This is a genomic window from Nonomuraea cavernae, assembly GCF_014646355.1.
Taxonomy (GTDB): Bacteria; Actinomycetota; Actinomycetes; order Streptosporangiales; family Streptosporangiaceae; genus Nonomuraea; species Nonomuraea cavernae.
In genome coordinates this window covers 1-55,520 of sequence record NZ_BMNH01000028.1, presented here as the reverse complement: position 1 = coordinate 55,520, position 55,520 = coordinate 1, and the positions used below count along the sequence as shown (strand labels likewise).

The 55,520-nt window shown below is 69.2% G+C and carries 61 protein-coding genes (1 of these 61 running past the window's edge); 36 read left to right on the top strand and 25 right to left on the bottom strand.

Translation table 11 applies throughout. The annotated features are described in order from the left end of the window. Positions 1-910 carry the 3' portion of a glycosyltransferase family protein gene (locus tag IEY82_RS31485; protein WP_189127906.1) on the top strand. The gene continues 1,127 nt to the left of window position 1, outside the view, so the window shows 910 of its 2,037 coding nt (coding positions 1,128-2,037); its start codon lies beyond the left edge, outside the window; its stop codon occupies positions 908-910. A 59-nt stretch (positions 911-969) separates the two neighbouring features. On the opposite strand, the gene IEY82_RS31480 is transcribed toward IEY82_RS31485, so the two are convergent. Beyond that, positions 970-1,641 carry a hypothetical protein gene (locus IEY82_RS31480; protein ID WP_189127905.1) on the bottom strand — a complete coding sequence of 224 codons (672 nt, stop codon included), beginning with the start codon at positions 1,639-1,641 and terminating at the stop codon, positions 970-972. Positions 1,642-2,044: 403 nt separating this feature from the next. Between IEY82_RS31480 and IEY82_RS31475 the strand changes: the two genes are divergently transcribed. Next, on the top strand, positions 2,045-3,847 hold the full coding sequence (locus IEY82_RS31475) for an FAD-dependent oxidoreductase (RefSeq protein ID WP_225262870.1): 1,803 nt from the start codon (positions 2,045-2,047) through the stop codon (positions 3,845-3,847). A 38-nt stretch (positions 3,848-3,885) separates the two neighbouring features. Here IEY82_RS31475 and IEY82_RS31470 read toward each other — a convergent pair whose 3' ends face one another. Continuing rightward, positions 3,886-4,668 (bottom strand): SDR family NAD(P)-dependent oxidoreductase, encoded by a 783-nt coding sequence (locus IEY82_RS31470; RefSeq protein ID WP_189127904.1) that lies wholly within the window; start codon positions 4,666-4,668, stop codon positions 3,886-3,888. Positions 4,669-4,779: 111 nt separating this feature from the next. Here IEY82_RS31470 and IEY82_RS31465 point away from each other — a divergent pair, with 111 nt between their 5' ends. From IEY82_RS31465 to IEY82_RS31450, 4 genes are read left to right on the top strand one after another with little or no spacing between them, the layout of a single operon-like run. Continuing rightward, positions 4,780-6,942, top strand: a complete 2,163-nt coding sequence (locus IEY82_RS31465; RefSeq protein WP_189127903.1) for a sensor histidine kinase — start codon at positions 4,780-4,782, stop codon at positions 6,940-6,942. Continuing rightward, entirely contained in the window at positions 6,939-7,346 is a 408-nt protein-coding gene (locus IEY82_RS31460; RefSeq protein WP_189127902.1) for a roadblock/LC7 domain-containing protein, read from the top strand. Before IEY82_RS31465 ends, IEY82_RS31460 begins: the two co-directional genes overlap by 4 nt. Then, on the top strand, positions 7,343-7,705 hold the full coding sequence (locus IEY82_RS31455; RefSeq protein WP_189127901.1) for a DUF742 domain-containing protein: 363 nt from the start codon (positions 7,343-7,345) through the stop codon (positions 7,703-7,705). Before IEY82_RS31460 ends, IEY82_RS31455 begins: the two co-directional genes overlap by 4 nt. Next, positions 7,686-8,258, top strand: a complete 573-nt coding sequence (locus tag IEY82_RS31450; protein WP_189127900.1) for a GTP-binding protein — start codon at positions 7,686-7,688, stop codon at positions 8,256-8,258. The genes IEY82_RS31455 and IEY82_RS31450 overlap by 20 nt, the downstream gene beginning before the upstream one ends. On the opposite strand, the gene IEY82_RS31445 is transcribed toward IEY82_RS31450, so the two are convergent. From IEY82_RS31445 to IEY82_RS31420, 6 genes are all read right to left on the bottom strand, one after another. Then, entirely contained in the window at positions 8,255-8,632 is a 378-nt protein-coding gene (locus IEY82_RS31445; RefSeq protein WP_189127899.1) for a DUF742 domain-containing protein, read from the bottom strand. The genes IEY82_RS31450 and IEY82_RS31445 overlap by 4 nt on opposite strands. Then, entirely contained in the window at positions 8,629-10,962 is a 2,334-nt protein-coding gene (locus tag IEY82_RS31440; RefSeq protein WP_189127898.1) for a sensor histidine kinase, read from the bottom strand. The genes IEY82_RS31445 and IEY82_RS31440 overlap by 4 nt, the downstream gene beginning before the upstream one ends. 56 nt (positions 10,963-11,018) lie before the next feature. Beyond that, positions 11,019-11,693: a DUF998 domain-containing protein gene (locus IEY82_RS31435; RefSeq protein WP_189127897.1), complete on the bottom strand. Its 675-nt coding sequence runs from the start codon at positions 11,691-11,693 to the stop codon at positions 11,019-11,021. A gap of 167 nt (positions 11,694-11,860) precedes the next feature. Beyond that, positions 11,861-13,279, bottom strand: coding sequence for a xylulokinase (locus IEY82_RS31430; RefSeq protein ID WP_189127942.1), 1,419 nt, complete (start codon positions 13,277-13,279; stop codon positions 11,861-11,863). Between the two features lie 76 nt (positions 13,280-13,355). Further along, entirely contained in the window at positions 13,356-13,544 is a 189-nt protein-coding gene (locus tag IEY82_RS31425; protein ID WP_189127896.1) for a hypothetical protein, read from the bottom strand. Between the two features lie 208 nt (positions 13,545-13,752). After that, entirely contained in the window at positions 13,753-14,202 is a 450-nt protein-coding gene (locus IEY82_RS31420; protein ID WP_189127895.1) for a MarR family winged helix-turn-helix transcriptional regulator, read from the bottom strand. A gap of 60 nt (positions 14,203-14,262) precedes the next feature. On the opposite strand from IEY82_RS31420, the gene IEY82_RS31415 reads away from it, so the two are divergent. Beyond that, entirely contained in the window at positions 14,263-14,772 is a 510-nt protein-coding gene (locus tag IEY82_RS31415; RefSeq protein WP_189127894.1) for a VOC family protein, read from the top strand. A gap of 78 nt (positions 14,773-14,850) precedes the next feature. After that, positions 14,851-15,087 (top strand): hypothetical protein, encoded by a 237-nt coding sequence (locus tag IEY82_RS31410; protein WP_189127893.1) that lies wholly within the window; start codon positions 14,851-14,853, stop codon positions 15,085-15,087. Here IEY82_RS31410 and IEY82_RS31405 read toward each other — a convergent pair whose 3' ends face one another. The 4 genes from IEY82_RS31405 to IEY82_RS31390 form a co-directional block, all read right to left on the bottom strand. Next, a complete protein-coding gene (locus IEY82_RS31405) occupies positions 15,088-16,479 on the bottom strand; it encodes an FAD-dependent oxidoreductase (protein WP_189127892.1) in 1,392 nt (463 codons plus the stop codon). Continuing rightward, entirely contained in the window at positions 16,472-17,038 is a 567-nt protein-coding gene (locus IEY82_RS31400; protein ID WP_189127891.1) for a PadR family transcriptional regulator, read from the bottom strand. The genes IEY82_RS31405 and IEY82_RS31400 overlap by 8 nt, the downstream gene beginning before the upstream one ends. 52 nt (positions 17,039-17,090) lie before the next feature. Then, positions 17,091-18,203: a hypothetical protein gene (locus IEY82_RS31395; protein WP_189127890.1), complete on the bottom strand. Its 1,113-nt coding sequence runs from the start codon at positions 18,201-18,203 to the stop codon at positions 17,091-17,093. A 91-nt stretch (positions 18,204-18,294) separates the two neighbouring features. Beyond that, entirely contained in the window at positions 18,295-19,686 is a 1,392-nt protein-coding gene (locus IEY82_RS31390; protein WP_189127889.1) for an amino acid permease, read from the bottom strand. A 227-nt stretch (positions 19,687-19,913) separates the two neighbouring features. On the opposite strand from IEY82_RS31390, the gene IEY82_RS31385 reads away from it, so the two are divergent. The 4 genes from IEY82_RS31385 to IEY82_RS31370 all read left to right on the top strand — a co-directional run bounded on the left by IEY82_RS31385 (position 19,914) and on the right by IEY82_RS31370 (position 24,236). Next, the gene (locus IEY82_RS31385; protein WP_189127888.1) at positions 19,914-20,903 is read left to right on the top strand and encodes an LLM class flavin-dependent oxidoreductase; all 990 of its coding nucleotides are present in this window, start codon (positions 19,914-19,916) and stop codon (positions 20,901-20,903) included. 158 nt (positions 20,904-21,061) lie between these two features. Beyond that, positions 21,062-22,561 (top strand): MFS transporter, encoded by a 1,500-nt coding sequence (locus IEY82_RS31380; RefSeq protein ID WP_189127887.1) that lies wholly within the window; start codon positions 21,062-21,064, stop codon positions 22,559-22,561. 115 nt (positions 22,562-22,676) lie between these two features. Then, complete coding sequence (locus IEY82_RS31375; protein ID WP_189127886.1) at positions 22,677-23,555, top strand: alpha/beta hydrolase; 879 nt, start codon at positions 22,677-22,679, stop codon at positions 23,553-23,555. Between the two features lie 228 nt (positions 23,556-23,783). Then, on the top strand, positions 23,784-24,236 hold the full coding sequence (locus tag IEY82_RS31370; protein WP_225262875.1) for a hypothetical protein: 453 nt from the start codon (positions 23,784-23,786) through the stop codon (positions 24,234-24,236). A gap of 49 nt (positions 24,237-24,285) precedes the next feature. Here IEY82_RS31370 and IEY82_RS31365 read toward each other — a convergent pair whose 3' ends face one another. Next, positions 24,286-24,927 carry a TetR/AcrR family transcriptional regulator gene (locus IEY82_RS31365; protein WP_225262877.1) on the bottom strand — a complete coding sequence of 214 codons (642 nt, stop codon included), beginning with the start codon at positions 24,925-24,927 and terminating at the stop codon, positions 24,286-24,288. A gap of 58 nt (positions 24,928-24,985) precedes the next feature. On the opposite strand from IEY82_RS31365, the gene IEY82_RS31360 reads away from it, so the two are divergent. Together IEY82_RS31360 and IEY82_RS31355 are read left to right on the top strand one after the other, a co-directional pair. After that, positions 24,986-25,279, top strand: a complete 294-nt coding sequence (locus IEY82_RS31360; RefSeq protein ID WP_189127884.1) for a hypothetical protein — start codon at positions 24,986-24,988, stop codon at positions 25,277-25,279. Next, positions 25,279-26,226 carry a class I SAM-dependent methyltransferase gene (locus IEY82_RS31355; RefSeq protein ID WP_189127883.1) on the top strand — a complete coding sequence of 316 codons (948 nt, stop codon included), beginning with the start codon at positions 25,279-25,281 and terminating at the stop codon, positions 26,224-26,226. The genes IEY82_RS31360 and IEY82_RS31355 overlap by 1 nt, the downstream gene beginning before the upstream one ends. A gap of 27 nt (positions 26,227-26,253) precedes the next feature. Here IEY82_RS31355 and IEY82_RS31350 read toward each other — a convergent pair whose 3' ends face one another. Both IEY82_RS31350 and IEY82_RS31345 read right to left on the bottom strand, forming a co-directional pair. Further along, positions 26,254-26,796, bottom strand: a complete 543-nt coding sequence (locus IEY82_RS31350; RefSeq protein ID WP_189127882.1) for a hypothetical protein — start codon at positions 26,794-26,796, stop codon at positions 26,254-26,256. A 99-nt stretch (positions 26,797-26,895) separates the two neighbouring features. Further along, positions 26,896-27,342 carry a hypothetical protein gene (locus tag IEY82_RS31345; protein WP_189127881.1) on the bottom strand — a complete coding sequence of 149 codons (447 nt, stop codon included), beginning with the start codon at positions 27,340-27,342 and terminating at the stop codon, positions 26,896-26,898. Positions 27,343-27,540: 198 nt separating this feature from the next. Here IEY82_RS31345 and IEY82_RS31340 point away from each other — a divergent pair, with 198 nt between their 5' ends. From IEY82_RS31340 to IEY82_RS31300, 9 genes are all read left to right on the top strand, one after another. Next, a complete protein-coding gene (locus IEY82_RS31340) occupies positions 27,541-28,734 on the top strand; it encodes an ROK family transcriptional regulator (RefSeq protein ID WP_225262879.1) in 1,194 nt (397 codons plus the stop codon). A 372-nt stretch (positions 28,735-29,106) separates the two neighbouring features. Continuing rightward, positions 29,107-29,760 (top strand): hypothetical protein, encoded by a 654-nt coding sequence (locus tag IEY82_RS31335; protein ID WP_189127880.1) that lies wholly within the window; start codon positions 29,107-29,109, stop codon positions 29,758-29,760. Further along, positions 29,761-30,270 carry a hypothetical protein gene (locus IEY82_RS31330; protein WP_189127879.1) on the top strand — a complete coding sequence of 170 codons (510 nt, stop codon included), beginning with the start codon at positions 29,761-29,763 and terminating at the stop codon, positions 30,268-30,270. Positions 30,271-30,272: 2 nt separating this feature from the next. Continuing rightward, on the top strand, positions 30,273-30,788 hold the full coding sequence (locus IEY82_RS31325; protein ID WP_189127878.1) for a hypothetical protein: 516 nt from the start codon (positions 30,273-30,275) through the stop codon (positions 30,786-30,788). Beyond that, entirely contained in the window at positions 30,789-30,959 is a 171-nt protein-coding gene (locus tag IEY82_RS31320; RefSeq protein ID WP_189127877.1) for a hypothetical protein, read from the top strand. An 87-nt stretch (positions 30,960-31,046) separates the two neighbouring features. Next, positions 31,047-31,520 (top strand): hypothetical protein, encoded by a 474-nt coding sequence (locus IEY82_RS31315; protein ID WP_189127876.1) that lies wholly within the window; start codon positions 31,047-31,049, stop codon positions 31,518-31,520. Beyond that, positions 31,517-31,894 (top strand): MauE/DoxX family redox-associated membrane protein, encoded by a 378-nt coding sequence (locus IEY82_RS31310; RefSeq protein ID WP_189127875.1) that lies wholly within the window; start codon positions 31,517-31,519, stop codon positions 31,892-31,894. The genes IEY82_RS31315 and IEY82_RS31310 overlap by 4 nt, the downstream gene beginning before the upstream one ends. 136 nt (positions 31,895-32,030) lie before the next feature. Next, positions 32,031-32,534 (top strand): SigE family RNA polymerase sigma factor, encoded by a 504-nt coding sequence (locus IEY82_RS31305; RefSeq protein ID WP_225262881.1) that lies wholly within the window; start codon positions 32,031-32,033, stop codon positions 32,532-32,534. Beyond that, positions 32,531-33,604, top strand: a complete 1,074-nt coding sequence (locus IEY82_RS31300; RefSeq protein WP_189127873.1) for a TolB-like translocation protein — start codon at positions 32,531-32,533, stop codon at positions 33,602-33,604. Before IEY82_RS31305 ends, IEY82_RS31300 begins: the two co-directional genes overlap by 4 nt. Positions 33,605-33,616: 12 nt before the next feature. Here IEY82_RS31300 and IEY82_RS31295 read toward each other — a convergent pair whose 3' ends face one another. From IEY82_RS31295 to IEY82_RS31275, 5 genes are all read right to left on the bottom strand, one after another. Then, positions 33,617-33,916: a hypothetical protein gene (locus tag IEY82_RS31295; protein ID WP_189127872.1), complete on the bottom strand. Its 300-nt coding sequence runs from the start codon at positions 33,914-33,916 to the stop codon at positions 33,617-33,619. Between the two features lie 307 nt (positions 33,917-34,223). Beyond that, positions 34,224-34,421 carry a hypothetical protein gene (locus IEY82_RS31290; RefSeq protein ID WP_189127871.1) on the bottom strand — a complete coding sequence of 66 codons (198 nt, stop codon included), beginning with the start codon at positions 34,419-34,421 and terminating at the stop codon, positions 34,224-34,226. A 172-nt stretch (positions 34,422-34,593) separates the two neighbouring features. Then, positions 34,594-35,367 (bottom strand): lasso peptide biosynthesis B2 protein, encoded by a 774-nt coding sequence (locus tag IEY82_RS31285; RefSeq protein ID WP_229697741.1) that lies wholly within the window; start codon positions 35,365-35,367, stop codon positions 34,594-34,596. Positions 35,368-35,423: 56 nt separating this feature from the next. Further along, positions 35,424-37,304, bottom strand: coding sequence for an albusnodin/ikarugamycin family macrolactam cyclase (locus IEY82_RS31280; RefSeq protein WP_189127869.1), 1,881 nt, complete (start codon positions 37,302-37,304; stop codon positions 35,424-35,426). 239 nt (positions 37,305-37,543) lie between these two features. After that, positions 37,544-38,533, bottom strand: coding sequence for an ROK family protein (locus tag IEY82_RS31275; RefSeq protein WP_225262900.1), 990 nt, complete (start codon positions 38,531-38,533; stop codon positions 37,544-37,546). 191 nt (positions 38,534-38,724) lie between these two features. Between IEY82_RS31275 and IEY82_RS31270 the strand changes: the two genes are divergently transcribed. Continuing rightward, the gene (locus IEY82_RS31270) at positions 38,725-39,228 is read left to right on the top strand and encodes a hypothetical protein (protein WP_189127867.1); all 504 of its coding nucleotides are present in this window, start codon (positions 38,725-38,727) and stop codon (positions 39,226-39,228) included. Then, positions 39,225-39,695, top strand: coding sequence for an acyl-CoA thioesterase (locus IEY82_RS31265; protein WP_189127866.1), 471 nt, complete (start codon positions 39,225-39,227; stop codon positions 39,693-39,695). The genes IEY82_RS31270 and IEY82_RS31265 overlap by 4 nt, the downstream gene beginning before the upstream one ends. Here IEY82_RS31265 and IEY82_RS31260 read toward each other — a convergent pair. Beyond that, a complete protein-coding gene (locus IEY82_RS31260; RefSeq protein WP_225262883.1) occupies positions 39,677-39,871 on the bottom strand; it encodes a dihydrofolate reductase family protein in 195 nt (64 codons plus the stop codon). The two genes, IEY82_RS31265 and IEY82_RS31260, sit on opposite strands and share 19 nt — an antisense overlap. 334 nt (positions 39,872-40,205) lie before the next feature. On the opposite strand from IEY82_RS31260, the gene IEY82_RS31255 reads away from it, so the two are divergent. Next, a complete protein-coding gene (locus tag IEY82_RS31255; RefSeq protein WP_189127865.1) occupies positions 40,206-41,717 on the top strand; it encodes a S1 family peptidase in 1,512 nt (503 codons plus the stop codon). Positions 41,718-41,872: 155 nt separating this feature from the next. Continuing rightward, entirely contained in the window at positions 41,873-42,787 is a 915-nt protein-coding gene (locus tag IEY82_RS31250; RefSeq protein WP_189127864.1) for a hypothetical protein, read from the top strand. Between the two features lie 321 nt (positions 42,788-43,108). Here IEY82_RS31250 and IEY82_RS31245 read toward each other — a convergent pair whose 3' ends face one another. The 3 genes from IEY82_RS31245 to IEY82_RS31235 form a co-directional block, all read right to left on the bottom strand. Continuing rightward, complete coding sequence (locus IEY82_RS31245; RefSeq protein ID WP_189127863.1) at positions 43,109-43,498, bottom strand: hypothetical protein; 390 nt, start codon at positions 43,496-43,498, stop codon at positions 43,109-43,111. Between the two features lie 535 nt (positions 43,499-44,033). Next, positions 44,034-44,246, bottom strand: a complete 213-nt coding sequence (locus tag IEY82_RS31240; RefSeq protein WP_189127862.1) for a hypothetical protein — start codon at positions 44,244-44,246, stop codon at positions 44,034-44,036. A 126-nt stretch (positions 44,247-44,372) separates the two neighbouring features. Further along, positions 44,373-45,278: an AraC family transcriptional regulator gene (locus IEY82_RS31235; RefSeq protein ID WP_189127861.1), complete on the bottom strand. Its 906-nt coding sequence runs from the start codon at positions 45,276-45,278 to the stop codon at positions 44,373-44,375. A 143-nt stretch (positions 45,279-45,421) separates the two neighbouring features. On the opposite strand from IEY82_RS31235, the gene IEY82_RS31230 reads away from it, so the two are divergent. Together IEY82_RS31230 and IEY82_RS31225 are read left to right on the top strand one after the other, a co-directional pair. Then, complete coding sequence (locus IEY82_RS31230) at positions 45,422-45,739, top strand: putative quinol monooxygenase (RefSeq protein ID WP_189127860.1); 318 nt, start codon at positions 45,422-45,424, stop codon at positions 45,737-45,739. 83 nt (positions 45,740-45,822) lie between these two features. Continuing rightward, on the top strand, positions 45,823-46,782 hold the full coding sequence (locus IEY82_RS31225; RefSeq protein ID WP_189127859.1) for an alpha/beta hydrolase: 960 nt from the start codon (positions 45,823-45,825) through the stop codon (positions 46,780-46,782). A gap of 387 nt (positions 46,783-47,169) precedes the next feature. Here IEY82_RS31225 and IEY82_RS31220 read toward each other — a convergent pair whose 3' ends face one another. Beyond that, complete coding sequence (locus IEY82_RS31220) at positions 47,170-48,105, bottom strand: YxiH-YxzG fusion protein (protein ID WP_189127858.1); 936 nt, start codon at positions 48,103-48,105, stop codon at positions 47,170-47,172. Positions 48,106-48,557: 452 nt separating this feature from the next. On the opposite strand from IEY82_RS31220, the gene IEY82_RS31215 reads away from it, so the two are divergent. From IEY82_RS31215 to kilB, 7 genes are all read left to right on the top strand, one after another. Beyond that, positions 48,558-49,016: a hypothetical protein gene (locus tag IEY82_RS31215; protein ID WP_189127857.1), complete on the top strand. Its 459-nt coding sequence runs from the start codon at positions 48,558-48,560 to the stop codon at positions 49,014-49,016. A 203-nt stretch (positions 49,017-49,219) separates the two neighbouring features. After that, entirely contained in the window at positions 49,220-49,822 is a 603-nt protein-coding gene (locus IEY82_RS31210) for a hypothetical protein (RefSeq protein WP_189127856.1), read from the top strand. A 61-nt stretch (positions 49,823-49,883) separates the two neighbouring features. Then, on the top strand, positions 49,884-50,189 hold the full coding sequence (locus tag IEY82_RS39560; RefSeq protein WP_225262885.1) for a tyrosine-type recombinase/integrase: 306 nt from the start codon (positions 49,884-49,886) through the stop codon (positions 50,187-50,189). 1,136 nt (positions 50,190-51,325) lie between these two features. Next, complete coding sequence (locus IEY82_RS31200; protein ID WP_189127855.1) at positions 51,326-52,048, top strand: hypothetical protein; 723 nt, start codon at positions 51,326-51,328, stop codon at positions 52,046-52,048. A 520-nt stretch (positions 52,049-52,568) separates the two neighbouring features. Then, on the top strand, positions 52,569-53,090 hold the full coding sequence (locus tag IEY82_RS31195) for a hypothetical protein (RefSeq protein ID WP_189127854.1): 522 nt from the start codon (positions 52,569-52,571) through the stop codon (positions 53,088-53,090). A 405-nt stretch (positions 53,091-53,495) separates the two neighbouring features. After that, positions 53,496-54,137 (top strand): hypothetical protein, encoded by a 642-nt coding sequence (locus IEY82_RS31190; RefSeq protein ID WP_189127853.1) that lies wholly within the window; start codon positions 53,496-53,498, stop codon positions 54,135-54,137. Between the two features lie 460 nt (positions 54,138-54,597). Then, the gene (gene kilB, locus IEY82_RS31185) at positions 54,598-55,080 is read left to right on the top strand and encodes a plasmid transfer protein KilB (RefSeq protein WP_189127852.1); all 483 of its coding nucleotides are present in this window, start codon (positions 54,598-54,600) and stop codon (positions 55,078-55,080) included. Positions 55,081-55,520 lie beyond the last annotated feature (440 nt).

The following is a 55,520-nucleotide window of genomic DNA, read 5'->3' as shown; positions in this document are numbered from 1 at the left end:
GGGCTGGTCGCGGGCGATCGAGGAGACGTTCGGCGACCTGGTGCCCATCGCCCGGGAGCCGGTCGAGTCGTACAACCAGGTGCTGCACCTGATCAACAGCCCCGAACTGCGGGCCCGGATGGGCCACCTGGCCATGCGGGAGGTGTTCGACAAGCACCTGTTCTCGCACCGGGTGGACCAGATCCTCCAGCTGCTCGGCCGGCCGGCGCCGGCACGGTCGCGGTCGATCTCGGTGGTGCTGCCGACCAACCGCGCCTCCCACATCGAGCACGCGATCTCCTCGGTGGCCAAGCAGATCCACCGGCCGCTGCAACTCGTCATGGTGCTGCACGGGCTCGACATCGACCCCGTCGTGGTGGCCGACAAGGCCCGCATGGCGGGCATCTCCGACGTCGTGGTGCTGCCCGCCGCCGCCGAGCTGTCGCTGGGCGCCTGCATGAACCTCGGCATCGCCGCCGCCGAGGGCGAGCTGATCGCCAAGATGGACGACGACAACCTGTACGGCGAGCACTACCTGTCGGACCTGGCCCGGGCCTTCGACTACACGGACGCGGAGCTGGTCGGCAAGGGCGCGCACTACGCCTACTTCGAGGGCCGCAACACCACGATGCTCCGCCTGCCCGGGCTGGAGCACCGCTACTCCTTCCTCGTCCAGGGCGGCACGTTCCTCGGCAAGGCCGAGATGTTCCGGTCCTACGGCTTCCCCGACCTCACCCGGGGCGAGGACACCCATCTCGTGCGCAGGCTGAAGGAGGACAGCGTCAAGATCTACTCGGCCGACCGCTTCAACTTCGTCTACTGGCGCGGCGCCGACGCGAGCATGCACACCTGGCAGGCCGACCACATCAAGCTGACCAGGAACGCGCAGTTCTCCTTCGTCGGCCGGCCCGACGACCACGTGCTGATCTGACGGCCACCTGCCGACCTCAGGCCGCCGGCCGTCCTGACGGCCTCGGCCTGGCCCGCCGGCTATCGGCTGATCTTGGCGAGCTGACGGTCGGCCACCTGGGCGAGCTGGAACAGGCCCCCGGACTTCACCTTCCGGCCCACGACGAGCAGGCTCAGGATCACGTTGCCCCGCCTGATCACCACTGACCCGACCTGGGCGTTCTGGCCGCCGCCCACGGCCGTGGTGAGGTAGGCGCGCGACTCGTCGCCCTGCCTGGGCATGGTCAGCTGCCGCGTGCCGTAGGTCACCCGGGTGCCCTCCACGTCGGCGGTGTAGTCGGCGCACTGCGCGGGCAGTGGCGGCGGGAAGACCGGCGAGGGCATCGCGACCAGCGCCTGGGTGATCGATCCCCGGTCGGAGGCGTAGGCGACGACGGCGGCCGGGGCGTTGGCGAGGGCCGGCTCGCCGGCGTCGAGCTGAGCGGCACCAGCGCACTCGGGCCGGGCCAGGCTGACCTGGCGCGCGGCCGCCAGCCCCTTCTTCGTCGACTCAAGCGACCCGAACGCCCCCGTCTCGGGTCCGTGGACGACGCGCATGCCCTGGGGCGCCGGCAGCAGCGCCAGGCGGAGCCGGCCCGCGTCGACGGGAGGCGCCGAGGAAGCAACCGAGGTGGCGGGCGTCGTGGGCGCTGAGGGCGTGGCGTCGGCGACGGGCTCGGCCGCCCTCCCCGCCGAGCAGCCCGCGATCACCACGGCGCCCAGACATATGCCGGAAAGAGCCTTGAAAATGAATTTCGGATTTCGCGCTATCAGCATATGGATAAACGCTAGAGGAGCCGCGCGGCGGGCATCCGACTAACGTCGCTATTCGCGGGATTCAGCGGTTCTACGGAGGCTCTCGGCTTCTGCCCCATTCGACGGCACGCTGTTCGCGAGAGCCATGACGCCACCCCTGACTGGGATCATGACCTCACTGACCAGGCCAAAGCTGATCTTGCCGGTGACACGGCCCTGCTCGCCGACCACTCGGACTCCCCCGCCGCGATGTTCCGAACGTTCCTCCAAACGGGCAAAGGCCGTAATAGGTCACGTAAAAAGTTCTCGAAAGGGTGCGCGGCGTAGTGCCGCATTTGCTCCCAGTCGCGAAGCTCGTGGTATGAGCGACATCAACCCGCGTGAGGCGCGCGATCTCGGGATGAGCCGGACGATTTCGCGCCGCGACTTCTTCGACGGCGTCGCCATGACCGTCGGGGTCGCCACGCTGGGCTCGCTCACCGGCTGCTCCGGCGACGGACCGCCGGGCGGCGCCGGGGCCGTCCAGCCGGGGGTGCGGGGCGACACCGCCGCCGCGCTGAGCGTGCCGCACGCGCTCCGCGACGACCGCTTCTGGCAGCACGCGGGCGCCCCCGAGCCCACCGGCGAGACCTATGACCTGGTGGTGGTCGGCGGCGGCGTGAGCGGGGTGAGCGCGGCCCACGAGTGGCTGCGCCGCGACCCGGCCGCCCGCGTCCTCATCCTGGACAACCACGACGAACTCAGCGAGGAGCCGCAGCTCGGCTCGGTCTCGGTGTGGACCCCCGAGGGCAGGGAGTTGCTGGACCGGCTGGACATCGCGGTGCGGGAGCCGGACGGCCGGCACTACCCCGCCCTCGGCATGTACGACAGCGTGCTGTGCGACCGGGAGACCTACCCGGTGGAGCGGCTGGTCTGTTTCACCCCGGAGATCGAGGCCGAGCAGTGGGTGGGCCGGCTGCCGATCGCCGACCGGGCCAGGAGGGACCTGCTCGCGCTCTACCGTGACCCGGTCGACTGGTTCCCCGGGCTGTCGCGGGAGCGGAAGCAGGAACGGCTGGCCGGCCTCACCTACTCCGCCTTCCTGCTCGACGTCTGCGGGACGCACCCCGACGTCGAGCGGTTCTGCCGGACCATGCCGAACGCCGACTGGGCCTACGACGCGCGGGCGTTCGGCGCGATCGACGCCTGGGGCCGCGCGGACGGCTGGGAGTTCCCCGGGTTCCGGGGCCTGCACCTGGACCGTGACAAGCCGTCCAGGTTCAACTCCCCCACGGTGCAGAAGGAGTGGGGCGAACCGCGCGTCCACTGCCTCCCGCAACGCGGCCGGACGCTGGTGCGGACGATGCTGGCCCGGATGATCCCCGGCTTCACCGGCTCCCGCGATCACGAACCGGCCGACCGGCGGCTGCTGGACCTGCCCGCCAACCCGGTCCGGTTCCGGCTGTCGAGCCCGGTCGTCTCGGTGCGTCACGACGGCCCGCCGGACACCGCGTCGTCGGTCACCGTCGGCTACTTCGACGGTCACGCGGTCAGGACCGTCGGCGCGGGCTCGGTGATCATGGCCTGCTGGCACACGGTCATCCCCCACCTGGTCCCGGAGCTGCCGGACGACCAGAGGCGGGCGCTGCGCGAGGCGGTCAAGCAGCCGCTGCTCCAGGCGACCGTACGGCTCCGCGACGGGGAGGCGTGGCGGCGCGTCGGCGTCCACCGCACCCGCTGGACGGGCGCCTACTGGTGCCTGTCGGAGCTCGACGGGAGGGCCGACCCCGCCGGCCCGGTCACCGCGCGCCTCGTCGCGACGCCGTGCCGGTCGGAGCTCGGCCCCGCCGAGGGCGCCGTCGCGGGACGGCACGCGCTGCTCAGAACGCCGTACGACCACCTGGAATACACCGTCAGGGACCAGCTCACCCGGCTGCTCGGGCCCGGCGGCTTCGACCCGGCCACCGACATCGAGGCCATCACGATCGACCGGTGGGGCCACGCTCAGGCGCCTGAGTACTGCCGGCCGTGGCACGCCTTCTATCCCGACGGCCCGTTCCCGGCGGACCTCGCCCGCCGGCCGTTCGGCAGGATCGCCATCGCGGGCTCCGACGCGATCCCGGCGGCGAGCGCCGACGCGGCCATCACCGCCGCCTGCCGCGCCGTCACGGAGCTGTCGACGTGAGCGCCCCCAGGCCGTGGCGGTGCGCGGCGGCGCGGCGGTCAGCCGGCCAGCGCGGCCAGGCTGGTCTGCCAGAGCCGCTCTGCCAGCTCCGGATCCGACATCGAGGGCACCCGTTCGAATCTCCCGCCGGAGTAGTAGCCGCCCGCGCGCTCGACGCCGTCGGGGTGGGTGGCCAGGTGCACCAGCGGGCGCGCCCCGTGCTCGGGCGGCTTGGCGAAGCCCGGCAGCGCCAGGGCCAACCGCATGAGCCGCGCGTCGCCGGCGAACCCGGTGCGGATCACGCCCGGGTGGAAGCAGGTCGCGGCCACCCCGCGGGCGGCCAGTGCGACGGTGAACAGGGCGTTGGCCTGCTTGGTGTCGCCGTACTGCAGCCAGCCGTTCCACCGGCGGTGTTCGCGCGACAGGTCATCGGGATCGATCCGGCCGCTCTGCCCGGCTCGCGAGGAGGTGGTGACCACCCGGTCCACCCGATCAGCCAGGGTAGAGGTCAGCAGAAGCGGCGCGAGATGGTTGACCTGAACCATCAGTTCGTGCCCGTCCTGAGTCATCCGCCGGTCCGGGCTCATCACTCCCGCGTTGTTGGCGAGCACGCCGATGCGCTCGTACCGCTCGCGCAGCAGGGCGGCCAGCCGGCGCACGTCGTCCAGCGAGCTGAAGTCGCAGGTCACCACGTCGCCCTCAGGTCCGGTGAGCGTGTCCGCCACGGCGTTCAGCCGGCTCTGGTCGCGCCCGACGAGGACCACCCGGTGTCCACGCCGCGAAAGCTCCTCCGCCGCGGCCGCACCGATGCCAGCACTTGCCCCAGTTATCACGCTAATCATCGTGTTCCTCCCACTGCGCCGGAACCCTATTCGGTGCTAGTCTCCTGTGCGATCTTCCGGAGGCGTATTTACACGAAACGTGGAAATATCCCTCGACTCCGAGGTTGGGACATGGGCTCGCAAAACCGGTCAATTCGGTTCAAGATCTTCTTATTACTCCTGTTACCCCTCCTGTCTCTGAGCGCGCTCTGGGGATTCGTGCTCAACCTCACCGTGGGCGACGGGCTGAGCCTGCTCCGGTCCAACACCGTCTACCAGACGGTCGGCGTCACCTCCACCGAGCTGGGACTTCAGCTCCAGGCCGAGCGGGCCCGGTCCGTCGTGGCCGTCACCACCCGTGATCTCACGGAAGATCTCGGCGAGCAGCGCACGCGGACCGACACGTCCGTCACCGGCTTCCGGCGGGCCGCCGCCGAAGCCGGCGACGCGATCGACGACGAGCTGCGCGGCCGGCTCGGCACCCTCGACCGCGAGCTCGACCGCCTCACCGCCATCCGGGCCGACATCGACACCGGCCTCAGCTCCCGGCTGACCGCGCTGAACGCGTACAACCGCGTGCTCGACGCCCTCTTCCGCCTCTACGACCACCTGGCCCCCGTGCCCGACCTGGCGCTCTTCCAACAGGCCTCGTCGCTGCAGACCATGGGCAACGCCCGGGAGGTCATCGCCAGGGAGCAGGCGCTCATCGGCGGCGCGCTCATCGACGGGCGGCTCACCCCGGACGAGGCCACCGCGTTCACCGAGTACGCCGCCACCCGCGGGTTCATGCACGCGCGCGGCCAGGCGGCACTCGACGTGGAGCTCCGCCGGCCGTACGAGCAGGTGTTCGCCGGCCCGGCCTTCCGGGACTTCACCCTGATGGAGGCGCGGATCGTCACCACCGGGGCGCCGCCGCCCGACGCCACCGCCTGGAACGCGACCGTCAGCCAGGTCATGGCCCAGCTCGACCGGGTCGGCGCCTCCTCCTCCCAGGTGGTCGCCGCCCGCGCCGCCGAGGCCGCCACCGCGACCCTCGTCCGGATCGGCGTCGCCGGCTGCCTCGGGCTCGCCGCCGTGCTCGCCTCGATCGTCATCTCGGTACGCTTCGGCCGCCGCCTGTCCGCCGAGCTGGCCGAGCTGCGCTCGTCCGCGCTGGAGCTGTCCGAGAAGCGGCTCCCCGGCATCGTCGAACGGCTGCGCCGGGGCGAGGACGTCGACGTCGAGAAGGAGGCCAAGCCGCTCAAGGTCAGCGGGTCGGCCGAGATCACCGACGTGGCCAGGGCCTTCGGCTCCGTGCAGCGCACCGCCGTACGGGCCGCCGTGGGTCAGGCCGCGCTGCGGCGCGGAGTCGGCCAGGTCTTCCTCAACCTCGCCCGGCGCAAGCAGGGGCTGCTGCACCGCCAGCTGGGGCTGCTCGACAGCATGCAGCGCCGCACGCACGACCCCGACCGGCTGGAGGAGCTCTTCCGCCTCGACCACCTGACCACCCGCATGCGACGGCACGCCGAGAGCCTGATCATCCTGTCCGGCGCCGCCCCCGGCCGCGCCTGGCGCAACCCGGTGCCGGTGCTCGACATCGTCCGGGCCGCGGTCGCCGAGGTCGAGGACTACACCCGCGTCGCCGTCGAGACCATGCCCGCCGGCGCCATCGACGGCGAGGTCGCGGCGGACCTGACCCACCTGGTCGCCGAGCTGATCGAGAACGCCACCATCTACTCGCCGCCCAACACCCAGGTCCAGGTCCGAGGCGACCTGGTGAGCAACGGCTACGCGATCGAGGTCGAGGACCGCGGGCTCGGGCTGTCGGAGGCGGAGTACGGGGCGTTCAACAAGTTGCTGGCCGACCCGCCCGAGTTCGACCTGGCCGACAGCGACCGGCTCGGCCTGTTCGTGGTGGCCAGACTGGCCGAGCGGCACGGCATCAAAGTGCTGCTGCGGCGCTCCCCGTTCGGCGGCACCACCGCGATCGCGCTGGTGCCGCGCTCCCTGGTCAACAGCCAGCCGGCGCTGCCGCCCGCCGTCAAGGAGCCGTCGTCCACGACACGCGGGCGCACGCTGCCCAGCCGTACGAGGAAGAAGGCCCTGGCCGTGGTGAGCGGCGGCACCCACGCCGGCCTGCCCACCCGGGTCCGGCAGGCGAGTCTCGCACCCCAGCTCCAGGCGAAGCCACCACCCGAGCCGGAGCCCGAGCGAAAACCCGAACGCTCTCCCGACGAGATACGCGATCTGTTCTCCGCGTTCCAACGGGGAACCCAGCGCGCACAAGAAGAAGCAACCGAAAAGGGGGAGGCATGAGCGTGCCGACGACCAACACCGGCGAACTGAACTGGCTACTCGACGACCTGACGACCAGGGTCGCGGCGGTGCGCCAGGCGGTCATCCTGTCCACCGACGGCCTCGCGGTCGGCTACTCCAAGGGGCTGACCCGCGAGGACGCCGAACACATGTCGGCCGTGGCCGCCGGGTTCCAGAGCCTGGCCCGCGGCACGGGACGCCACTTCGGCGGCGGCGACGTCCGCCAGACCATCGTCGAGATGGAGTCGGCGTTCCTCTTCGTCACCGCGGCCGGACAGGGCACCTGCCTGGCCGTGCTCGCCGACGCGAACGTGGACGTCGGCCACATCGCCTACGAGATGGCGATGCTCGTCAAGCGGGTCGGCCAGCACATCTCGACCAATCCACGGACGACCGCGCCATGACGGAGCCGGCGCAATGGCTGGATGAGGACGCGGGGCCGATCGTCCGGCCCTATGCTCTCATCCGCGGCCGTACGAGGTCCTCGGGGGAGATGCTCGATCTCATCGCGACCGTGAGCGCCATCGGTGACCCGCCGGACGGCCTCGGACCTGAGCAGCAGCTCATCCTGCGGGTGGCGTGTGAGCCGATCACGGTGGCCGACCTGGCCGTCGAGCTCGACCTGCCCATCGGAGTGGTCCGGGTGCTGCTCGGCGACCTGCTCGACGGCGGTCTCATCTCGGTGAAGTCCCCCTCAGCGGCCCGGCCGCGTGCGAACGAGGGCATTCTCAAGGAAGTGATCAATGGACTCCGGGCTCTCTGAGGACCCCGTCGCGCTGAAGATCCTCATCGCCGGCGGTTTCGGCGTGGGCAAGACCACCCTGGTGGGGTCGATCAGCGAGATCAAGCCGCTGCGCACCGAAGAGGTGCTCTCCGACCGAGGCATCGGTGTGGACGACCTCGACGGCGTGGAGGCCAAGACGACCACGACGGTCGCGATGGACTTCGGCCGCATCACGATCCGCGAGGGCCTGGTCGTCTACCTGTTCGGCACTCCGGGGCAGGAGCGCTTCTGGTTCATGTGGGACGAGCTGTCCTACGGCGCGCTCGGCGCGGTCGTGATCGCCGACACCCGGCGGCTGACCGACTGCTTCCCCTCGGTCGACTACTTCGAGCAGCGCGGCACCCCCTTCGTGGTGGCCGTCAACTGCTTCGACGGCGCCGACCAGCACAGCGTCGACGACGTGCGGATCGCGCTCGACCTCGACACCGACGTGCCCGTGCTGCTGTGCGACGTGCGGCGGCGGACCTCGGCCAAGGAGGTCATGGTGACGCTGGTCGAACACTCCCTGCGCACCCTGACCGCGGCCGGCTAGAGCGCCTTGAGGCCGTTGATCACCTCGCGGAGGAGGCTCTCCGTGGCCACGCCGGCCTTGGCGTGCGGCGGCCGTACCGTGACCAGCCCGTAGTCGAGCAGGTCGCCGAGCAGCACCCTGATCACTCCCACCGGGAGGTTCATCTCGGCGGCCACCTCGACCACGGGCCTCGACTGCCCCGAGACCGAGCCGATCAGGCGCCGGTGCTGCGCGCTCAGCTCGGCCTTGGACGGCATCGGCTCGGTCGTCGCCGAGATGTGCGAGAGCAGGTCGATCGCCGGCGAGGAGGGCCGGGTGCGGCCGCGGGCGACCGCGTACGGCCGCACGACCGGACCGGCCTCCTCGTCGACCCATTCGTCGGGCTCGCGGCTCACGATAGAGATCCCCCATCCTGATCGCTCTCCTGGCGCCCCCGCTGCCAGCCTGACTGCAGTGAGGAGAGCAGTGCCCTGGTCTCCTCGGGTGAGCGCTCCCGCACGGGCTCCACGAGCTCCGCGAGCTCCGCGTCCTCGCGGAGGTCGGTGGGCTGCGGCTGCCTGAGTTGCTCGGGCAGGTTGGCCTGCCGGGTACGGCGGGGCAGCCCCGACTCGGAACCCGTCTGGGAGCCGCGCTTGGAGACGCGGACCCGGCGCGGCAGACCGCCCGCCGGCGGCGGATTCTGGGCCGACGGGTTCGGCACCTGCTGGTTCTGGCCCGGTTGGTTCAGACCCGGCTGGTTCAGACCCGGCTGGCTCAGACCCGGCCGGCCCTGGCCCGGCTGGTTCAGGCCCGGTTGGTCGTCACGCACGACCGACACGGACACCGACTCCAGCTCGGGCAGCTCGATCGGCGGCGGCAGCGCCTCGACCAGCGCCCCCGGCACCAGCACGATCGCGGTCGTCCCGCCGTACGGCGACGGTTTGAGCGTCACGACGATGCCGTGCTTGGCCGCCAGCATGCCGACCACCGCGAACCCCAGCCGCTCGGTCTGCGACGCGTCGAAGTCGGGCGGGCTGGCCAGCCGCTCGTTGATGGCCTGACGCATCTCGGGCGGCAGGCCGAGACCCCGGTCCTCGATCTCCACCGCGAAGCCCCTGCCGACGAGCTCGCCGCGGACCGACACCTCGTTGCCGGGCGAGGAGAACGAGGTGGCGTTCTCGATCAGCTCGGCGAACAGGTGCATCAGGTCGGCCACGGCGGCGCCGGACACGCCGCACTCGGGCATCGGGTAGACCCGGACCCGGGTGTACTCCTCGACCTGGGCGGCGGCGCCGTTCAGCACGTCCTCGACCGGGATGGTGCCGCGCCAGCGGCGCCCCGCCGCGCCGCCGGACAGCAGCACCAGGCCCTCGGCGTGGCGGCGCATGCGGGTGGTCAGGTGGTCGAGCTTGAACAGCCGCTCCAGCGCCTCGGGCTCCTCGGTGTCGCGCTGCATCTCGTCCAGGAGCCTGAGCTGGCGTTGCAGCAGCGACTGGCTCCGCCTGGCCAGGTTGCGCAGTGCCTCCGACACGCCCTGCCGCAGCCTGGCCTGCTCGACCGCCGCGTCCACGGCGGTGCGCTGGACGCTGCCGAACGCGGCGGCCAGGTCGGCGACCTCGCTGGTGGCTCCTCGGGACACCTCGATGGGCGGCGCCTCGGTCTCGACGTCGACGTTCTCGCCCTTGCGCAGCTTGGTCACGACGCCGGGCAGCCGGACCTCGGCCAGGTCGAGCGCGGACCGCCGCAGGCCGGTCAGCTCACCGGTGACGCGCCTGCCCACCCGGATGGACATGACGACCGAGAAGACGACCGCCAGCAGGCCGAGCACGCCGGCGATGCCCGCCCGCAGCAGGATGGCGATCCCGGCCGGCTCCATCTTGGCGAGCAGGCGGTCGCCGCCGTCCCAGATGACCCGGGTGTAGTCCTTCATCACCGGGTCGGCCGTGCCGCGCCAGAGCTGCATGTCGACGGGCTTGCCGGAGATGGCCGACTCCAGGGCCCGTTCCATCGTGTTGTAGCGGGAGGTGGCGGCGAGCCGTTCGAACGGGGCCCGCAGGTCGGCGTCGAGGTTGGCCATGGCCTGCGGCCACAGGTGGGTCCGGGCGCCGTCGATGCCGGCGAGCTGGTGCACGTCGTGCATGGTCGCCCGGCCGTTCGCCGCGACGATCAGCGCGTGCTCGCGGCTCAGCAGCTCGCGCACCCCGTCGGCGGCGATCAGGCCCTGACTCTGCCGGGCCAGCTCGACGTCGCTGCTGACCGTGATCGTGGAGTAGAGCAGGTGCACGGCGTCGGGAATCGTCGCGTACTCGGTGATCAGGGTGCCCGGGGTGAGCCGGCCCGTGTCTACCAGCCGCCTGATCTCCGGCAGCCGGTCGATCGCGGCCAGCGCCTCCTTCAGCCGGCCCTTCATCTCCGCCGTGAGGGCGTCCTGGACCTCCTCCGACAACGCCGACTTGGCCAGCCTCTGCCTGCTCCGGTCCGCGGCGGCCCGGCTCTCGGCCAGCGCGGTCCCGTCGGAGGCGGTGCCCGCGATCCGTTCGGCCGAGGCCAGGCGCTCCACCTGCAGATGGGAGACCAGCCCGTCGGCGTCGTCGATCACGCCGTTCCAGATGGTCTGCACCTTGAGCAGGTTCAGCGCCTCACCGGAGGTGGTGGCGGCGGCGAAGCCCCACAGGGCGATCAGGGATACCAGGGGGACGACGAGCAGCGTCGAGATCTTGGATCTGATGGATCTGCCCGATGCCATGACACCTGCTCCCGGATAGAAGATCGCCGGAGAGAATAGCACCGATACGGGCAGCCTTAAGATCTACTAGCTAGAAATCTGTGATATGTCGTGAAATTCACGGCCTTACCGACAGACCGTATCCACCACAGACGCACCAGCCACGCCGCCAGCACCCCCAGCAACGCCACCTCGGCCCCCAGCAGCAACCGCTCGACGAGCCCGATGAGCACCCGGTCGCCCGGCAGCGCCACGTACGTGATCGCCAGCACGCCCAGCCCGCCGGCCAGCGCCAGCCACTCCACCACCCTGGCCACCGGCTTCCAGTCGGGGTCGGCGGCCAGCCTCGGCACCAGCAGGGCCGCCGCCACCGGCAGGCTCACGAACGCCGCGACGGAGACGTACCGGTGGACCTGCGCGGTGAGGGTCAGGTCCGCCCCGATCGGCGTGGTCGGAACGACCGCGGCGACGACCAGCGCCCCCGACCACACCGCCAACAGCCGCTCCGGCACCCCGCGGACCGGCGCCCCCGCCGCCCGCAATCCGCCCAGCAACGCCAGCGACCCGAGCCCCAGCACCGCGATCGCGACCTCGGTGACGCCCCCGCGGTCGGCCACGGCGTATTCACTCACGGTCACGTTCATCGGATCGAGATAGGGGTCCGGCACCAGTTGCCCGACCACGATCGCGCCCACGGAGAACACGATCGCGACACAGGCGACAAGCGGATAGAGCCTTTTTACTGCGGTCATAGCCGCATTCTGTAGCTTTCGCGGCCCTGATCCATCAGGCTCCGCCCCTGACCCCACCCTGAGATGACCACTAGGGCTTTCACCCCCCTTTAAAGATCATTTCCTTTCACGGCATGGCGCCGGCTGGGACAGGAGAGACGAGGTGACGGCGATCCCCGGCCGGGCGGTCAGCGCGACTGGTGCAGGATGTGGGGACGGGCGGCGGCGTAGCGGTCGCGGATGGCGGGCTCGGCCTCGGCCTCGTAGCGGGCCGGCTCGTCGGTGGACCAGTGGACGTCCTCGTCGAGCAGCCGGGCGGCCTGGTAGGCGGCGCCGTCGGCGACGTACTCGCCCGGCGCGGGCGCCAGGACCGGCCGGCCGAAGACCGTGGGGGCGACGCGGCGGACCGCCTCCGAGCGGGCGCCGCCCCCGATCAGCAGGATCCGCTCGGGCGTCAGGCCGAGCGCGTCGAGCGCGTCGGCGAGGCCGCACAGCAGGCCCTCGACCGAGGCCCGGGCCAGGTGGGCGGGGGTGGCGGTGGCGAGGGTGAGACCGTGGATCGAGCCGGTGGCGGTCGGCAGGTTGGGGGTGCGCTCGCCCTCCAGGTAGGGCACCAGCGTGAGCCCACCGGCCCCCGGCGGGGCCTGGAGCGCCAGCTCGCCGAGCCGGTCGAGCTCGACCCCGGTGAGCCGGGCGGCCGCGTCCATGACGCGGGCCGCGTTGAGCGTGCACACCAGGGGCAGGAAGCGCCCGGTGGCGTCGGCGAACCCGGCCACCGCGCCGCTCGGGTCGGCGCTCGGCACGTCGGACACCGCGAACACGGTGCCGGAGGTGCCGATCGACACGACGACGTCGCCGGGCCGCGCGCCCACGCCGAGCGCGGCGGCCATGTTGTCTCCGGTGCCGGGCGCGAGTCGGAGGGGGCTCTCCGGCGCGGCCTCCGCCAGCGGACCCAGCACCCGGGGCAGCAGCGGGACCGAGCCGAAGGCGGCCTTCAGCAGGTCGAGGCGGTAGTCGCCGGTGGCCGGAGACCAGTAGCCGGTGCCCGAGGCGTCGCCCCTGTCGGTGGTCAGCCGGTCGAGGGCGGGCGGCGGCGCGGCGGCCCAGGCCGCCCGGGGCAGGCCGAGCGCGCCCGCCAGCCGCCAGGTGAGCCAGTCGTGCGGCAGGCACACCGCCGCGGTGCGGCGCGCGTGCTCGGGCTCGTGCTCGGCCAGCCAGCGCAGCTTGGCCACCGTGAAGGACGCCACCGGCACGCTGCCGACCGCGTCGGCCCACGCCACCGGGCCGCCCAGCTCGGCGACCAGCGCGGCGGCGGCCCCGGCGGAGCGGGTGTCGTTCCACAGCAGCGCGTCGCGCACGACGTCGCCCGACTCGTCGAGGCAGACCATGCCGTGCTGCTGCCCGGCCACGCTGATCGCGGCGACATCGTCGAGCCCGCCCGCCTCGTCGACGGCCCGCAGCAACGCGGCCCACCAGTGGGACGGGTGGACTTCGGTGCCGTCGGGATGGGCGGCCCGGCCCTGGCGCACCAGCCGGCCGGAGGCGGCGTCACGGATGACGACCTTGCAACTCTGCGTCGACGAGTCGACTCCCGCGACGAGGGTCACGCGCACCTGCCGGACAGAACACCGCGAACGGCCTCAATATTGGACATGCCTCGATGCTCCACGAGCGGCCGCCGCATCACAAGCCCGAGGGATCACGCCCCACGCTGATCTCCTCGGCGATCCGGCGGATCTCCGGCGCCTCAAGACCGGGCGCCTCGGGCAACTGGCTCAGCAACACGCCCATCACCACGGGCACGGGCTGGCCCGCCAACCGGCCCGCGATCCCGTGGACCGCCCTGAACAGCGCCTCATCCGTGTCGTGCATGCCCGTCTCCTTGTTCGCTCCCGAAGTTCGACCCTCGAAGAGTTCGCCCTCGAAGAGTTCGCCTCCGAAGAGTTCGCCTCCGAAGAGTTCGCCTCCGAGGACTTCGATTCCCGAGGAGTTCGATTCCCGAGGAGTTCGACTCCCGATGTCCGCCCCTGAAGAGTTCGATTCCGGGAGAACGGTACGGCCTCACGCCGACAGTTTCCCGTTATCGCTCCAGCGTGTTCCGCACGGTCGCGCAGATCTCGTCCAGGGCGCGTACCTGATCGGGGGTGAGCACGTCGAACAGGCTGCGCCGGACCTCCGCCACGTGACCCGGCGCGGCGGCGGCGATGGCGGCGAAGCCGTCGTCGGTGAGCACGGCGATGTTGCCGCGCCGGTCCTCTGGGCAGCGGTCGCGGCGCACCCAGCCGCGCTCCTCCAGCCGAGCCACCGCGTGGGACAGGCGGCTCTGCGAGCTCTGCGCCCGCGCGGCCAGCTCGCTCATCCGCATCCGGCGCTCCGGCGCCTCGGAGAGCGCCACCAGGATCATGTAATAGGCGTGCGGCATCGCCGCGTCGCGCTGCAACTGGCGGTCGAGCGCCTCGTTCACCAGCTGCGTGGCGGACAGGAAGTTGCGCCAGGTGCGCTGCTCGTCCGCGTCCAGCCATCGGGTCATGCCGTCAATTTACTTGAACTCTCATATACTTGGTGCTGAAACCAGGGAAAGGGGTTCCTCATGCCGGTCCAACGGCTCAATCACGCGGTCCTCTACGTGCGCGACGTGGAGCGCAGCGTCACCTTCTACCGCGAGGCCCTGGGCTTCGAGGTCGTCATGGGCATGCGCGGCGCCGCCTTCCTGCAGGCTTCCGGCTCGACCAACGACCACGACCTGGGCCTGTTCGAGATCGGGGCCCAGGCCGCGCCGTCCCGGGCCGGTCGCGGCTCCGTCGGGCTCTACCACCTGGCCTGGGAGGTCGACACGCTCGACGAGCTGGAGCGCATCGCGACCAAACTCGGCGAGCTCGGCGCCCTGGTCGGCGCGTCCGACCACGCCACCACCAAGGCCCTCTACGCGCAGGACCCCGACGGCCTGGAGTTCGAGGTCTCGTGGCTGGTGCCCGCCGCCCTGCTCACCGAGGAGTTGCTCACCGCGCGCACCACCATCCGGCCGCTCGACCTCGCCGCCGACAGGCAGAGGTACGGCGGGCAGACCCGTGGGGGCGTGGGGGTCTCGATCCCCGCGTAGTTCTCCCCGGGCCGGATCAGGCCTGGTTCGCGCGGTACCGTGGCCTTGTCGGACTCCTTCGTCCTGGAGAAAACGGCCATGCCGAGCGACCCTGACCACGTGCTCGACGCCATCGACGGCGTCGTCGACGAATGGGAGGCGCTGAGCGCCGACGCCATGCGCTGGGCGCCTCCGGAGAGAAAAGAGGCAGACCTGCTGAGCGAGGTCACCGAGATCTTCAGCCCGCTCGCCAACGCGCTCACCGAGGCGTTCCGCCCCCTGGGCGACGCCCTGACCCGCGCCCTCGACCACCTCGCCGCCGACGACGACCAGTAGTCATAACCTCACGGCGTGCCGCCTTTCCGGCTCTTGGGGCGTGTGGTCCGTCCACTGCCTGCCGAAGGTCATCCGCTTCAGCGGCTCGGCCGCGTCGCACGCGCGAAACCAGCCTTTGGCCACGCTCCTGACGAGCGTGTTGTCCGAGACGATGAGGTCGGAGATCCGGCGGGACATCTGAACGGCGCGGAAGCCGTAGTCGCGCATCTCCTTCTCGTACGCGGCGACGGCGGGCACGAGGGCCTCCTCCCCGCGACACACCGCCGCGAGACGGCTCGACAGCAGGGCAGCGTCGCGGAGCGCGACGTTCGCGCCGAACCCCATGACGGGGGTCATGCTGTGGACGGAGTCGCCGAGCAGTGTGACGGGCGTGCTCGGCCATGCGGAGATCGGGGTCGACGTCTTGAAGGGCATGAGCTGGACGGTGGCGGGGTCGGCCTCGGCGATCATCCGGCGGACATCGGGGTGCCAGCCGCCCGTCATGTCCGCGACCAGCCGCTTCAGGTCCTCGCCTGCCAAGGCGGAGGCGTTCCGCGGGTACGCCCGCCGGTGGGCGATGAAGGCCAGGAGGACGTAGTCCTCCATCTCGTCCACCAGCGATCTGATGTCGAGCCCGAACGAGGCCAGGCCGGGGTCGAGGGCGAGATCATCCGCGCCGCCGCGGGCCGACGCGCGTCGCTTGGCCGTGAAGGACGCCGTGAACAGGGCGCATCTCCTGGCAGGGAAGACGACGTTCAGGCCGGCCTGGAAATGGGCGGGCACCCATCGCCGGGTCGCTTCGGTCAGGGGCAGACGCGCGCCGACCGCGACCGCGCCGGTGAGCACGCGATCAACGCCAGGCAGGTATTGGCCGCGCACCGCGGAGTTCGCGCCGTCCGCGCCGACCAGCACGTCCGCGGTCGCTGAAGTCCCGTCGGCGAAGTGAGCCGTGACGCGGCCGTCCGGCCTGGTCTCGTAGCGCTCGAACGTCTTGCCGAACCGGACGACGTCCCGTATGCCCGCGAGCAGCAGTTCGCGCAGCACCGCGCGGCTGGCCGCGTAGTGGGCATCGGCGGGCTCCGTGGCACCGCCGGTCATTACGTCCTCGTCGACGAACACGAGTTCCTCCAGCCGTTCGGTCTGGAAGCGGAAGCCCGGCCCCGGGTGTCCGGCGGTGCCGACGAAGGCCTCCCAGAGCGGTGTGGGCAGGCACTGGCGGAGAGAGCGGCTGCCGAGCTGGTTGACGTGGATGCGATATCCCCGCACCCAGTCGCGCGGGTCCTCGTTGCGCTCGTAGACCTGGACGCGCACACCGGCGCCATTCAGCGCCTGCGCCAGACACAGCCCGCCTATGCCGCCGCCGATCACCATGACCTCGATGCCGGATGCGGCGATGGCTCTCATCTCACTCATCCTCTCCCCGTTCCACGACGCCGGCCGGGGTCACGGACAGCGCTTTCAGCAGGCCCTCGTGCCAGGTGACCTCGGTCTCCAGGCGCATGAGCGTGTGATCGAATCCGTGCGTCTCCAAGGGGGTGAGGTAGGGGGCGGCCACTTCCTTGAGCCGTCTCCACTCCTCCAGCTTGCAGGTCAGCGCTCCCAGGCGATCTCTGATCGTCGAGGCCAAGATCGGGGTGGGGACGTCCTCGCTGAGCTGGAGGGCCAGGTCGACGGGGTCGGGGGCCAGCTTGGTGTCGCGCAGGGCCGCGTCACGAAGCGACTCCAGCTCAAGACGGCCGTCCTCGGTGATCTCGTAGATCGTGCGCGCGGGCAGGCTCCCTTCCTGCTCGGTACGCACCTCTTCGATCAGACCTTCCCCGGCCATCCTGTGCAGGGCGCCATACAGGGAGCCGACCTTGATGTCGGTCCACAGCTCGGTGTGGTCCCTCTGCGCGCTCTGCCTGATCTGGTGCCCATGCATGGCCCCTCTCCTGGCGAGCGTGCCCAGGATGAAAACTCGTACGCTACTCACGCGAGTACTCAAACACGAGTAGTCGTTTGCAGTCAATCCCAGAGGTGCGGCACTAACGGGCCGGGGCTCGCAGGTGTTCGGCGATCGCGGCGGTCATCGGGGTGACCGTGGGCAGTGGGGGCTCGCTGAAGTAGCCCGGCTTGTGCGTGCGCAGCAGCAACTCGCCACTGCGTTCCCAGTCGAACCCCTTCCGGTTGAGCAGCCCGGCGAACACCGCCCCCGCCTTCGCCGGATCGCGTTCGGCCAGCCGCTCGATCGGCACCGGCGAGACGGACTCGTCCCGCAGGTAGGTGGTGAGCAGCTCGCGGTATTGACGCCTGACGATCAGCCGGGGGTCCTCGAACACCTCCTCCAGCCTGCCGAAGTCCACGTGGTAGCCGAGCCCGCCCAGCTCGTCGAAGATCAGAGCCACCGTGTCGGCCGACGTCACGCGCTCGGGCAGCTCCAGCGCCTCCGGCGGCTCCCCGCCCAGCCGCGCCGCCTGGTAGGCCAGGTAGGCCCGCATCAACGCGGCCACGTCCGCCCCCTCCAGCACGACCAGGTCGGTGCCGAAGTAGCCGACGAAGCACCGGCGCTGCTCTCGCTGCGTCTCACGGGCCTGGGCCAGCAGCACCGGGTTGCGGAACACCCACGCCGGATTGGCCAGCGCCACGTGCGCGGCCACGGACCCCAGCGTCTCGCGCGCCTCCGCGGGGTGCACCGCCGGAGTGCCGCTGATCAGCCAGTCGGCCCCGAGCGGGATCAGCCTGCCCACCAGGTGCATGCCCGGCGTCAACGACTCGAAGGCGCCCTCGCCCAGGTTGGAGAACGCCCGGTAGACCAGCTCGTCGACCAGGTTGAACAGCAGCACGGCCGGGCCGTCCACCGCCCGCACCTCGAACACTCCCTCGACCACGGTCTTCCAGCTCAGCAGCAGCTCCACGTCGGACCGGTCGAGCCCGGCCCGCTCGGCCACGAAGCGGTCCACGACCGTCTCGCCCGACGGCAGCCGGTGCTGGTGGGCGAAGAAGTCGACGGGCAGGAAGGCGGCGGCCTCGTCCGCCGGCGGCCCGTCGGCGTAGAACCGGTCGAGCACCGCGCCCAGCTCACGGCCGAACCTGCCCGACGTGGCGAAGTGGACCAGCTCGGCCTTCAACTCGACGGCCCGCGCAACCTTGCTCATCATCACTCCTCGTGTCCGGAGTGACACTAACCGTCCATGCTTGGCGTGCGAAGCCAGTTCGCCCAATCCGGCGTCCCGCCTCCGCCGACCGGGTCTACGGTTCGAGCGCCGAGTGGCGGCGGCTGTAGGCGAAGTAGATGATCAGGCCGAGCACGAACCAGACCGCGAAGCGGAGCCAGGTGACCGGGTCGAGGAAGGTGATCAGCCAGAGCGAGAAGATCACCCCGACGGCCGGCACGACCGGCATCCACGGCGTACGAAACTCCCTCGGCAGGTCGGGGCTGCGGTAGCGGAGCACGATCACCGCCACGCACACCACCACGAAGGCCAGCAGGATCCCGATGTTGGTCAGCTCGGCGGCCTCCCGGATGGGCAGGAACCCGGCGATCAGCGCCGAGCCGACGCCCACGATCCAGGTGACGCGCGTGGGCACCCGGCGCACGGGATGCAGCTTGGCGAACCAGATCGGCAGCAGGCCGTCACGGCTCATGGAGAACCACACCCGGGTGACACCGAGCATGAAGGTGAACATCACGGTCAGGATGCCGACGATGGCGCCGACCGCGATGACGGACGCCAGCCCGGACAGGCCGACCGAGGCGAACGCCGAGGAGAATCCGCTCTCCGGGTCGATCTCCCGGTAGTTCTGCATGCCGGTGAGCACGAGCGTGGCCAGCACGTAGAGCACCATCGAGATGACCAGTGAATAGATGATCGCCTTGGGCATGTGACGGCGGGCGTCCTTGGACTCCTCGGCCGCGGTGCTCATCGCGTCGTAGCCGAAGACGGCGAAGAACACGGTGGCCGCGCCGGTGATGGCCCCGCTGATGCCGAACGGGAAGAACGGCGTGTAGTTGGCGGTGTTGACGTAGAAGAAGCCGACCGCGATCACCAGGAGCACCACGGCCACCTTGACCGCGACCACGAACGTCTCGAACCTGGCCGCCGTCTTGATGCCGAGGTTGAGCAGGTAGGCGATCAGCAGGCACAGGATCACCGCGAACAGGTCGACCACGTGCCCGTTGCCGGTGCCCGGCGCGCCGAGCATCCAGGAGGGCAGGGTGAAGCCGAGGTTCTGGACGAGGAAGCCGAAGTAGCCGGAGATGCCGATGGCCACGACCGCGACGATGGCGGTGTATTCGAGCAGCAGGTCCCAGCCGATGAACCAGCCCACGATCTCGCCGAGGACCGCGTAGCCGTAGGTGTAGGCCGATCCGGCCTTCGGGATCATCCCGGCGAACTCCGCGTAGGAGAAGGCCGCCGCCGCGCTGGCCACTCCGGCGATGAGGAACGACAGGATCACGGCCGGGCCGGCCGTCTCGTTGGCGACCGCCCCCGCGAGCGCGAAGATGCCCGCCCCGATGATGCCCCCGACGCCGATCGCGGTGAGCTGCCACAGACCGAGCGTCCGCTCCAGCTCTCCCTCGTGCTCGCCGGCGATCTGCTCAACCGGTTTGCGGCGGAAGATGCTCCGCGAAGCAGCCATGCCGGCCTCCTGACCACCTGTCGTACCTTGCACCTCCCCCTTCCCGCCTGCGCCTTTTCCCATGCGAGGGGCCCAACCGGCCCGCCGCCGCCGCGCGCTTGGTACGACCTCCGCACCGAATCCGGCACCAGGCGAAATATCCGGTAAGCCGCCGCGGTTGTACGGCCCATGGCGAGGTGAATGCCCCACCCGGCTCCTCTTGGTCCACCGCGAAAGGCTTGTTCCCCATGGCTCTTCCCCTCTCGATTCTTGACCTGGCGCACATCGGCGAGGGAGAGACGGCGGGCGACAGCCTGCGGGCCAGCGTGACTCTGGCCCAACGCGCCGAGGAGTGGGGATACAAGCGGATCTGGTACGCGGAGCACCACAACATGCCCACCATCGCCTCCTCGGCGACCAGCGTCCTCATCGCCCACGTGGCGGCGCACACCCGGACGATCCGCCTCGGAGCGGGCGGCGTCATGCTGCCCAACCATTCGCCGCTGACCATCGCCGAGCAGTTCGGCACCCTCGCGTCCCTGCACCCCGGCCGCATCGACCTGGGCCTCGGCCGGGCGCCGGGCAGCGACCAGCAGACGATGCGGGCACTGCGCCGCAGCCCGGCGTCGGCCGACGGCTTCCCGCAGGACGTCCTGGAGCTGCAGGGCTACCTGACGGGCGAGTCGCGGATCCCGGGCGTCGACGCGACGCCGGGCAAGGGCACCGACGTGCCGCTGTACATCCTCGGCTCCTCCCTGTTCGGCGCCGGTCTCGCCGCCGCCCTCGGGCTGCCGTACGCGTTCGCCTCCCACTTCGCGCCGAACGCGCTGGAGGAGGCCGTCGCCCTCTACCGCCGCGATTTCAAGCCGTCGAGGCAGCTCGATCACCCGTACGTCATGGCCGGCGTCAACGTCATCGCGGCCGACACCGCGGCCGAGGCGCAGGAGCAGTTCCTGGCCACGAAGCGGAGCCGGGTCGGCCTGCTGCTCGGCCGGGGCCGGACGTTCACGCCGGAGGAGGCCGACCACATCCTCGCATCACCGGCGGGACGGCAGATCCTCCAGATGACCACCTACTCGGCCGTCGGCACTCCGGCCGAGGTGACCGACTACCTCGACCGGTTCGCCGAGCACGCGCAGGCCGACGAGCTGATCGCCGTCTCCTCCGCGCCCGACCGGAAGGTCTGGCTGCGCTCGTTCGAGCTGCTCGCGCAGGCCCGCGACCAGCGCGCCGGCTGAGCCCGTCTCCGCCGTCCGGGATCTCGCCGGCGGCGGTGGTGGCGTATTCCGGCCGCATGTCGAGACGCGGCCGCATGTCGAGACGCGGCCGTCTGGTCCGACCCGGTCACAACAGGTGCCTCACAGGCACGAACGTGTGACCGAGGAAGGACTCCATCATGCGACACGCGCCTTCGGCCGAGACCGGCCGGCGAGCAGGCTGGCGGGAGTGGACCGGGCTGGGCGTGCTGATCCTGCCGACCCTGCTGGTGGCCCTGGACATCGGCGTGCTGTTCCTGGCACTGCCGCATCTGAGCGCCGACCTGGGAGCGAGCGGCACCCAGCAGCTCTGGATCACCGACGTCTACGGGTTCATGGTCGCCGGGTTCCTGATCACCATGGGCACCCTGGGCGACCGGGTCGGCCGGCGCAGGCTGCTGCTGATCGGGGCCGCCGCGTTCACCGCCGCGTCCGTCATGGCGGCGTACTCGACCAGCGCCGAGATGCTGATCGTGGCGCGGGCCCTGCTCGGCGTCGCGGGGGCCACGCTGGCGCCCTCGACGCTGGCGTTGATCAGCAACATGTTCTCCGACGAGCGCCAGCGGGGCGTCGCGATCTCCTTCTGGGCGACCAGCCAGTTCGGCGGCGCCGCTCTCGGGCCGGTCGTCGGCGGGCTGATGCTGGAGCACTTCTGGTGGGGGTCGGTCTTCCTGCTCGGCGTGCCGGTGATGTGCCTGCTGCTGGTGGCCGGCCCGCTCCTGCTGCCCGAGTACCGCAGTCCGACCGCCGGCCGGCTCGACCTCGCCAGCGTCGCCCTGTCGCTGGCCACCGTCCTGCCCGTCGTCTACGGCATCAAGGAGCTGGCGGCGGGCGACGCGGGCACGTCGGCCGCCGGAGCGATCGCCGTGGGGCTCGCTCTGGGCGTGGTGTTCGTCCGCCGGCAGTTCCGGCTGGAGGATCCGCTGCTGAACCTGTCGCTGTTCGCGCTTCCCGCCATCCGGGCGGCGCTGCCCGCCATGATGATCGCCTCCGCCGCGCTGGCCGGCACCGGCCTGCTGTCCACCCAGTACATCCAGAGCGTGATCAGGCTCGCGCCCGGCGAGGCAGGTCTGTGGCAGGCGCCCACGGGCCTCGGCATCGCGGCGGGCACCCTGCTCGCCCCGCTGGTGGTGCGCCGGCTGAAGCCCGTCACGACCATGGTGGCCGGCCTCTCGCTGTCGGCGCTCGCGTTGCTCCTGCTCGTCCAGGCGGGCGCCGACTCGCTCGTGCCCGTGGTGGTGGGGGCCGCGATCGCGGCGTTCGGCGTGGGACCGCTGTTCGTGCTGGGCACCGGCCTGGTCGTCGGATCCGCCCCGCCGGAAAAGGCCGGATCCGCGGCGTCGCTGTCGGAGACCAGCAACATGTTCGGCTCCACGCTCGGCCTGGCCGTGCTGGGCAGCGTCGGGGCGGCCGTCTACCGGCAGCAGATGACCGCCCCGGACGCCGCCCGGGAGAACATCGCCACCGCCACGGCCATGGCCGAGCGGCTGCCCCCCGAAGCGGGCGACGACCTCCTCCGCGCCGCCGGCGAAGCCTTCACCACGGCGGTGAACTCGGTGGCGGTGATCGGGGTCGTCCTCTTCCTCACCCTCGCCGTCCTGCTCCGGCTGGCGCTGCGCCGGGACGCGACCGGTGTCTGAAACGTCGTCAGGAGACGTCGAGAGCCTGAACCGGGCTCCGACTCCCCTGTGACCGGCCGCGAAACCCGCGGCAGTCCCCCACCTTGTGATCAACTGTGCCCATCGAGGAGAGAAGATGATGAACGCCCTGACAGTGCCCGGCGCGACCCTGCACTACGAGGTCGACGGGTCCGGGCCCGTGCTGCTGCTGATCTGCGGCGGGGTCTACGACGCCGCCGGCTACGCCGCCCTGGCCAGGCAGCTGTCCGACCGCTACACGGTGGTGAGGTACGACCGGCGCGGCAACTCGCGCAGCCCGCTCGACGGTCCACCGGAGCCGCAGAGCATCGAGGTCCACGGCGACGACGCGCATCGCGTGCTGTCGGCGGTGGGCGTCACGGCGGCGGCTCCCGCGTACGTCTTCGGCAACAGCTCCGGCGCGGTGATCGGCGTGGAGCTGGCCACCCGCCATCCCGAGCAGGTGCGCACCCTGGTGGCCCACGAGCCGTCCATGTTCGAGCTGCTGCCCGACCGCGACCACTGGCGGGTGGTCATGCGGGACGTGGAGGAGGCCTTCCGCAAGGAAGGGGCCGAGGCCGCGGGCCAGGTCCTCAGCGAGGGCCTCCAGATGAGCGACGGCGGGCCGACGGAGGGTGCCGAGCCGGACGAGGAGGGCTCCGGCCGCATCCCGGGAGGCGGCACGGCGAGCGAGCCCGATCCGGAGACGATGGCGATGATGGCGCGCCTCGGCGCGAACATGGAGTTCTTCATCGGCTACGAGGTGCCGCCGTTCTCCAGGTACGTCCCCGACCTCGACACGCTGCGGGCGTCCCGGGTGCGGGTGCTCCCCGCGGTGGGCGTCGCCTCGGACGGTGAGCCGCCCTACCGGGTCGCCGTCGCCCTGGCCGAGCGGCTGGGCACCCGGGTCGTCGACTTCCCCGGCGACCACGGGGGGTTCGGCTCCCATCCGGAGGAGTTCGCCGTCCGGCTCCACGAAAGCCTCCAGGCGAGCTGACGCGCGCCGGCCGCTAGTCCTTGAGCTTGTCGGTGACCTTGTTCGCGGGCGGTCGCTTGACCGACACCTTCGCCCCCAGCCGGTGTAGCGGGTCTCGGTCACGACCGTCTTCTCGTCCCAGGCGGGGATGGCCGCGAGGTCGGTGGCCAGCCACGAGGTGGTCAGCCTGCTCGGCAGGCCCTTGCGGTCGACCTTGAGGGTGTAGGTGATGGCACTAGCATGAGTGCCATGCATCCGCCCCCCTCGTACACCCCATGGAACCGACCACCCCCACCCGTACCCCACGGGGCGCAGGCGCATCTCATCCTCGACGTGAAGCGGCACTGGCTCGGCTTCATGCTGGCCATGATCACACCGATGATCGTCATCAACGGCCACCCGATGCCAGGCAGATGGGGCCGCAACACGGTCCCGCTCCCGCCCGGCCAGCATCACCTTCACCTCCATCTGCCCTATATCCTCCCCACGCAGATCGGTCCTGCGGACGCGACGGTCTGGCTCCAGCCCGGCATGCCACTCGAACTCGAATACCGCGCCCCCCTGTGGACCTACGCGCGCGGCGCCCTCGGCCCGGCTCCACAGCCCTGGAACGGCAAGGGGTGCGTCATCGCTCTACTGGCGATCATCGGCGCGCTGATCCTGCTGATGCTGGCCGTCGTCGCGCTGGTCTCGCTCGGCTAGGCAGCCGCGCCCTGCGCGCCAACCCCGGTGATCCTCTCCGATCGCAGCATCAGGCGCGGTCGAGGATCGCTCCGGCCACGGTGTCGACGAACCAGTGCTGATAACTCTCGACGCTCCAGCCGCGCTGACGTACGAGCCAGTCGTAGTTGCGGACGTCCATGGCCAGCCAGAGGACATCGGCCACGCTGTCGGCGTCATGGCCGGGGCGGAGCCGGCCGGTGGTGGCGAGGTCGGCGGCCAGCATGCCCATGCCACGCCGGCGTTCCTCGGCGTTCTTGCGCCAGATGGCGGCGGCGTCCGGGTCGGCGGTCGCGGCCCCGGCCAGCGCGATCATCACATCGGCCTGACGGACGTGGGTCTCGGTGAGGTGCCGGGCGTATCTCGCGAGCTTGGCCACCGGGTCGGCGAGTGCCGTGATCTCGGCGACGAAGGGCCGGTCGGGCAGGCTCAGCGGCTCGTCGTCGCCGGCGATGGTGACATCGACCAATTCTGACAGCAACTGGCGTTTACTGCCGAACACCGCATACACCGTCTGGATCGCGACCCCCGCCTCGGCGGCCACGGCGGTCAGCGGTGTCGCGGCGTAGCCGGGATCGACGAACAGCCTGGCCGCGGCGTCAAGGATCGCCCGCCGGGTCTGGCGGGCCTGATCCTGCCTCCGCGCCGACTGGTATCGCCTCTTGACAGCCACGCTCGCAGTGTAGTGCTCTATTAGATGGAGTTTTACTCTATCCAAAGGGGTGGGTGCCATGCCGTACGGAGTCCTCCAGGAGATGCCCGGGGTCAGCGAGCAGGAATACCGGCAGGTGGAGAGGCACTTGGGCCCTGATCGGCCGCCCGGCCTGCTCGCCCACGTCGCCGGCCCGGCCGAGGACGGCTGGCGGATCATCAACATCTGGGAGAGCGAGGACGCGTTCCGCCGGTTCCAGTCGGAGCGGCTGATCCGGGCCGCCGGCCTGGCGGCGCAGGACGAGGGGTTCGATCCCGGCAAGGCCGCCGGGTTCCGCTCGGTCTCCGTCGACGGCGCCGAAATGCCGTTCTGATGGCCGGCACCGAGACCCTGCGAGCCCGTAACGCCGACTTCTGGGCCCGGGCCGCGCCCGGCTGGATCCGGCACGCCGACCGGCAGGACAGGACCGGCCGGCCGCTGGGCGCGGTGGCGATGGACCGGCTGCGCGCGCGGCCGGGCGAGCGGATCCTCGACGTCGGTTGCGGCTGCGGCGGCACCACGGCCGAGCTGGCGGCGGCGGTGGGGCCCGGCGGTGCGGCGGTCGGCGTCGACCTGGCCGCCCCGATGGTGGCCGCCGCCCGCACGCGCTTCCCCCGCGCCCGGCATCCCGGCCTGGAGTTCGTCACGGCCGACATCGAGACGGTCGAGGTCGTGCCGGGGGCGCCGTTCGACGCGGCGTTCTCCCGCATGACACTGATGCTGCTGGCCGACCCGCGGGCGGGGTGCGCGACGATCCGGCGTTCGCTGCGTCCGGGCGGCCGGCTCGCCGCGACCGTCTTCCGTGACGGAGGCTCCACCCCGTGGCTGTCGGCGGTCATGCTCGGCGCCGCGCCGCACGTGGGAGCGCTGCCGCCGCTGCCGATCGGTGCGGAGCCCGGCCCGTTCGCCTTCGCCGACCCGGCGCGGCTGGAGCGCGTCCTGAGCGCCTCGGGTTTCGGCGCCGTCGCGATCGAACCGCACGAGGTCACCCTGGACGCCCCCGACGAGCCGGACGCCGTGGCCGAATGGCTCATCGAGATGGGCCCCGCCGGGGCGGCGTACCGTGCGACCGCGCCACCAGGGCAGGCCACTGCGCGGGCGGCGGCGGCCCGGCTGCTCGGCCGGTTCCGTGATCCCGGCGCCGGCTACCGGCTCCCGGCGGGGCTCTGGTTGATCACCGCGACGAGCATGGCGAGTGCGACGCCCAGGCCGACCCCGCGGAATCCCGACTGGCGAGCTCTTGACGGCACCGGCCCCGGCATGGACCTCCGCGGCCACTGACCGGCCCTGGGATCGACGGCATCGCTCTCATGGGTGGGCTGAATCGAGTACGACACGCAACCCGAGCTCAGAGTCATAGCACGAAGAGGCGATGCACGGCTCTTCGTGGAAGTCGTCCGGGGACCACCCGTAGGGCTCCACGACAACCGCTTCCTCCGGCTCCTTGGAGTAGACCGCGGATTCGACGGCCTGGGTGCCGACAGCCAGCACCAGAAGTGTGAATCCGGCGATGCCCCAGCGCTTCAGGCGGCGGCGGAAACCCTCGTCCAGCGGCTCTCTCGGCTCGGCACGGCCGAAGATCGCGGTGGCGACGCCACCGTCGAAGGCCGGCGGCCTGGCGGCGTAACGCGCGAGATCCTCAGGGGTGGGCGTGCCGAGGATCGGGACCGGAGGCCACGGCGACCCGGGTCCGCTCTCGGCCTGGACCGGAAGCGAGGCCTCGCAAACCGCCCTGCCTCCCTGGATCGGCCGGCGACGCGTCCGAGCACGCACGATCACGACGACCGTGGCCGCCACCACGGCGGCCCCGAGCGCGAGCCATACCCCACGGGAGGTGATCAATCGGCGCACGCCCGGCAGAGTATCCTGAATTGATCGGCTATCCCTGCCAATAAGCCATCTTCAGCTGATCACCGGGGCGTCCCCCGAGGATGCCCCGCCGCGACCTGGTCACTGGGGCCAGTTCGCGATGATCTCGGGCTTGATGGCGTCGGCGTGGCACCAGACGGTCTTGCGCCGATGGGAGTCGTACAGGCAGACCTTGACGTCCACCCGCCTGATCTGTCCGTCCGAGGTGAGCCGGAAGGGGCTCTTGGCCGAGCAGGTCGTGCGAGGCCGGCTCCATCCGGTGCCCCCGCCCACGTAGTGGAAGCGGGCACGGAGGTAGGCGCAGTGGCCCCGGTGAGCGTCGCGGTCGTAGAGCTTGCCGTACACAGCGAACGTCTCGGCGCTGAAGTCGGTGATCCAGACGTCGGCCCTGGCCTGGCCGGAGTGTCCCGCCGACGACGTGACGGGGCCCCAATGGATGCGGGAGGCCGAGGCCGCCTGCGCCGAGGCCGGGACGGCCGCGCCGATCACGAAGGCCAGGACTCCACTGATGACGAGTGTCTTTCGCATGGCCAGGACGGTAGGAGACGCGACTTGGAGTGATCTTGCATTCGGCTGGAGCCGCCCCACCGACGTCCTGGTCCGATCGTCCGCTGACGGTTCTGATGGGGTCGTGCCGCCGGGGACTCCGGTCGCGGCCCACCGGAGTATCGTCCGGTTCAGACACGCTTTTTCCAGCTGAGTGGCCAGACGGTTTCGGAGGTCAGGTTGGGCCAGGAGGAGATCCGCCGGCACAATGTCGGCACCCTGCTCCGACACGTGCACCTGAGCGGCTCGCTCTCCCGCGCGGCGCTCGCCGAGCGGATGAGGCTGAACCGCAGCACCATCATGGCGCTGACGGCGGAGCTCACCGCGGCTGGCCTGGTCCGCGAGGAGCGTCCCACGGAGACCGGCCGGGCGGGCCGCCCGTCGCTGGTGGTCCGGCCTGACTCCAGCCGGGTGTACGTGCTGGCCTTCGACGTCGCCGTGGACCGGCTGGTGGCCGCCCGGGTGGCGCTGGGCGGGATCATGCTGGACCGCAGGGAGGCGGTCCGGCCGCGCGCCGGGGCCGACCTCGACTGCGTGGTCAAGGTGCTCGCCCAGTTCGGTCAGCAGTTGCACCAGGCGGCGCCGCCGGGGTCGGTGTGCGTCGGCGTCGGCGCGTCGTACTGCGGAATGATCCGCCCCGGCGACGGCATGGTGCGCTTCGGGCCGGACATGGGCTGGGTGGACCAGGCGTTCGGCACCGAGCTCGGCCGCCGGCTCGATCTCGGCCTGCCGGTGCCGGTGGGCAACGAGGCGCATCTCGGCGCACTGGCCGAACAGCAGCGCGGAGCGGGCCTCGGCTTGCGGAACCTGATCTATTTACACGGCGACGTCGGCGTGGGCGGTGGCATCATCGTCGGCGGCAAGCTGCTGGACGGCGACAGTGGATACGGTTGCGAGCTTGGGCACATGGTGGTCAACCCGTACAACGGGCGTCCCTGTGGGTGCGGCTCACGTGGCTGCCTGGAGGCGGAGGTCGGCGAGCGGGCCCTGCTCGACGCGGCCCGCCGGCCCGCCGAGTGGTTCGGCCGCGACGCCGTGCGGGCCGTGGTGGACGACGCCGACCGTGGCGACCCGGTGGCTCAGGGCGCGCTGCGGCACGTGGGCGACTGGCTCGGCATCGGGGTGGCGAATCTCTGCAACCTCTTCAACCCCGGCATGGTGATCTTCGGTGGGATGCTGCGCGAGATGTACCCGGGCGCGGCGGCTCAGGTGCGCGCCCGCATAGCCACCAACGCGCTGCCCGTCGCCCGGGAGCGAGTACGGCTGCGCATCTCGGCGCTGGGAGACGATGCCACCCTGGTCGGCGCCTCCGAACTCGGCTTCTCCGAGTTGCTGGCCGACCCGCTGGGCGTGCTCGCCCGCACGGCGCGGTGACCCACCGCCTTTCCGAGGCGGGATCGCCCGCGAAAGCAGCCCCATCGGCGGGAATGGCCCATGCGATTTCCGGCGCGCGCAATTCGCCACTCCTCCGGCCCGCCTTTGGCGTGGAGAACCCATTACGGGCCTTCATCCGATGGGCCGCGAGGCTCATGATCAGGCACTTTACAACCCCTGGTAGACAGGTCTTGACCGCCTGGTTCGATCATGAAACACTGCGCCCAGGCAGCCCCTAATCCCATTATTGGTCATTCGACAAGGGACAGCTGTATGGCACATTTATCCACAGTCCGCGCGGTCGATAACTCCATCATTCAACTAGAAGTCGAAGACGCCGACAAAGACGCCCTGCATTCATGGTGCGGTCACGTGCGCTACCTCCCTAAATACGGGAGCCGTAACACGACGGCCGACGTATGGGCACTCGAACTCGCCCCGAAGTCCTCGCTCGGCTCGGCGGTGTTCTCGGTCGGCGGGCGCGAACGCGAGCGCTTCTCCCTGGCCGGCGGCGAGCTCGTCATCTACGACTGCAAGACCCCTCAGGACGCCCGATGGGCGGCCTGGCTCGGGCCCTGGCACATGGCGCACGGCATGTTCTACGCCCCCATGTGGGAGTCGCAGGACATCGTCGAGACCTTCACCAGGGTGGCCTGGACCGACACTCCCGAGGGCCTGACCGCGGATGCCGGGCAGCGGTTCGACCTGTCGATGGCCCTCTACATCCAGACCATCGCGGGCGTCGGAACCCTGCACGTCCAGACGAAGCAGGCGGGAGCGAAGCAGATCCCCAAGTGGCGCGGCTACGAGGCCCCCGCGGGTGAGATCTGGCGCCTGGAGGCCGCGCCGGACTCCCAGACGCAGCCGCTGCTCATGGTCACCGACTCGGCCGTGGTGACCCTGACCCCGTGGGACGCCCCCCGCGAATCACAGCCGGGCGTCTCGGTCCGCGCGAAGGGGATCGCACCGGAGGAGTCCGCCGCCGACTTCCTGACCAAGATCAAGCGCCTCGCCTGGACGGCCTGAGTGGACCCCACGTCAGCCGCGGTCATCGTGCTCGGCATACTCGTCGCCCTGCTGTTCGCGGCCGGGGCGGGCCTGTATCGCCGGGTTCGCGAGCTGGAGATGGCCACCTACAACGGCGTCGGCGTGCGTTTCGGCGCGGGACAGGACGAACAGGTACGGTCCGCCGTCACGACCCCGAACGGCACGACCCTCGTCGTCAAGGTCAACCGGCAGTGCTCGACCTGTGAGGATGTCCTGCTCGCCGTCGGCAAGCTGGCTCCCGAGCTGCCTGGAGACCACTCCTTCGCCGTGGTCTCCGACGATCCGGGATTCGACAAGAGCCTCCCCGCGGAGGTTCGGGTGATCAAGGACCCGGCGATCTGGCGGTCCGTGACCGTCCCCTACGCGCCCGCCCTCCTCATCGTCGACGCAGCTGGGCTGGTGGTGTTCACGGCCCCGCTGGGGTCCGGCGACGCGCTGGTGGACGTCGTCGAACGAACAGTACTGAGACGAAGGGAAACACAGCCGTGACCATGGCCGGCCAGAAGAGATCGATCCTCGACCAGATACCGAGCGCGCAGGAGCCACCCGAAGCGGCGCTCCCGTCCCATGTGGCCCCGGTCAAGGAACGCTGGAGCCGCAGGCGGATGTTCGGCATGGCGTTCGGCGTGGCGACGGCGGCCGGGCTCGGCGCCCTGGACCTGCTGCCGGGGTCCCGGCCGCGCAGCGCGGCGGCCGTGGTCTACAAGACCTACCACGACACCTGCAAGGGATTCGTCAACGCGAGCACGGTCTGCGTGCCCCCCACCGCCTACTACGGTTCCGACAACTGCACGAGTGGCTGGCACCGGGACGACGGCTACTCGGGCACCTGTGTCAGCATCAACTACACCTCCTACTCCGACACCTGCGCCGGCCGCAACGCGTGGCGCTGGACCGGCGGCAGCACCACCAGCACGCGACGCAAGTGCTCCGACGGCTACTACTACTCGGTCACCTGCGGCAGCAGCGGCTCCGGCCGGTTCTCGATCTGCCGGACCGCGATCTAGGTGCGTACCACCACGACGGCCTCCCTCCGTCTGCTGGCGCCGGGTCTGGCGCTGATCGTGGCGGGGGAGGCGGCCGTGCTCGCCGCGCGGGCGCTCGGCGCCGGCACGACCGGCTTCACCTGGCTGGTCGCGGCCCTGGTCGCCGGGTTCTCGCTGTCCGGATCCGTTTGAAGCCTCAACAGCGCCTGGGTGCTGTCCTCGTCGGTCCGGCGGGGTTCTGACGTTTCCGGTTTCGTCTTCGGGCTTTTCGTGGGGGCGATGGCCACCGCGTTCGCCTTCGTCGTGGTCGGCTCACTCGTCCGTGCGCCGTTCCCCTTACTCGTCCTCCAGATTCTGGTCGCCCTCGCGGCCGTCGTCCTGCTGCTTCAGGAACTCGGCGTGCTCAAGTTCCCGATACTGCAGAACGCGCGCCTGGTCCCGCAGTTCGTCACCGGGATCCCCTTCTGGGGGTCGGTGCAGTTCGGCATGGAAATGGGCACCGGAATGCGGACCTACTCCCCGACCGCGCTGCCGCACATCATGGCGATCTCCATCGTGTTCCTCGCCTCATGGCCGGAGGCGCTCCTGGCGGGGGCCGGTTTCGCGCTGGGCAGGGCGGTGATGCTCCTGACGTTCGTGGCCGCCCGGAGCAAGATGGCCGCTGACACCGCCTTCTACTTCGAACTGCCGCGGTTGAGGCCGTTGTTCGTGATCCTGGCGATTCCGATGATCGTGCTGCTGGTGATCGCGTGATCATCGTCCGGTACGCCCTGGGAGTCGTCCTGGTCCTCGCCGTCGTCGGAAAGCTCCGAGCCTTCGGGGCTTTCCGCGACAGCCTGGCGAACTTCGGGCTCCGGTTCCGGATCGCGGCGGCGGCGGCCGGCGCGATCGTCGCCGTCGAGGCACTGACGGCCGCGGCCCTGTTCTCCTCCGTGCCCGACCTGGCCGTAGGGGTGGCCGGCACCCTGCTGGGCATCGCGTTCACCGGAGCGCAGACCTACCTGCTGGCCGCCGGGAGACCCGCTGCCTGCCAGTGTTTCGGCGTCCGCGAGACGGTGTCCGCATGGACCTGGGTCAGAGCGGCCCTGGTCCTGGTGATGGGCCTGGTGTTGCTCGGCGCGGCCTGAGCGCGCCGCTCCACGGGCTCCCGCTTGCGCGATGCCGTACCGTGCGCGCCTCCGCGTCACCTCTGACGGCCTCAACCTTTCGCGGGCGGACGGAGTCTTCAATGGTGAGGCCGTCCAACGGAAGGGCTGTGTCCGGGTGACCGACACCGAGAGTTTCCGAGAGTTCGTGGCCGCGCGCGGCCTGGCCCTGTCCCGGACGGCCTTCCTGCTCACGGGTGACCACACCCACGCCGAGGACCTGCTCCAGGAGACCCTGGTCAAGGCGGCGGCCCGCTGGCGCAAGATCATGACGGTGGCCGATCCCGAGGCGTACGTACGCAAGATCATGCTCAACCAGCTGCGCACCTGGCGCCGCCCCCGCCGGCTGACCTTCGTCCCCACCGCCGACCTGCCCGAGGCTCCGGCCCACGAGGACCGGTCCACGCAGACCGAGCTGAAGATCATGCTCCGGCACGCCCTCGCCCTCCTCAGTCCCCGGCAGCGGATCGTGCTCTACCTGAGGTTCTACGAGGACCTCCCGGAGGCGGAGGTCGCCGCTCGGCTGGACTGCTCCGTCGGGACGGTCAAGCGGCACGCGCACGACGCGCTCAACCGTCTGAGAAAAGTGGCTCCGCAACTGCTGGAGAGGGTGCATCCGTGAACCTTCGCGACACGTACCACGAGCTCGAACAGGACGCGCGTGACTACGCCGACGCGGGCCGCGCGCTGCGCGTCCTGCGCCGTCGCCGGATCGCGCGGACCGCAGCGGGAGCCGCCTGCGCGGCGCTGGTGATCGTCGGTGGAGTCGGCCTGCGACAGAGCCTGACGCACCCGTCCGGCGACACCATCGTGGCGGTCCCGGCGACGTCCGGCTCCGCGGAGCCCTCTCCGGCCTACCCGGCACTGCCCGCGAGCGGCCCGATCGGCCGGGGCGCGGCCGTCTACACACCGTGCAGACACGCCTGCCCCACGCTGCTGGCCGTCACGGACGGCCGGCGCTACCTGCTCGGCACCCGCACCGTCAACCCGCCGGGCAACCTCACGCTGTCCCCCGACGGGCGCTGGCTCGGCAGGCCGACCGCGAGCGGTTACGAGCTCAGAGACCTGCTGGGCGACACGACCCACCGCGTCGCCTCCCCGTCGACCGGCGGGCCGGACACCGCCTACAGCCCCTGGACCTGGTCCGCCGACTCCCGGCGCGTGATCCTCGGCTACCACGCGAGCGGGAAGGTCGCCGAATACACCGACGTGGACCTCGCCACCGGCCGCCTCACCACGCCGCGCCTGCCGGACGGGTACGAGCCCGTCGGCATCCTGCCCTCGGGCGAGCTGGTCCTCCTGGACCGGTCACAGGACGGCGAGAGCACGCGCAGGCAGGTGAAACTGCGTACGGACGGCTCGACCGTGACCCTCCAGGCGACCGGAGACGGGGTGCTGGCCGACGCCGACCACGGCCTGTCGGTGCAGGTCAGCGGCGGCCGCATCTTCCTGCTGGAGTACACCGGGGAGAAGGTCGCGGTCCTGGAGTTCGGCCAAGGGGGCGCCCTCGTGTCGCGCACGCCCCTGGCGGACGGCCACTATGCCGTGGGCCCCACGCCGGACGGCTATGCCGTCATCCAGCTCCCCCCTGACCAGCGGACCGGACGTTTGCGGCTGCTGTCAGCCGGCCGCCTCCTCCACGAGTTCCCCGGCGAGGCGGAGATCGTCATCCCCGGCGGCGCCAGGCACTGACCTCAGGCGTCGCTACTCACACTCCGACACCTCGCGCTGGATCTGCGCCTCCTTGTCGCCGAAGGCCTTGAAGTCGTTCGTCACGTCCACCTTGCCGTCGACGAAGCCCTGCAACGTGGCCTGGTCGCCGTGCTTCAGCATGGCAGCGGCCATACAGTCCCAGGTCGAATCCGGGACGTCCTTCGCCTCCGGGGTCTCCTTCAGCTTCGCGACCAGAGCGGCCTTGTCGACGCCCGCCGCGGCAGGCGCACCCGAGGTGTCCTCGGCGCCGCCTCCGCAGGCCGCGAGGGCGGAGGCCAGAGCCAGAGTCACGAACGCCAGCGAGGCAGGACGAGCGACACGCGAAAAACGCATAGGACACCTTCCGGAAAGAGGCATGGCGAAAGAACACCACGCGGAGTCAGACGATCAGTGATGCGCCCGCAGTGCCTGATCGGCTGTCGAGGCACCGAGGCCCCGACCACAGGCACGCTGGAGACATCTCCTCGGCGGAGAAGCTCGACCATGATCATAACGAACGCCCCGGGTCCGGCCACCGGTTTCGCGGCATCACGTACGCGCTTCCGGGCCGTTGCCCAAGGACCCCGCGACGCCACTCCGCGTGCCGGACGTCCCCGCGTCAGTCGTCCTCCCTTTTACGGCGGGAGAGCAGGTCGTTGAAGAGCGTGGCCACGCCGACGGCGATGGCGACGGGTGCGGCGAGAGACGGCTGGAAGATCACGACACCTCCCGTGCCCGTGGCCGCCGCGATCAGCAGGAGCAGTTTCCAGTCGGGTCCTCTGTCACGTCCGGTGGAACGGCGCAGATAGCGCCCCATTTCCCATCACCTTTTCGGCCGGCCCCATTGTCCGGGGCCCTTTCTCAGGGTCTCCTTGCTCGGATCGTAGGCCGATGGTTCTCTAGAGAACAACGCCCGTTCAGTCGCACCAGAAAACGACACAACATGAATCCGCGCGGGAGCCGCGAGATTTGGTGCCGTCCCTTTCGAATCAGCGCCGGAACGAGGTGGGCCACCGAAACAGGCGTTCAGAACGAAGCGGCCACTGTTGTGTGTCCAGCGGACGGAGCCGGTGATAGGGCGGGCCGTAAAGACGGTCTTCGTCGTCCTCTACGCGCTGTCCCTGCGTCTCGACCCAGGCGTGGAAGGTGAAGGGGTCGGGCAGCACTCCCCAGCACCAGTCGAGCCGGTGCCCCAGGGCCGCGGCCCACAGCACGGTCGCCAGGGAGATCTCGAAGCAGGCGGCGCGTCCAGGGAAGATCGCCGCCGCCTTCTTCACCTCTGCCGTCATGCGTTCCGCTCTGTCGACCGGGAGCGGCCGGTGGCCCAGCCGACGATGCGCCCGACGCGCGAGCCGGGAGGAGAAGCGCACGGGCAAGGCCAGCAGCGTCACCGCGGCCAGCAGGAACACGACGCTCGCCGGACTCGGCCGGCCCGCCGGGCCGCGCGCCATCGGCACCCCGCTGGCCCGCCGTTCGCCCCCCTCAACCTCCTCGGCTTGTTCGGTCTCCTCGGTTTTCTCGATCCCGGGCGCGCTCGTACTCACCGAAGGTGGGGCCGGACGCAGGAGGCCCGCTTCGCGCAGCTCGGCCACGAACCCGGTGACATCGGCCCGGAGGCGCTCGCGCGGCTGGTCCACATGCCGGTCCGCGAGCGCCTCGACCGCGTCGGCGACGGTGCCACCGCTCCGCAGCACCTCCCACACCAGAGCCGCGGTGGAATTCAGCGCGTGGCAGTGCTCCGTTCGTACGTCGACGACCACCACGCCGTGTTCGTCGGTGTGGCGGTAGAGCTCCGGAAGCGTGGACGAGGCCATGGCGGTCAAGTGTCGCGAAGCGCGATTTCCAGCGCCAGGAGGCGACTGAACGAACCGAGCGGCACAGGGGCACCGTGACACAGGCGGGTCAGCGTGACAGTGACCGCGCGCGGGTCCACGACACCGAGATCCACCAGCCTCGAATCCGCCAGGAGCGCGGAGATCTCACGACGCGCCCGGCGTGCGCCCAGGTACTCCTCTGCCTGATAGGCGCCTTTGGTCGTACGGGACAGCGCGTCGTTCGGCACCAGGTCGCGCAGCGCCGCGACGAGCAGCGGTTTGAAGCGGCCCCGCTCGGCGCGCAGCACGGCGGGGACGGCCAGGCAGCCGCGGATCACGGCCCGGTCGAGGTAGGGGGCGTGCACCGCGACCCCCACCCCGGCGCCCAGCTCCCTGAGGTAACGCTGGGCGTGCGCGGCCGAGCGAAGTTCGGCCAGCGCGGCGTGGTCGGCCGGGCCCGCGCCCTCGGGCATGGCCCTGGTCGTGGCGGGGTCGGTCGCGAGGTCCGCGAGCTCCGACCGCACCCGGGGCGCCAACCAGCCGATGGCCTCTCCCGAGACGCTCCACCACGACACGGCGTCCGCGGGTGACCCTGCCGCGCGTGGCGGAACGCTCAGACTCCGTCCCAGCTGGCGCAGCGCCGTCGCGGGTGACGTACGGGCGAGCCGTACCGCCCGGAGCATGAGCCCGCCGGGCGAGATCTTGCGCAGTTGGGCGAGCGCGGCGCTGTCCTTGGCGAGCCGGGCCACCGAACCCGCCCTGACCAGGTCGGCCAGATACGCGGGCGAAGGGTGCAACAGCGCGTCGGCGCCCTCGCCGGTGAGATGCGCCCCGGATCCGTGAGCGGCCGCCCAGCGAAGCCGCAGCATCGCCCTGCGATGAGCCAGAGCCCCCGGCGCGGGGCGATCGGCCCAGGCCTGGTCCAGCCGCTGATAGGGGAGGGTGTCCGGGGTGCCGCGAACGGTCGCGAGCCTGATGCGCCGATCGGCCCCCGCGACCCGGACGGCCTGGGCCAGGTCGTCCGCCGGAGCGGACAGATGGTGATAGACGACGGCGTCGATGACCTCCGGTGACAGCCGCGCGGCCAGCAGGGCGAGCGCGGTGGAGTCGACGCCGCCGCTCAGATCCGAGGTGACGACGCCGGAGCGGCGCCGCAGACGCACGGCCTCCACCAGAGCCGACCGCAACGCCCGAGCCCCCTCGGCCGGATCGGTCACCCGCTCGGGCAGCCATGGGGCGTAACGCCGCACCTCGACGCCACCGGACCCGGCGGAGATCAGGTGACCGCCGCCGACTTCGCGAACACCCCGCAGGAACGACCTGCCCTCCGCCAGCGGCAGCACGTGCGGGCAGACGACGTCGACCGCGGCCGCCAGCGGGTCCGGCTCGCGCCCGTGCGGCCAGGCGTGCGACGAGACCAGCCACCCTCCGCCGCGGGCGGCCAGATAGAAGGGGAACTGTCCCGCGAGATCGCTGTAGATCTGGACCCTGTCCCGTTCCACCAGGACACACGCGTACGCTCCGGGCAACTCGGTCAGCAGGGCGGGGCCGGCGCCGTCGATCGCGGTCGCGAGCCGGGCGGCGATCTCCTCCTGGGAGGCGAGACAGTGACCGGCGACGAGCAGGCGGGCGGAGCCGTACGTGGCCGTGGAGAGGTGTCCGGGCGGCCAGAGCCCGTAGGCCCTGACGCCCTCGATCCCGGACCAGACGGGATGGCCCGGCAGCTCGGGATCACCGCTCAGGCGACCGTCGCGCAGGTGGACGAGGAGCCCGGGAAGTGACCGTTCACCAGTAATACTGCGAGTTGGCGTCGGCGTTGCCGCTGGAGGCGTTGCCGCGGAAGAGAGCCCTGATGCGTCCCAGATCGATGATGACCGGCGGTTCATAAGCAGGCTCCGGCGACGGCGCGTCAGCACGATCTTCGGACGGGGTGTCCGACACGGCGATCATCTCTTTCTGGGAGTCCGGCTGTGGCTGTACGGACTCTACTCACCCGCGGCTCCTGGCACCGGCCGGCCGGGCAATCCGGTGCCCGGCCGTCGAGCCGCCGTTGGGCCGCCGCTGGGCCGTCGTTGGGCCGCCGTTGGGCCGCCGCTGGGTCGCCGTCGCAGCCGCCGTTGGGCCGTCAGTTGAGGTGGCCGGCCAGGCCGAGCAGGAGGGCGCCGTGAGTGGCGGCATCGAGCTCGCCGATCAGCACCGGCACCTCTCGGGCCCACCCCGAACGGTCCATCTCCCTGCGACACTCGTCCAGCACCAGCTCGAAGCCGGGCGCGACCGTACCACCGAGCACGATGGCGTGCTGGTCGGCCGCGACCGTGGCGCTCACCAGGCCACGCCCCAACTGGACCGCCGCCCGCCGCAGCACGTCGAGGCAGACCAGATCACGGTCCCGTGCACGAGTGATGAACTCCTCGATCGTGCCCGGCGGTGCGACCTGCCGGGCGTGGCACTTGACGAAGGCCTCCTCCAGGAGCGCGGGCGCGGTGACGTACCCCTCCAGGCAGCCCCTGAGCCCGCACCAGCACTCCCTGCCCGCCAGGTCGACGGACAGATGCCCCACGCTCACGGCCCTGCCCCGGGCGCCGCGCACATGCGTGTTGGCCAGCATCAGGCCGCCGGTGACGTGCGCCGACACCTGGACCGACAGCATGGTCTCGAAGGCGTGGTTGTAGGTCTGTTCGTAGAAGGCCGCCAGGCGCGCGTCCGTGTCGATCACGACCTGGATCCGGTCGCCCGGTGGGAGCGCGAGCGCCTCAGCCAGCAATCGCCCGACCGGCCTCGTGTCCGCCCAGGTCGGCACGGGGTCGCTGGGTAACAGGGTGCGCGCGTGAACCGCCCACGGAACCGCCATCCCGAGCGTGGCTATGTCCGCGCGATGCCTTCCGATGCTCTGGGTCATCGTGTGGACGGCTTCGGCGGTCTCGGCCACCCATCCGTTGCCACCGGAGATTCCCTGACTGACCGTCATCAGCTGGATGTCGTCCTTGGGCTCGTGCACCAGGCGACCCGCGACCCGGACTCCGTGCAGCCCGACCGAAATCCCGAGGGCGACGCCGGTGGTCTGTTCGAGCTCGATCGGCCGGTTGGTGTTCTTGACGATGCGGTCGGCGCGCATTTCCTGCACCGCTGAGGAAATGGTGGCCGGGGAGAGCCCGGTCCGTCGTACCAGCTCGCTCTGCGATCCCGGGCGACACATGATGGCCCTGATGATTTTGGTGCGATTTTCTTTTCGCGTGCCGTCCGAGTCGCTCAAGAGTTTTCGCGCGTCAAGCACGGCTCCCTCGCAGACAAAATCAGAATTCTGAGATGCGAGACCTCGATGGTGACACAGTTCGTTCGATTCGAAAAGTTGCCCGGTCGCCGCCGTCGTCGGTCCTCCCGACGTTCGCGCAGGGGATGAGACCGATGCCGGCCATCTTCCTCCTCCACCGGCGAGAACGCGGTCATTGCATAGCGATCGCCATCGATTGCTATGCTATTGCCATGGAAGAGCCGTCCTCGTCGCACATGCGCCAGGTAGCCGCGGCGCTACGCCAGATCAGTGCTGGATTCGCGGCACTGGCCGACGCCATCTCCGCCGACGCGACTGAAACCCCAGCCGAGACCCGCTATCGCACACTCATCTCCGAATGGGGGCGGCGAGGCCTGACAAGAGCCGAGGCCAGTGCCTTGTTCCGCAAGCACGGCTTCTCGCCCCAGGCGGCGGGTGGCTGGGTCCGTGGCGACTGGCTGGAGATCCGCGATGACGGCCGCCGCTACCTGACTGATCGTTCGCTGCGCTGGCCTGCCGAGCAGGGAGACTCCCGTTGACCGAGCCGTTCAGCGTCCGCCTGGAGGTCCGCAGCTACGAGGTCGACCCGCAACTCCATCTCAACGGAGGCTTCTACATCCAGTACGCCGATCATGCTCGCTTCGCCTGCGTCCAAGCCGCGGGAGTCTCCGTCGACGACCTTCTCGGCAGCGGCATCGGCCCGGTCAACCTGGAGACCGTCATCAAGTATCACCGCGAGCTACGTGGCGGCGACCAGGTCGACGTCTCATGCGGGTGGGAATGGGGCGGCGGCAAGACCTACCGAGTGCACCATCGGTTGCGGCAACCGAACGGCACCGTGGCCGCCGAAGTCAGCCATGTGAGCGGACTGCTCGACCTCAGGACACGCCGCCTGATCGCCGACCCCGTCCACGAATGGCGAATCCGAGCGGAGCGGCCCGCACTTCTGGGCCTCCAGCCCCGTGAGGCCGGCATCTCCTCGACGGTTCAACGGCGGACTCGATAGAGCAGGTGCAGCACCCGGTCGCCCTGGATCACCGTGTGCGGGTCCTCGAGCAGATACTGGGCGTCGACCGACCCGAAGTACCGCTTGCCTGAGCCGAAGACCACGGGCACGACGTCCATCGCCACCTCGTCCACCAGTCCGAGGGCGAATGCCTGACCTCCGACCACGGTGCTCACACCATCTCCTACGTGTTCCGAGGACTTGACCTTGCTCATGTCATCTCGTTCATCGTCGCGAGCCCGTCGACCCGGCTCGCCAGGCGGGACCGGGCTGTCCGGCCACTCACCTGTCGTCTCGCCAACGCGTCGATCGCGCGCCACCGGAATCGACACGGCCACACCCGCAGCTTGCGGACCACTCACCTAGAACATTCCTTACGCGTGGCGCGCGCGTTTCGCGACCTTGGTCGGCAACGGCTGGATTAAGGTGGCGCTGCCGATATCGCATGATCACTCTGCGATACGCGGCGATTCCCCCCTCATGCCTGCAAAGCCGAGGTTGAGGAGACCCATGCCCCGCCGACATGCCGTAAGCACAGGATGCGCCCTAGCGATCGCCACCCTTACCCTGTCCACCGTCCCGGCCGCCGCCGAGGGCCGGCCCGCGAGCATCCCCACCGCCTCGACCACCGCGAGCGCGTTCGAACCACCGCCGGGCATGCTGGAGGCGCTCGTCCGCGACCTGAAGATCAGCATGACCCAGGCACGGGCCCGCCTGCTGAACGAGACCCGCCTGACCCCGATCGCGACGCAGCTGAGCAGGACGCTCGGCAGCCGCTTCGCCGGCGCCTGGCTCCGAGGAGACAGCGCGCACACCCTCGTGGTGGCCACCACGAGCGACGCCGACATTCCGCGGATCCTCGACGCGGGCGCCCAGGCCGAAGTGGTCGCCAGGTCACTGACGGAACTGACCGCGATCAAGAGGAAGCTCGACCAGGCTCTGCCCTCGAAGCCGCAGAGAGCGACCGACTACCCGGTGTCGAGCGTGCGCTACGTCGACGTCAAGCGCAACAAAGTGGTCGTTCTGGCCCCGCACCTCGAGCAGACCCGGATCGTCGTCGAAGGCGCCGGCGTGGACACCGACGCGGTGCTCGTGCTGCCCTCCACCGAAATCCCCCAGCCCCTGTACGACCTGGTGGGCGGCGACGCCTACTACATCGGCACCACCAGCCGCTGCTCGATCGGCTTCCCCGTGGTCAAGGGCGCCGTGAACGGTTTCGTCACCGCCGGTCACTGCGGTGCGGCCGGCGCCACCACCACCGGCTTCAACCGCGTCACCCAAGGCGTGTTCCAGGGATCGAGCTTCCCCGGCAACGACTACGCCTGGGTCGCGGTGAACTCCAGCTGGACCCCCAAGCCCGCGGTGGACAACGGCCAGGGCGGCACCGTGCCCGTCGCCGGCGCCAGGGTCGCCATCGAGGGCGCGTCGGTCTGCCGGTCCGGCTCCACCACCGACTGGCACTGCGGCCTCATCCAGCAACGCGACGCCAGCGTCACCTACCCCCAGGGCACCGTCACCCAGCTGACCCGTACCAACGTCTGCGCCGAACCCGGCGACTCGGGCGGTTCGTTCATCTCCGTCGACCAGGCCCAAGGGGTCACCTCCGGCGGTTCGGGCGACTGCACTTCGGGCGGCACCACCTACTTCCAGCCGATCGGCGAGATCCTCACCGCCTACGGCCTGACCCTGAAGACCACCACCGCCACGAGCACCTGCACCGGCTACCCGAGCACCGTCACCGGCTCCCTGGCCAACGGCCAGTACGCCTACCAGCCACCCGGCTCGTACTACTGGTCCAACACCTCAGGCGTCCATTCCGCCTGCCTGGACGGCCCCAACGGCGCGGACTTCGACCTGTACCTGCAGAAGTGGAACGGCCAGACCTGGCGCACCGTCGCCAGCTCCGACGGCCCGGGCCCTGACGAGAAGATCACCTACACCGGCACCGCCGGTTACTACAGCTACCTGGTGAACTCGGCCAGCGGCTCCGGCCCCTACTCCTTGGGCTACCGGAAACCGTAACCGCTGGGCGCCTCGGCTCGTCCTCATGGATGACGAGCCGAGGTTCCCGCCCTCCGGCGATCGGCCTACACCGTCGACAGAAAAAGGACCCCGTTCAGTCGGCGGTCATCCGCTACCCTGGCCCGGATTGATCATTTCCGGGAGAAGGTGCCGTGATGCCGGGCCCCGCGGCAGAAGCGCCATCTCCGGCGGCGGCGGTGCTGCGCTTAGGTGCGGTTCTGGCCGCGTCCGGACCGGTGATCCTGACGACCTTCGGGGTCGGCAGGCAGAGCGTCGGCTGGTTCTGTTCCGTGACGGACACCGCCCCCTACCAAGTCGAAGGCCCTTACGCGCTGGAGAACGTGCCGGGAGAGCTGCTGTTCTGGGGCGTTCTCCTGCTGCCGGTCGTCGTGGCCGGACTGCTCCTACGCGGGTCACGCCGGGCCACGCTCACCGCCGTCGCCGCGGTCGGCGCCGTGCTCGCCTTCGGGCTCGTCACCGCGTTCCTTCTGCCGGGCCCCGACCCATGCACCGGACAGGATCGTGCGGTCGTGCCACCTTGGCCGTTGATCGTCTGTTATCCGGTGGCCGCAGGGGCGCTGCGCCTGGCGGCTCGGTCACCCCTGCCTCGGAGGCGGCACGGGTTCATCCTGTGGGCGGGCGCCGTCGTCGCGGCGGCGTGGACACCGATGTTCCACCGCTGGACGGTCGCATCCGACAACCGCCTGCTCAGCGGCGTCTACATCCAGATTTCGGAATCCTTCTGGGACGACCTCGCCTGGTGGACCTGCGAGGCCGACGGGATCGGCTTGCCGGTCGTTCTCGTCGTATTGGCGGCGACCGCGAACGTCACCGCCTCCATCCGATGGGGAAGACTTGCCGGCACAGCGGCCGCGGCGGCCCTGCTTCTCTTCCCGCTGCTCGACGTCGTGACGTACATCAGCCAGTACAGCGGCGATGTCGAGATGACGCCTTTCGTCGATTCGATACGGTGGCCGCTGCTTTCGCGGCCCTTCTCGTCGCAGCGGCCGTTCGGAGCCCCCTGGCGCGAATCTCCTGGGCCGGGACCGTCCACCTGGCACGAAACGTGATCAGGGAACGGTCGACCAGCATGATTCCCGGTCGAACAAGGGAAGTCGCCATCGTCGTCGTGATCGCGGCCGCCGGCATCTGGCTGATCGTCTCGTCCTTCACGCCGACGCGGTAGGAATTCCTGCGCAGGTGTAGCAGTCCGAGTTTCGGAGACGACGCCAACCCTGGACGCCGCCTCCGAACTCAGCTTTCTCCGAACCGCTGGGTGTGCTCATCCGCCGGCGCCGCCATGGCCCGCGGCGGTCGATCTTCCGGACCAGAGACGTGCGCCCCTCTCACGCACGCGAGCTGCGGCCGCTTCCCCGACGGTCAGGATGGGGTCAGCACGAGGTCCGGAAGGTGCCCGACGTCTTGATGATGCCCGTGCCGCTCTTCCAGACGGCGGACCTGAACGTGTGCGTCCCTGTGCCCGAGCAGTTGTACGTCACCACCGTCCCCTCGTTGGCCTTGATCCACTGCGACGCGGCCATGGTCTCCCACCCGTAGTACCGCGAACGCTCGACGAAGATCCGGTAGTCGCCGGCGCATGAGCCGGCGAACCCTTCGCCCCAGATGTTGGTGCCCACCTTCCACGGTGTTTTGGCCGTGGGGCCCCCGCAGGCCAGAGCGGCGGAGGCCGTTTGCGCGTTGGCTACGGCCGCGGGCGACATCGCCAGGCCGACCAGCGCCACGACGACCGCCGTCCGGCGACCGATCTTACGAGAAAACAATTTCGTCTCCTTCCCCGTGTACAACGGAGCGACTATGACACGGCGGCGCCCGGATGATCAATAGGGTATTTCTCGGCACTTAGCGTAACTTTCAGCGCACGAAACCCGGGCCCGCGCTCATTTGGACCCGGTCCGCTTCGGTGAGTGGTTACACGGTCGTTCAGAGTTACGTCGACCCTCATTCGAGTGACCCGCCCGACGCCTCCAGTCGCTTGACCAGGAGACTTCACCGACAGCGCAACAGTCTTGACGGCGACTTGTGATCATGTAAGACTGCGCCCAGGCCTCGACCTCGCCCAGATCCCACTACTGGCCGCCTGTCAGGGAAATGCTGCATGGCGCACTTATCACGTGTCCGCGTAATCGACGATTCTTTCATTCAACTCGAAGCCGAAGGCGTCGAGAAAGGCGTCCTCAGTTCGCGGACCGGCCACATGCGTTATCTCCCTGAATACGGGAGCCGTAACTCGACGGGCCGATGCGCCTGCACTTGAACTCGCCCCACATCCTCAAGGGAATGAGACAGCTGTCGGGCTCATCGACAGAGTTTCATGATGGTGTCGCCCAGGTCACGCGCGACGACGCCGGTCTCCCCTTCGGAACCGAGGAAGACAACAGGTGGTCTCCTCAGCGGACAGGAATGCCGCGAAGGGCTCGAAGTCGACCCCTCACCGCCGTCATAGTCGAACGGAACCGCCATCGCGGCGGCGAGCGCGGCAGGGAACTGTCGATCAACGGTGAGTGCCACGCGAGCAGGCTAGCAACCGGTCGAATCTTCAAGGCAAGTGGTGAAACCGCCGAATCGAGAGGTGACAACCTCAGGAGAACTGTCCTCGCACCTCTTGCACGATCCTCGTTTGCGGTCCAGCCCCGCTCAGGGCAGGACACTCTCGGGAGTGCGTACGGTGTTCCGCAGGCGGGCCGCGTCCCGGCTCGGGGGGACGCCGAACTGGCGGCGGTACTCACGGCTGAACTGCGACGGGTTGTCGTAGCCGACGCGATGGCCGACCCCGGTGACGTCGCCCGGGTGGGTGGCGAGCAGCAGCCGGGCCTCCTGGAGCCGGATCTGTTTCTGGAACTGGATGGGGCTCATCGCGGTCACCGCCTGGAAGTTGCGGTAGAAGGCGGAGACGCCCATGCCGGACAGGCGTGCCACGTCTTCGACCCGGAAGGGTTCCGCGTAGTGCTCCCGGATCCAGCGCACGGCCCGGGAGACATGGCTGAGACTGCTGTCGGCGAGGCCGAGCTGGCGCACCGCCGCGCCCTGCTCGCCGGTGATCAGGCGCCACAGGATCTCGCGTTTGACCAGCGGGGCCAGTACGGCGCGGTCGCGGGGTTCGTCGAGCAGGCGCAGCAGCCGGACCGCCGCGTCGAGCAGAGCGGGCGGGGCGTCGCTGACGGCGATCCCGGACGGCGCGCCCCCGCCGGCGCGGGGGGTGTCTCCGGGACCGGCCTGCAGCAGCAGTTCGGCGACGGCGGACGGTTTCAGCGTGAGACCGAAGCCGAGGGCCGGCTGCCCGGGTTCGGCCTGGGTGAACTGTCCGGTGACGGGCAGGTCGACGGACGCGATCAGGTACTGCCCGGGGCCGTACTCGTAGACCCGGTCTCCCAGCGCGAGGCGTTTGGCGCCCTGGGCGATGACCGCGAGCACCGTACCGGTCATGGAGGGCGCCGGTGGATCCGGTCGGTCGACCTTCGAGATCAGCACGCCGTCGATGGCGGTGGTCCAGTCAGGGCGGGCGTGCCGGGCCAGGAGGGTGCGGAGCTCTTCGAGGTACATGTGTCCATTGCAGCACCACTCCACGCTTCGACTCCCATCACTGCGAGGATCGTGCAAGTACGAGCGAGTAATGTTCTAGCGTTTCCACAGGTCATCTCGGTTGGATGGAATCACCTCACTCCATCACCGAGAAGAAGGCCTCCATGATTGTCAACTACGGCTTCAACGCCACCCTGACCGCCAAGCCCGGAATGGGCGACCGGCTGGTCGACCTGCTGCTGACCGGACTGAACGAGGGCAGTCCTGGCGCGAGCGAACACTGCATCGTCTACCTCGTCTCCCGTTCGGTGTCCGATCCCGACGTCGTCCACGTCATCGAGGGGTGGAGCAGTGCGGAGGACCACCACCGGATCTTCGCCGGCGAGGCGGCCCAGGCCATCGTGGCGCAGATCGACGTACTTCTCGCCAAGGAATCCGAGTACACCGACTACGTTCCGGTCCGCGGCAAGGCCGCCTTCTGACCCCGGATCGATCCCCAGCCCGCCGAGGAGGGCCCCGTCCTCGTCCGGCCGACGGCACCACCCCACGAAAGGCAGCAACAAGCATGACCACGGCACGACCCGACCTGGACCCCGAACTGCGTGAGCTGCTGGCCGACATGCCGCTGATGTCCCAGCTCACCCCAGAAGTGCTCGCGCAACTGCGGCGGCTCCCATCGACGCCTGTCGAGTCCCTGCTCGCACACCGGCAGGTCGACCGGCGCGAGATCACCGTGCCCGCCAAGGACGGCGCCCCGATTCCCCTGTCGGTCTTCAGCCCCGCGAGCACCGATCGCATCAGCGCCGCCCCCTGCGTTTACTGGATGCACGGCGGCGGGATGGTCATGGGCGACCGCTTCTCGCAGATCGACATCCCGCTGGAGTGGCTCGATGAGTTCGGCGCGGTCGTGGTCTCGGTGGACTACCGGCTCGCACCCGAGGCCACCGGCACCGCCCTCGTCGACGACTGCTACCAGGGACTGCTCTGGATCGCCGAACACTCCGAAGAACTGGGCATCGACCCCGCCCGGATCGTCGTCGCCGGCGCCAGCGCCGGCGGCGGCCTCGCCGCCGGCGTCACCCTGCTGGCCCGCGACCTCGGCGCCCCGGCGATCGCCGCGCAGATGCTGATCTGCCCCATGCTCGACCACCGCAACACCAGCACCTCCAGCCGCCAGTACTCCGGCGTCCCCGGCGTCTGGACCCGTGAGATGAACGAGTTCGGCTGGCGTGCCGTCCTCGGTGACCTCACCGACGACAAGGTGTCCGAGTACGTCTCGCCCGCGCTGGCCGACGACCTTTCGGGCCTGCCGACCACCTACATCGACACCGGCTCAGCCGAGGTTTTCCGCGACGAGGACACCGACTACGCCACCCGTATCTGGGCGGCCGGCGGCCAGGCCGAACTCCACGTCTGGGCGGGCGGCTTCCACGGATTCGACGCCCTGTACCCGCAGGCACACATCTCGGCCACGGCCCGCAGAACCCGTACCGACTGGCTCGCCCGGCTCCTGCCCCCGATCTGACGCCGTCTCCCGCTCGCGGGCGACCGGCGTCCACACGATCTGCGGCATACGGGCACCATGCCTGTCCTGGCCGTGTCGGTGTCCGGCTACTACGCCTGGCGGGGACCGGCCGCCCTCGACAGGGGCCATCCGGCACGCCTGGCTGACGGACCTGATCCGGCGGATCCACCAGCACTCGCGCAGAAGGCGCCCGGTGCACGCCGGGCTGCGCCTGGGCGTCCAGGTCCTGGCAGATGCGCGAGACCTCGCTTTTGGAGATGCCGCTGTCGGCGCTTTGACCAGGTCGTCGACGGCGCGGGTCCGCTTTCGTGCCGGGCGGAGCCGTCACGACCTTGACTGGCGCGACGCGGTGTCCCTGCGTTGTGCCAGGGAGCGCCAGTTGACCACTCAGCCTGTCGTCAGGTCCTCGAAACCCAGCTTCAGCCAACTAAGGCCTGCGACGACGTGGAGCTCACTGCCTCGGCCCAATAGGGTCGCTGTCCTGGGAACCGGTCGTCCATTGGGCATTACCAGCCGGGTAGGACGATCCACCGAAAAGGCTTCTCCCTGAATACTCCCCGCGACCACCCTGTGCCGATGCTCGCCATACCCGCCGACGAGCGCCACCCGGTCATCGGCGACAACGAGCGCATGAGCGCCACGCACCTCCGTGGACCAGCCGGCAACCGCGGCAGCTCGGACCCGCACAATCGGGAAGTCAGTGTAGTAGTAAGCCCACGCTTCATCCCCCGTCACGTTCAACGCATAGCAATCGGAGATCGCACCGAACTCGCGCTGGTACGGGTACCGCCATGCGAGACTCAGGTCAGACCGAAAGCGGATCAGCCCGGGGGAGCCGATGGGTGCAGGACTGTCTGCCTCTCCCCATCCGAAGTTGCCGTACACGCCTTCGTCGAAATAGCTCACCCATATGTCGCCGGAAAGCGTCGTCTGCACGTCAGCGATTCCGTCTCCCAGCACGCCCTTCCGCAGGAGCTGCCCATCGGCATCGTAGACGGCAGCGTTGTACTCAGCCGCCCCGTTACGCCAACGGCACCGTGCCCCCACCAAGAGCACGCCCCCGCCCGGCAGCGGCTGGACAGCGATGTGCGCCAGTGACTGCCCGACGATGGAAACCGACCTCGCCAGATGGGGACGGTACGTGGAGACATGCAGCGAGACGGGCGCGGCCGTAGGTGAATCGGCAGAAGATGCCCCAGCGGGTGTGACAGTCCGAGCGGTCAGCGCATCGGCGTTCTCTTGCGAGGCCCACACAACGACGAGTTCTCCCTCGGGACCTGCCGCCGCACTCACCATCTCCGCGCCCCGGGATGGTGGAGCCAAGTCCGCATGGTGACGCAGCCTCACAACGGCCGCCTTCCGACTTCTCCCGATCCGGCCTCGCATGGCGGATACATTATTGATCGCGCGACTGATCCACGACTGAAATACCAGCCAGCGCTTGCGCCGATCACGTGCGAACGGACCTCGCTCCTGAAGCCGCTCCCCTTCGACGCGAACAGACGCGCCGCATCGTGAGCAGTGAGCACTTTTCATCCTGAGTAGCGGCCTTACCTGGGTGCTGAACAAGATCCTTAACGAGGATGGCAGGGGGATGTGGACCTCCGAGTGGGACATCCCGGAAAAGCGTGGCCCGCGACCATAGTTGGCATTCAGTGCCAACGCTGCTGAGTGCCGTAGCATGGTCCGCGGCGTGGTGAATTGCCTGCTGCGCCCCACATGAACCGTGATCAATGCGTGTGCATCGCGAGACAGTCGAATCAGATGCTTGCGGTGTGGATACGTGCAACGCGAGTGTCTCACCCGCCGCCGAGGGGCGGCTTGCCGAGCGGGTGGTCGCCGCCGGGCTCGCCGGCATCATCCTGCCCTTCGTCCAGTTCGGCTGGTTGCTGCTTGTAGCCGCCTTGTCCGACGACTCGCGCTGCGGCCACTTCGGCTGTGTCAGCCAGCTGGCCGACGCGTGGACGGTGGGGAACTGGGCGGCGGTCGTGCTCGCCTGGCCGCTGCTGCACCTCCTTCGGGTGCGCCCGGCGTGGTTCGTCGCCGTGCTGGCACCCTTCTTCCTGGTGCCAATCCGGGAGCTCACCGACTTCCCGGTCAGCGTGGTCGCCGGATTGTTCGCCTACCCACTGGCCACCCTGGTCAGCGCGCCGCGCCTGTCGTGGCGGCGGCGCAGTCTGGTTCTGGCCCTCTTCCTGCTGCTCTGCACCTTCCTCGCGCTTTCTTCCGGATAGTCCTGGCCTGGAAGGACGTCCACGAGCATCCGCAGCGAACAGAACAGCCTGCTCAGACGGCCTCCCGCAGGTCTTCGGCTCCAGCTCCGTCCACATTCATCCAAGGCCATGGTTAGCAACTCCGTTAGCAAGATCAGTTCTGTACCACCCGGCTCGTGAGCAGGCGTTGACTGCTCAACAGGTGCTGTCGGTACGCTGCGATCGTGATCAGCCGAGAAGGGGAACTCCTAGGCGTGCGAGCCGCACGCAGATTGGCCGAACTGGACTGCTGTGAGATCGAGCCGGGGCTGAGCCCGGCGGAGTTCAACCGCATCGAACGCGACTTCGGCTTCGAGTTCGCTGATGATCACAGGGCTTTCCTAGCAGCCGGACTGCCTTTGAGGCAGGAACCAGAACCCGGGGCCACTTGGACGAAACCATGGCCGGACTGGCGCGCTGGCGATCCTGACCAACTTCGCGAGCAACTCGCCTGGCCCATCGACGGGACTCTGTTCGATGTCGAGCACAACGCCTTCTGGCACAACACCTGGGGCGACCGCCCCGATGACCTAACGGCAGCGCTCGCTGTAGCGCGCAGTCAGCTGACCCAGGTGCCTACCCTCATCCCAATCTACGGGCACCGGTATGTACCCGCCGGCCGCGGTACGCACGGACATCCGGTGTTGTCGGTCTACCAGACCGACATCATTTTTTACGGCACTGACTTGGCGGACTACATCACGAACGAGTTCAGCGGAACAGGCTGGTCGACCAGTGAAGACTGGATCACGCCACCGCTGGTTTCCTTCTGGGGTGACTTCCTCTGAAGCTTTGGTAGGGACGGACTGCCGACCGTCCCCTCTCGGCCGCTGATGACGTAGGAACACCATGAGGAGTCCAGTTGGCGCCCAAGACGACAAGCCCCCATGTCGCCCGAGTTCTGGAGCGGTCCGCGCTGCCCTGATCAAGCGCCACAACGCGCAGAACCCGAAGACACCTCTGCCCAGGGCCCGCCTGCACGACCTCCGGCACATCCACGCGACGACCCTGCTCCTGGCGGGCGTCCCCGTCCACGTCGTCGCGACCCGGCTCGGCCATGCCGACCCCTCGATCACCCTCGGGGTCTACGCCCACGTGATCCGCGCGGCGGAAGCCTCAGCGGCCGACGTCTTCGCTCGGGCGATCAGCGAGTGAGGACACCGTGTTAGCAGTGGTGTTAGCAAGATCCCGAGATTGTCCTGACAAACGCAAAGGCCCGTTCCAGGCTTTCCCTGGTAACGGGCCTTGATGCTGCGTGCGGCCGGAGGTACTCGAAACCCCAACCTTCTGATCCGTAGGGAAGGGCGGACGCCTTGACAGCGGCTTCCCGCGCTGGTGAAGCGGTGAATGCGGGTCGCCGCCGCGTGATCGCGTAAGGCGCGGTTGCTGTACTCGGTTGCTGTACAGCAGATGACTCGTGAGGACTACCAGCACTTCTCGAAGGGCGGCGGCTGAGACCTGCACCGATGTAACGATGATGACCCTGACCTGCGGTTCGTCTACTCACCAGCTCTCAACGTTTCCGCGCTCCTCACACACTCATGTGCCCTCGTTGTGCCCTGCCCTCGCAGATCTGGGTGATCTCCGGTGCCCTGCCCGCCCACCTGAGGAAACCTGTCGACCAGGAGCTTGCAGGGGTTACGGTTGCGACTGGCTCTCGTCGTTTCTCGCTGCTCTTGGCCATCCCACGGAACAGTGACGGAACACGGCAGGAGGTTGCCGTATGGCGATCCCGTAGAAGGGCTCGCGGCTCATCACTGTCGACGGCGCTAGATTCCGCTGGCGCATTCGTCGCAAGCCCACGTACTGCCAGGGGAACAGTTGGGACCCCATGACGTTCGCGGTGGAACTGGCCGACGCGTCGGGCCGCGTGCTCCTGGTGTCGCTTCCTTGTTCACGGCCGGACCCGTGGTGGAGAGAGCGGACGACCGCCATACGCCCGGCGCTCGTGACCGTACGCATACCGCTTGATCGCGGCTGGGATCCACGGCAAACAGGCAGCGCCTTCAACCTCAAACTCACCGATGGTGACCTGACCAACGTGATGAATGGCCCGCCTACGTACGACGTCCCTTTCATGCGGAGATAACTTCCTGGCCGGTGCGCCCATCCACGTCGTCGCAGCCGCCTCGTCCACACCGACCCCTCGATCACGTTTTACGGCTGCGGCCGGGAGACTCAAGAAGGTTCGGGCCGCGCTGGGCCCACTCCTTAGAAACGAAAACGCCCGCACTCCCTGCGGAACCTGCCAATCTGGTGCTCGTCTAACACACTCGTTTCGAGAGGTCAGGATGCGCACCCAACAGACCGTGCTGGACTATGCCCGCAGTCTCGCTGAGCAACTCCAGAAGGACATGTCTTGGAAGGCTTCTGATCGGGGCGGCTACTGGGTAGCAGACGACAAGAAGCTCATGTCGATCCTGTTCGGACGGGCAGCGGCCGCGCTGGAGTTCTTCCGGCAGTACGCAGGGCCCGAAAGCCACTGGACTGAACGCGCGAATCAGGTCTACCTCGAGAAGGGTGACCGGCAGTCGCTGGAGACTGGTATTCACGCGATCGGAGACTTGTTGAGGGCCTGGTGCGACCAAGTCGAGGCCGGCATCGCCGAGATCGTCGGCGCGCACGCCTGGCAAGAGTACGGAGAAGCTGGCACCGACCTTATGGAGCAGGCCCGTCGTCTGCTCGCAGATCGAGAGACTCATCCTGCAGCGCCTATCGTGCTGTGCGGGGCTGCGCTGGAAATGGCATTGCGTGCCCTGGTCGAAGCGCGAGGGCTCGCACTCGAACAGAAAAACCCTTCCATCAATGCGTACGCGGCCCTGCTTCAGAGCAACGGCGTGATCACCAAGCAAGACCATAAGGACATCACCGCCTGTGCGGGGTTGCGGAACGCTGCGGCGCACGGCGAGCACGACGAGCTGAGCCGCGAGCGCGCGGGGCTTATGGAGCAGCACACCAACCTGCTCCTGCGTAGGCTCGCCAGCCTTCATATCGTCACTCCCGCCGAAACCTGAACGCAGACCCACAGGGTTCAATCCGCGCCGCCCTGAGGGTCAGCCGAGCGCCCATCAGGTGATCGGCTGCAGTGCTGCCACCGCGGATGGGACAATAATCGGAAGCCATCCAAGTGCTGCGCCAGTAAGGGCAACGGGTGACCTTGCGGGCTCTTGTCCTTCAGCCACTCTGCTTGAGTGAGGCCAGTCCACTCTCGTCAGACCACACCGGACAGGGAACGCCACCACTTCACAAACACGGCAAGGGCCCGCATGTAGGACAGACCGGAGTGGATCCTTCACGCAATTGACGCGAAGCGGTTGCGGAGGATGCCTGACAGGGCGTCGAATGTGGTGTCCGGGTTCTCCAACAGAAAGTAGCGCAGTGTCAGAAGACCACTACGCGCCTCCTCCTATGTACGAGGCACTCCCAGTCCAACGCCCGCCCGACATCCATCCCTTGGTGGCGCGTCGCCTCAAGGAGCATAGCGAGCCGTCCTGGCTAGCCACGTTCCTATTCACATCGCCCGACTCGCGGGTGATGAACGATCTGCGCGGCAACTTCGGTTATTTGAATGCCAAATCCGGCAAACGCTGGGATCTCTATATCGCCGGGTATCGGAAGCGGCTAGGCAAGCTGGTCCAGGTCCCGACCGAATTCATCCAATGGACTGACTGGGTGAACCGAAAGCATCAACAGGCGATTGACGGCGGCATGAGCCCCTTCATTGGAGAACCGTGGCGCTATTCCGGCACTACGGACCTTGTGAGCGTTATGGCCTACCCAGATGGTTTCGACTGGGGGTCGCTACGTTCGGTGCAGTTGCTGGATTCGAATGGCAGCTATCGAGGGCACAACCTCAACCAGGTCGTCGAGGTGATGACCAACTGGCGCGAAGATGCCCACACTGGCCTGCGTGACCTTGCTCCAGGTGAGGTTCCCTCCGGCGAGGGGGTACTGTCCCTCGGACCTGCACTGATCTGGCTCTCGAACTCCATCGGAAGCGGTGTAAGCGGGAACGCGGTGTACGACGTGCTCAAGACCATCGCTGGACTCAAGTAGCGATGATCGCAAGCGAGCCCGAGAATGCTCGGATGGAGCAGTACGCGGACGGACCTGCGGAATCGGTCGGCTGAACACGGCGGGGCTGGGTGGCACCGCACAGCACCCCCTCGACCGTCGGATGCTGCAAGTCACCCGGGCCAGTCACATGAGCGCCTACTTGCAAACGAGAGCCAGTCACGACGTAGAGGGCTCCTAGCCCTGCTCAAGTGGTAGATGCGAGTCGGTGACATGTGATCGTGTATGGCGGCGTTGCTGTACACATCGCTCTGGCCAGCGGTCCGCCCCGTCATCTTCTGCCTGGGTCCTGTATTCGGGGCAGTGTCCACCAGATGTGAGCTGCTCGCAGCCAGCGTTCCTTGCATTCCTCGTGACAGACACAGAGAGCTATAGGACAGTCACGTTATGAACTGGGCTGCAGTTGTTCCGGTACTCGTTGGCACCGTCTTAGGTGGGCTCATCTCGCTAGGGACGACGTTCATGACTATGCGACATCAGGTCCGTCTTGAGCGACAGAAGAGGGCCGAGGAGCGGGAGAGGGCTGCTCTTGCCCAAGCCCGCGAGGGATTCGCCAGACTCCAACGGATGGGGGCCATGCCAAGTCAACCGGTCGCCCTCCACCACTACCGCCGACCTGGAGATCAGGGTCTCTTCAATAAAATAATTCAGCTGCAGGATCAGGATAACGCCTGGGAGAAGCAGCTTCGTGAGCTACTGCTGGATCTACAGATCGTGATCCAGGACTTCTCGGACGACTCGTTGCGGGCCCGGCTGGAGGACATGCACACGATTGTGGGGAATGCCGATCATTATTGGCAGTACATCGGCCGATCAGGATCGTGGACACGCTCCGCGGCCTGTCGACACGCGCTTGAGTGCCTGGGGCGTTTCAGTAGGGGGGCTCCGCTGCCTGAGAAGTCAGAGTTCCTCGTAGATGCACTCGACACTGTCGAGGGGCAGGAGGAACTACTGAGGTGGTCCTACGCGGACATGGCGCGCGAGCGAAAGCAGCCTCCCTCGAATCCTGATGGGGAGGATCCTTCCTAAGGCTGCTCTTACCTCGAGGTCATGTTTTCCTGCAATGCCGAGTACACCGTGCATGTGCTCATCTCAGCTGCTCAAGCGATACGGGAAACCCGGAACGTACGCGCTCGAATCCGGATTTTCGCAGGCCAATGCCTATTTTGAGGAGTTGGCTGGCCATGACCATGCCCTGGATCTGGTTGGTGCCCTCGTAGATCTGGGTGATCTCCGATGCCCTACCCAGCCACCTGGGGAAGTCCGACGATCAGGAGGCTGACCAGGGATTACGGCTGTGGCTGGCTCTCGTCGTCTTTCATCAATTCTGGCGTTCCCACGGAACAGTGACGGAACAGGGAAGGGCACGAGCGGGAACGCGACCGTACCTCTCTGTACCGAGGATACTCACCGTCCGCCTGATCCCCCGGCAGTACATACTGCACGAAGTCGGCAAGGCTGAGCAGCCTCCCTGTGTTCCACTGGTCAGATGGCAAGCGCGATACCAAGCATCATCGCGGTCGCAGGAACCTTGCTCGGAGTCACCATCACTTACGTGTTCCAGACTCGTGCGGCGAGGCAAGCCCGCCAGGCCGCCCGAGAAGAACGACTCTGGCAGGAGCGATTAGCCGCATACAGCGCCTTCGCCGGCGCGTTGACCGACTTCCGGAAGAGCCAGAACGACCGGTGGCATCGCGAGCAGGAAGACCCCCAAAGTCAGGCGTTCATCGCAGCGCGGGACGAGTCCTATCAAAAGCGAGCCGATGCAACCTCGGCCCTCTTCAGACTGCGCCTCGTGGCAGCGAACGGGACACTCAGCGAACTCGCATCTGCCGCGCTGAAACTTACCGAGGAAATCGCATTGGCCGCCGACGAGCCGGACAGAAGGGACCTCGGACGCAAGGCCCGCCGCGCCCTACTGAACTTCACAGAGGCAGCAGCCGCCCACGTAAGGGAGACCGACAGCCAGTAGGCCGAGGCGGACGCGGCGGTGGTTGCGACCGTCCGCATATCAGGCGGAGCAATCACCCTGCTCGGGTGATCGAGACCGTGGTCAGGCGCGTGTGGATGGTGGCGCGGATGCGTCGGCGTGTGGGGACGTTGCTGTCAGTACTGCTGTCACCTCAGCCACGGTCATCCGGTGGCAAGGCCCGACGGAGGAGGGCCGCGGCAGCCGATCGCCCCAGCCTCCGTATGTGAGAACCGAAGTGAGCGATCGTCACGGCCGCAACACGATCACTGCAACACGGGGGATGCAGATCTCGTCGTCCGGGATCGGCACCGCCGCTCGGCCATGGGGCCCATACGGGTAGGCATTCAGAAGTTCGTGATCATGCTGGCGTGAGCATCGCCAGCAGGGTGGGATGATCTTGGGGTGTCGAAGACCCCGGAGCGCCGCCCGTCGTATGACGA

What these genes read in the sequence shown, in the direction of transcription:
- IEY82_RS31450 (WP_189127900.1), top strand. Translation starts at nt 7,686, where the DNA reads ATGGACTCCGGGCTCTCTGAGGACCCCGTCGCGCTGAAGATCCTCATC.
- IEY82_RS31255 (WP_189127865.1), top strand. Translation starts at nt 40,206, where the DNA reads ATGCCCCGCCGACATGCCGTAAGCACAGGATGCGCCCTAGCGATCGCC.
- IEY82_RS31345 (WP_189127881.1), bottom strand. Translation starts at nt 27,342, where the DNA reads ATGCGAAAGACACTCGTCATCAGTGGAGTCCTGGCCTTCGTGATCGGC.
- IEY82_RS31470 (WP_189127904.1), bottom strand. Translation starts at nt 4,668, where the DNA reads ATGATTAGCGTGATAACTGGGGCAAGTGCTGGCATCGGTGCGGCCGCG.
- IEY82_RS31235 (WP_189127861.1), bottom strand. Translation starts at nt 45,278, where the DNA reads ATGTACCTCGAAGAGCTCCGCACCCTCCTGGCCCGGCACGCCCGCCCT.
- IEY82_RS31440 (WP_189127898.1), bottom strand. Translation starts at nt 10,962, where the DNA reads ATGGCATCGGGCAGATCCATCAGATCCAAGATCTCGACGCTGCTCGTC.
- IEY82_RS31360 (WP_189127884.1), top strand. Translation starts at nt 24,986, where the DNA reads ATGCCGTACGGAGTCCTCCAGGAGATGCCCGGGGTCAGCGAGCAGGAA.
- IEY82_RS31460 (WP_189127902.1), top strand. Translation starts at nt 6,939, where the DNA reads ATGAGCGTGCCGACGACCAACACCGGCGAACTGAACTGGCTACTCGAC.
- IEY82_RS39560 (WP_225262885.1), top strand. Translation starts at nt 49,884, where the DNA reads ATGAGGAGTCCAGTTGGCGCCCAAGACGACAAGCCCCCATGTCGCCCG.
- IEY82_RS31195 (WP_189127854.1), top strand. Translation starts at nt 52,569, where the DNA reads ATGAACGATCTGCGCGGCAACTTCGGTTATTTGAATGCCAAATCCGGC.
- IEY82_RS31375 (WP_189127886.1), top strand. Translation starts at nt 22,677, where the DNA reads ATGATGAACGCCCTGACAGTGCCCGGCGCGACCCTGCACTACGAGGTC.
- IEY82_RS31410 (WP_189127893.1), top strand. Translation starts at nt 14,851, where the DNA reads ATGCCGAGCGACCCTGACCACGTGCTCGACGCCATCGACGGCGTCGTC.
- IEY82_RS31290 (WP_189127871.1), bottom strand. Translation starts at nt 34,421, where the DNA reads ATGGGGCGCTATCTGCGCCGTTCCACCGGACGTGACAGAGGACCCGAC.
- kilB (WP_189127852.1), top strand. Translation starts at nt 54,598, where the DNA reads ATGGCAAGCGCGATACCAAGCATCATCGCGGTCGCAGGAACCTTGCTC.
- IEY82_RS31455 (WP_189127901.1), top strand. Translation starts at nt 7,343, where the DNA reads ATGACGGAGCCGGCGCAATGGCTGGATGAGGACGCGGGGCCGATCGTC.
- IEY82_RS31425 (WP_189127896.1), bottom strand. Translation starts at nt 13,544, where the DNA reads ATGCACGACACGGATGAGGCGCTGTTCAGGGCGGTCCACGGGATCGCG.
- IEY82_RS31190 (WP_189127853.1), top strand. Translation starts at nt 53,496, where the DNA reads ATGAACTGGGCTGCAGTTGTTCCGGTACTCGTTGGCACCGTCTTAGGT.
- IEY82_RS31435 (WP_189127897.1), bottom strand. Translation starts at nt 11,693, where the DNA reads ATGACCGCAGTAAAAAGGCTCTATCCGCTTGTCGCCTGTGTCGCGATC.
- IEY82_RS31385 (WP_189127888.1), top strand. Translation starts at nt 19,914, where the DNA reads ATGGCTCTTCCCCTCTCGATTCTTGACCTGGCGCACATCGGCGAGGGA.
- IEY82_RS31475 (WP_225262870.1), top strand. Translation starts at nt 2,045, where the DNA reads ATGAGCGACATCAACCCGCGTGAGGCGCGCGATCTCGGGATGAGCCGG.
- IEY82_RS31270 (WP_189127867.1), top strand. Translation starts at nt 38,725, where the DNA reads ATGCGAGACCTCGATGGTGACACAGTTCGTTCGATTCGAAAAGTTGCC.
- IEY82_RS31200 (WP_189127855.1), top strand. Translation starts at nt 51,326, where the DNA reads ATGCGCACCCAACAGACCGTGCTGGACTATGCCCGCAGTCTCGCTGAG.
- IEY82_RS31250 (WP_189127864.1), top strand. Translation starts at nt 41,873, where the DNA reads ATGCCGGGCCCCGCGGCAGAAGCGCCATCTCCGGCGGCGGCGGTGCTG.
- IEY82_RS31280 (WP_189127869.1), bottom strand. Translation starts at nt 37,304, where the DNA reads ATGAACCGCCGGTCATCATCGATCTGGGACGCATCAGGGCTCTCTTCC.
- IEY82_RS31325 (WP_189127878.1), top strand. Translation starts at nt 30,273, where the DNA reads ATGGCCGGCCAGAAGAGATCGATCCTCGACCAGATACCGAGCGCGCAG.
- IEY82_RS31230 (WP_189127860.1), top strand. Translation starts at nt 45,422, where the DNA reads ATGATTGTCAACTACGGCTTCAACGCCACCCTGACCGCCAAGCCCGGA.
- IEY82_RS31275 (WP_225262900.1), bottom strand. Translation starts at nt 38,533, where the DNA reads ATGCGCGCCGACCGCATCGTCAAGAACACCAACCGGCCGATCGAGCTC.
- IEY82_RS31405 (WP_189127892.1), bottom strand. Translation starts at nt 16,479, where the DNA reads ATGAGTGAGATGAGAGCCATCGCCGCATCCGGCATCGAGGTCATGGTG.
- IEY82_RS31370 (WP_225262875.1), top strand. Translation starts at nt 23,784, where the DNA reads ATGCATCCGCCCCCCTCGTACACCCCATGGAACCGACCACCCCCACCC.
- IEY82_RS31420 (WP_189127895.1), bottom strand. Translation starts at nt 14,202, where the DNA reads ATGACCCGATGGCTGGACGCGGACGAGCAGCGCACCTGGCGCAACTTC.
- IEY82_RS31355 (WP_189127883.1), top strand. Translation starts at nt 25,279, where the DNA reads ATGGCCGGCACCGAGACCCTGCGAGCCCGTAACGCCGACTTCTGGGCC.
- IEY82_RS31315 (WP_189127876.1), top strand. Translation starts at nt 31,047, where the DNA reads ATGGCCACCGCGTTCGCCTTCGTCGTGGTCGGCTCACTCGTCCGTGCG.
- IEY82_RS31395 (WP_189127890.1), bottom strand. Translation starts at nt 18,203, where the DNA reads ATGATGAGCAAGGTTGCGCGGGCCGTCGAGTTGAAGGCCGAGCTGGTC.
- IEY82_RS31225 (WP_189127859.1), top strand. Translation starts at nt 45,823, where the DNA reads ATGACCACGGCACGACCCGACCTGGACCCCGAACTGCGTGAGCTGCTG.
- IEY82_RS31390 (WP_189127889.1), bottom strand. Translation starts at nt 19,686, where the DNA reads ATGGCTGCTTCGCGGAGCATCTTCCGCCGCAAACCGGTTGAGCAGATC.
- IEY82_RS31380 (WP_189127887.1), top strand. Translation starts at nt 21,062, where the DNA reads ATGCGACACGCGCCTTCGGCCGAGACCGGCCGGCGAGCAGGCTGGCGG.
- IEY82_RS31465 (WP_189127903.1), top strand. Translation starts at nt 4,780, where the DNA reads ATGGGCTCGCAAAACCGGTCAATTCGGTTCAAGATCTTCTTATTACTC.
- IEY82_RS31415 (WP_189127894.1), top strand. Translation starts at nt 14,263, where the DNA reads ATGCCGGTCCAACGGCTCAATCACGCGGTCCTCTACGTGCGCGACGTG.